General features: G+C 40.2%; 57 protein-coding genes (2 of these 57 cut by a window edge). 9 read left to right on the forward strand and 48 right to left on the reverse strand.

The window, feature by feature from the left end; translation table 11 throughout:
* The 4 genes in view from qoxD to qoxA are tightly spaced (at most 26 nt apart) and all read right to left on the reverse strand, a layout consistent with a single transcriptional unit that may run on beyond the window.
* On the reverse strand, positions 1–166 hold the 5' portion of the coding sequence (gene qoxD / locus E2L03_RS01185) for a cytochrome aa3 quinol oxidase subunit IV (RefSeq protein ID WP_038480466.1). It extends 149 nt beyond the left edge of the window; 166 of the gene's 315 nt are visible here — the first part of the coding sequence; it begins with the start codon at positions 164–166; the stop codon falls past the left edge of the window.
* Positions 167–781 carry a cytochrome aa3 quinol oxidase subunit III gene (qoxC, locus tag E2L03_RS01190; RefSeq protein WP_134258458.1) on the reverse strand — a complete coding sequence of 205 codons (615 nt, stop codon included), beginning with the start codon at positions 779–781 and terminating at the stop codon, positions 167–169. It abuts the gene before it with no gap.
* Between the two features lie 3 nt (positions 782–784).
* Entirely contained in the window at positions 785–2734 is a 1950-nt protein-coding gene (gene qoxB, locus E2L03_RS01195) for a cytochrome aa3 quinol oxidase subunit I (RefSeq protein WP_095150352.1), read from the reverse strand.
* 26 nt (positions 2735–2760) lie between these two features.
* Positions 2761–3735: a cytochrome aa3 quinol oxidase subunit II gene (gene qoxA / locus E2L03_RS01200; protein WP_095150353.1), complete on the reverse strand. Its 975-nt coding sequence runs from the start codon at positions 3733–3735 to the stop codon at positions 2761–2763.
* Positions 3736–3995: 260 nt separating this feature from the next.
* Between qoxA and E2L03_RS01205 the strand changes: the two genes are divergently transcribed.
* On the forward strand, positions 3996–4247 hold the full coding sequence (locus tag E2L03_RS01205) for a hypothetical protein (protein WP_038480476.1): 252 nt from the start codon (positions 3996–3998) through the stop codon (positions 4245–4247).
* Positions 4248–4294: 47 nt separating this feature from the next.
* Here the strand turns inward: E2L03_RS01205 and E2L03_RS01210 are convergent, their stop codons facing one another.
* The 6 genes from E2L03_RS01210 to E2L03_RS01235 form a co-directional block, all read right to left on the reverse strand.
* Positions 4295–5446, reverse strand: coding sequence for an alpha/beta hydrolase (locus E2L03_RS01210; RefSeq protein ID WP_038480479.1), 1152 nt, complete (start codon positions 5444–5446; stop codon positions 4295–4297).
* Between the two features lie 42 nt (positions 5447–5488).
* A complete protein-coding gene (gene msrA / locus E2L03_RS01215) occupies positions 5489–6016 on the reverse strand; it encodes a peptide-methionine (S)-S-oxide reductase MsrA (RefSeq protein ID WP_038480482.1) in 528 nt (175 codons plus the stop codon).
* Complete coding sequence (gene uvsE / locus E2L03_RS01220; protein ID WP_038480485.1) at positions 6013–6897, reverse strand: UV DNA damage repair endonuclease UvsE; 885 nt, start codon at positions 6895–6897, stop codon at positions 6013–6015. Before uvsE ends, msrA begins: the two co-directional genes overlap by 4 nt.
* 26 nt (positions 6898–6923) lie before the next feature.
* Positions 6924–7223 (reverse strand): HesB/YadR/YfhF family protein, encoded by a 300-nt coding sequence (locus tag E2L03_RS01225; protein WP_236702480.1) that lies wholly within the window; start codon positions 7221–7223, stop codon positions 6924–6926.
* Between the two features lie 330 nt (positions 7224–7553).
* Positions 7554–8423, reverse strand: coding sequence for a chemotaxis protein CheV (locus E2L03_RS01230; RefSeq protein ID WP_095150356.1), 870 nt, complete (start codon positions 8421–8423; stop codon positions 7554–7556).
* A gap of 87 nt (positions 8424–8510) precedes the next feature.
* The gene (locus tag E2L03_RS01235; RefSeq protein WP_134258459.1) at positions 8511–9461 is read right to left on the reverse strand and encodes a dipeptidase; all 951 of its coding nucleotides are present in this window, start codon (positions 9459–9461) and stop codon (positions 8511–8513) included.
* Between the two features lie 73 nt (positions 9462–9534).
* On the opposite strand from E2L03_RS01235, the gene E2L03_RS01240 reads away from it, so the two are divergent.
* Together E2L03_RS01240 and E2L03_RS01245 are read left to right on the forward strand one after the other, a co-directional pair.
* Positions 9535–9954 (forward strand): Hsp20/alpha crystallin family protein, encoded by a 420-nt coding sequence (locus E2L03_RS01240; RefSeq protein WP_134258460.1) that lies wholly within the window; start codon positions 9535–9537, stop codon positions 9952–9954.
* A gap of 13 nt (positions 9955–9967) precedes the next feature.
* Complete coding sequence (locus tag E2L03_RS01245; protein WP_166740163.1) at positions 9968–10258, forward strand: YppG family protein; 291 nt, start codon at positions 9968–9970, stop codon at positions 10256–10258.
* Between the two features lie 26 nt (positions 10259–10284).
* Here E2L03_RS01245 and E2L03_RS01250 read toward each other — a convergent pair whose 3' ends face one another.
* From E2L03_RS01250 to acnA, 13 genes are all read right to left on the reverse strand, one after another.
* Positions 10285–10587 (reverse strand): iron-sulfur cluster biosynthesis family protein, encoded by a 303-nt coding sequence (locus E2L03_RS01250; protein ID WP_134258462.1) that lies wholly within the window; start codon positions 10585–10587, stop codon positions 10285–10287.
* 9 nt (positions 10588–10596) lie between these two features.
* On the reverse strand, positions 10597–11823 hold the full coding sequence (locus E2L03_RS01255) for an EAL-associated domain-containing protein (RefSeq protein ID WP_038480497.1): 1227 nt from the start codon (positions 11821–11823) through the stop codon (positions 10597–10599).
* A gap of 36 nt (positions 11824–11859) precedes the next feature.
* The gene (locus E2L03_RS01260) at positions 11860–12708 is read right to left on the reverse strand and encodes an alpha/beta fold hydrolase (protein ID WP_134258463.1); all 849 of its coding nucleotides are present in this window, start codon (positions 12706–12708) and stop codon (positions 11860–11862) included.
* 52 nt (positions 12709–12760) lie between these two features.
* The gene (gene metA / locus E2L03_RS01265; RefSeq protein ID WP_038480502.1) at positions 12761–13675 is read right to left on the reverse strand and encodes a homoserine O-acetyltransferase MetA; all 915 of its coding nucleotides are present in this window, start codon (positions 13673–13675) and stop codon (positions 12761–12763) included.
* Between the two features lie 170 nt (positions 13676–13845).
* A complete protein-coding gene (locus E2L03_RS01270) occupies positions 13846–14313 on the reverse strand; it encodes a DUF4352 domain-containing protein (protein WP_166740164.1) in 468 nt (155 codons plus the stop codon).
* A 101-nt stretch (positions 14314–14414) separates the two neighbouring features.
* Positions 14415–15242: an NAD(+) synthase gene (gene nadE / locus E2L03_RS01275; RefSeq protein WP_051667742.1), complete on the reverse strand. Its 828-nt coding sequence runs from the start codon at positions 15240–15242 to the stop codon at positions 14415–14417.
* 314 nt (positions 15243–15556) lie between these two features.
* A complete protein-coding gene (locus E2L03_RS01280) occupies positions 15557–15982 on the reverse strand; it encodes an acyl-CoA thioesterase (protein ID WP_038480508.1) in 426 nt (141 codons plus the stop codon).
* A 107-nt stretch (positions 15983–16089) separates the two neighbouring features.
* A complete protein-coding gene (locus tag E2L03_RS01285; RefSeq protein WP_166740165.1) occupies positions 16090–18297 on the reverse strand; it encodes an AAA family ATPase in 2208 nt (735 codons plus the stop codon).
* A gap of 10 nt (positions 18298–18307) precedes the next feature.
* Positions 18308–19933 (reverse strand): CopD family protein, encoded by a 1626-nt coding sequence (locus E2L03_RS01290; RefSeq protein ID WP_134258465.1) that lies wholly within the window; start codon positions 19931–19933, stop codon positions 18308–18310.
* 103 nt (positions 19934–20036) lie between these two features.
* Entirely contained in the window at positions 20037–20174 is a 138-nt protein-coding gene (locus E2L03_RS01295) for an acid-soluble spore protein N (RefSeq protein ID WP_035397213.1), read from the reverse strand.
* A gap of 54 nt (positions 20175–20228) precedes the next feature.
* On the reverse strand, positions 20229–20357 hold the full coding sequence (locus tag E2L03_RS01300) for an FbpB family small basic protein (protein WP_078440102.1): 129 nt from the start codon (positions 20355–20357) through the stop codon (positions 20229–20231).
* A 329-nt stretch (positions 20358–20686) separates the two neighbouring features.
* On the reverse strand, positions 20687–23980 hold the full coding sequence (locus E2L03_RS01305) for an efflux RND transporter permease subunit (protein ID WP_134258466.1): 3294 nt from the start codon (positions 23978–23980) through the stop codon (positions 20687–20689).
* A 151-nt stretch (positions 23981–24131) separates the two neighbouring features.
* On the reverse strand, positions 24132–26849 hold the full coding sequence (gene acnA, locus E2L03_RS01310) for an aconitate hydratase AcnA (RefSeq protein ID WP_038480519.1): 2718 nt from the start codon (positions 26847–26849) through the stop codon (positions 24132–24134).
* Between the two features lie 213 nt (positions 26850–27062).
* On the opposite strand from acnA, the gene E2L03_RS01315 reads away from it, so the two are divergent.
* Complete coding sequence (locus E2L03_RS01315; protein WP_078440101.1) at positions 27063–27191, forward strand: small acid-soluble spore protein P; 129 nt, start codon at positions 27063–27065, stop codon at positions 27189–27191.
* 68 nt (positions 27192–27259) lie between these two features.
* Positions 27260–27349, forward strand: coding sequence for a YjcZ family sporulation protein (locus tag E2L03_RS01320; RefSeq protein ID WP_035397209.1), 90 nt, complete (start codon positions 27260–27262; stop codon positions 27347–27349).
* 31 nt (positions 27350–27380) lie between these two features.
* Here E2L03_RS01320 and E2L03_RS01325 read toward each other — a convergent pair whose 3' ends face one another.
* Complete coding sequence (locus E2L03_RS01325; protein ID WP_134258467.1) at positions 27381–27788, reverse strand: hypothetical protein; 408 nt, start codon at positions 27786–27788, stop codon at positions 27381–27383.
* An 80-nt stretch (positions 27789–27868) separates the two neighbouring features.
* Here E2L03_RS01325 and E2L03_RS01330 point away from each other — a divergent pair, with 80 nt between their 5' ends.
* Complete coding sequence (locus E2L03_RS01330; RefSeq protein WP_180316745.1) at positions 27869–28357, forward strand: DUF2621 domain-containing protein; 489 nt, start codon at positions 27869–27871, stop codon at positions 28355–28357.
* Positions 28358–28379: 22 nt separating this feature from the next.
* Here the strand turns inward: E2L03_RS01330 and E2L03_RS01335 are convergent, their stop codons facing one another.
* The 8 genes from E2L03_RS01335 to E2L03_RS01370 all read right to left on the reverse strand — a co-directional run bounded on the left by E2L03_RS01335 (position 28380) and on the right by E2L03_RS01370 (position 36315).
* Complete coding sequence (locus E2L03_RS01335) at positions 28380–30161, reverse strand: ABC transporter ATP-binding protein (RefSeq protein ID WP_134258468.1); 1782 nt, start codon at positions 30159–30161, stop codon at positions 28380–28382.
* Positions 30158–31912: an ABC transporter transmembrane domain-containing protein gene (locus E2L03_RS01340; RefSeq protein ID WP_134258469.1), complete on the reverse strand. Its 1755-nt coding sequence runs from the start codon at positions 31910–31912 to the stop codon at positions 30158–30160. The genes E2L03_RS01335 and E2L03_RS01340 overlap by 4 nt, the downstream gene beginning before the upstream one ends.
* A 244-nt stretch (positions 31913–32156) precedes the next feature.
* The gene (locus tag E2L03_RS01345) at positions 32157–32372 is read right to left on the reverse strand and encodes a YneF family protein (RefSeq protein WP_035397205.1); all 216 of its coding nucleotides are present in this window, start codon (positions 32370–32372) and stop codon (positions 32157–32159) included.
* A 93-nt stretch (positions 32373–32465) separates the two neighbouring features.
* Entirely contained in the window at positions 32466–32894 is a 429-nt protein-coding gene (gene sirA / locus E2L03_RS01350) for a sporulation inhibitor of replication protein SirA (protein WP_038480534.1), read from the reverse strand.
* A 201-nt stretch (positions 32895–33095) separates the two neighbouring features.
* Positions 33096–35090: a transketolase gene (gene tkt, locus E2L03_RS01355; RefSeq protein ID WP_124742192.1), complete on the reverse strand. Its 1995-nt coding sequence runs from the start codon at positions 35088–35090 to the stop codon at positions 33096–33098.
* Between the two features lie 81 nt (positions 35091–35171).
* Positions 35172–35411: a DUF896 domain-containing protein gene (locus E2L03_RS01360; protein ID WP_038480540.1), complete on the reverse strand. Its 240-nt coding sequence runs from the start codon at positions 35409–35411 to the stop codon at positions 35172–35174.
* 46 nt (positions 35412–35457) lie between these two features.
* Entirely contained in the window at positions 35458–36120 is a 663-nt protein-coding gene (locus E2L03_RS01365) for a YneB family resolvase-like protein (protein ID WP_134258470.1), read from the reverse strand.
* A gap of 15 nt (positions 36121–36135) precedes the next feature.
* Positions 36136–36315 carry a hypothetical protein gene (locus E2L03_RS01370; RefSeq protein WP_055737588.1) on the reverse strand — a complete coding sequence of 60 codons (180 nt, stop codon included), beginning with the start codon at positions 36313–36315 and terminating at the stop codon, positions 36136–36138.
* A gap of 154 nt (positions 36316–36469) precedes the next feature.
* On the opposite strand from E2L03_RS01370, the gene lexA reads away from it, so the two are divergent.
* The gene (lexA, locus tag E2L03_RS01375; RefSeq protein ID WP_038480548.1) at positions 36470–37099 is read left to right on the forward strand and encodes a transcriptional repressor LexA; all 630 of its coding nucleotides are present in this window, start codon (positions 36470–36472) and stop codon (positions 37097–37099) included.
* Between the two features lie 29 nt (positions 37100–37128).
* Here the strand turns inward: lexA and E2L03_RS01380 are convergent, their stop codons facing one another.
* The 5 genes from E2L03_RS01380 to spoVK all read right to left on the reverse strand — a co-directional run bounded on the left by E2L03_RS01380 (position 37129) and on the right by spoVK (position 43703).
* Complete coding sequence (locus E2L03_RS01380; protein WP_437183208.1) at positions 37129–38367, reverse strand: MFS transporter; 1239 nt, start codon at positions 38365–38367, stop codon at positions 37129–37131.
* A 334-nt stretch (positions 38368–38701) separates the two neighbouring features.
* Positions 38702–39811 carry a DNA polymerase IV gene (dinB, locus tag E2L03_RS01385; protein ID WP_134258471.1) on the reverse strand — a complete coding sequence of 370 codons (1110 nt, stop codon included), beginning with the start codon at positions 39809–39811 and terminating at the stop codon, positions 38702–38704.
* A gap of 131 nt (positions 39812–39942) precedes the next feature.
* Positions 39943–41310 (reverse strand): type I glutamate--ammonia ligase, encoded by a 1368-nt coding sequence (gene glnA, locus E2L03_RS01390; RefSeq protein WP_437183209.1) that lies wholly within the window; start codon positions 41308–41310, stop codon positions 39943–39945.
* Positions 41311–41418: 108 nt separating this feature from the next.
* Positions 41419–42687, reverse strand: a complete 1269-nt coding sequence (locus E2L03_RS01395) for a methionine gamma-lyase family protein (RefSeq protein ID WP_134258473.1) — start codon at positions 42685–42687, stop codon at positions 41419–41421.
* Between the two features lie 89 nt (positions 42688–42776).
* Positions 42777–43703: a stage V sporulation protein K gene (gene spoVK, locus E2L03_RS01400; RefSeq protein WP_038480559.1), complete on the reverse strand. Its 927-nt coding sequence runs from the start codon at positions 43701–43703 to the stop codon at positions 42777–42779.
* A 190-nt stretch (positions 43704–43893) separates the two neighbouring features.
* On the opposite strand from spoVK, the gene E2L03_RS01405 reads away from it, so the two are divergent.
* Entirely contained in the window at positions 43894–44862 is a 969-nt protein-coding gene (locus E2L03_RS01405; protein WP_134258474.1) for a tyrosine-type recombinase/integrase, read from the forward strand.
* Positions 44863–44905: 43 nt separating this feature from the next.
* On the opposite strand, the gene hfq is transcribed toward E2L03_RS01405, so the two are convergent.
* The 8 genes from hfq to miaB all read right to left on the reverse strand — a co-directional run bounded on the left by hfq (position 44906) and on the right by miaB (position 54243).
* Complete coding sequence (gene hfq / locus E2L03_RS01410; RefSeq protein ID WP_035397294.1) at positions 44906–45139, reverse strand: RNA chaperone Hfq; 234 nt, start codon at positions 45137–45139, stop codon at positions 44906–44908.
* Between the two features lie 38 nt (positions 45140–45177).
* Positions 45178–46146, reverse strand: a complete 969-nt coding sequence (miaA, locus tag E2L03_RS01415; protein WP_241741923.1) for a tRNA (adenosine(37)-N6)-dimethylallyltransferase MiaA — start codon at positions 46144–46146, stop codon at positions 45178–45180.
* Positions 46143–46916 carry a class I SAM-dependent methyltransferase gene (locus E2L03_RS01420; protein WP_095150365.1) on the reverse strand — a complete coding sequence of 258 codons (774 nt, stop codon included), beginning with the start codon at positions 46914–46916 and terminating at the stop codon, positions 46143–46145. The genes miaA and E2L03_RS01420 overlap by 4 nt, the downstream gene beginning before the upstream one ends.
* A 13-nt stretch (positions 46917–46929) precedes the next feature.
* Positions 46930–48822, reverse strand: coding sequence for a DNA mismatch repair endonuclease MutL (gene mutL, locus E2L03_RS01425; protein ID WP_134258475.1), 1893 nt, complete (start codon positions 48820–48822; stop codon positions 46930–46932).
* 10 nt (positions 48823–48832) lie between these two features.
* Positions 48833–51418: a DNA mismatch repair protein MutS gene (gene mutS, locus E2L03_RS01430; protein ID WP_095150367.1), complete on the reverse strand. Its 2586-nt coding sequence runs from the start codon at positions 51416–51418 to the stop codon at positions 48833–48835.
* A gap of 105 nt (positions 51419–51523) precedes the next feature.
* Positions 51524–52099 (reverse strand): outer spore coat protein CotE, encoded by a 576-nt coding sequence (locus tag E2L03_RS01435; protein WP_038480571.1) that lies wholly within the window; start codon positions 52097–52099, stop codon positions 51524–51526.
* A 162-nt stretch (positions 52100–52261) separates the two neighbouring features.
* Positions 52262–52681, reverse strand: a complete 420-nt coding sequence (locus E2L03_RS01440) for a YlbF/YmcA family competence regulator (protein WP_038480574.1) — start codon at positions 52679–52681, stop codon at positions 52262–52264.
* Positions 52681–54243, reverse strand: coding sequence for a tRNA (N6-isopentenyl adenosine(37)-C2)-methylthiotransferase MiaB (gene miaB, locus E2L03_RS01445; RefSeq protein ID WP_038480577.1), 1563 nt, complete (start codon positions 54241–54243; stop codon positions 52681–52683). The genes E2L03_RS01440 and miaB overlap by 1 nt, the downstream gene beginning before the upstream one ends.
* 175 nt (positions 54244–54418) lie before the next feature.
* On the opposite strand from miaB, the gene E2L03_RS01450 reads away from it, so the two are divergent.
* A complete protein-coding gene (locus E2L03_RS01450) occupies positions 54419–55225 on the forward strand; it encodes a protein-glutamine gamma-glutamyltransferase (protein ID WP_134258476.1) in 807 nt (268 codons plus the stop codon).
* 37 nt (positions 55226–55262) lie between these two features.
* On the opposite strand, the gene E2L03_RS01455 is transcribed toward E2L03_RS01450, so the two are convergent.
* The 3 genes from E2L03_RS01455 to rny all read right to left on the reverse strand — a co-directional run.
* Positions 55263–55523, reverse strand: a complete 261-nt coding sequence (locus E2L03_RS01455) for a stage V sporulation protein S (RefSeq protein WP_035397283.1) — start codon at positions 55521–55523, stop codon at positions 55263–55265.
* Between the two features lie 113 nt (positions 55524–55636).
* Complete coding sequence (locus E2L03_RS01460) at positions 55637–56428, reverse strand: TIGR00282 family metallophosphoesterase (RefSeq protein WP_134258477.1); 792 nt, start codon at positions 56426–56428, stop codon at positions 55637–55639.
* Between the two features lie 53 nt (positions 56429–56481).
* On the reverse strand, positions 56482–57671 hold the 3' portion of the coding sequence (gene rny / locus E2L03_RS01465) for a ribonuclease Y (RefSeq protein ID WP_038480582.1). The gene runs 388 nt beyond the window's last position; 1190 of the gene's 1578 nt are visible here — the last part of the coding sequence; its start codon lies off the right edge, out of view — the gene reads right to left on this strand; it ends in the stop codon at positions 56482–56484.

Consider the following 57671-nt stretch of genomic DNA (forward strand, 5'->3'; position numbering starts at 1 on the left):
TAAAGGCAAAGGCAAAGATAATGATGACTCGCACGCTCCACGCAAGATTTGTTTGCGACATTACCCATACAGCCAGTAACGTTAAAACGATGGATAATGCAAAACCTACAACGTGTTGCCATGGAAACCCGTGATGATTGGAAGCTGATTCATTTTGATTCGCCAATTACATCCACTCCATTCCGAGCAAGTATACCCCAGTAAAGATAATAATCCAGATAACATCTAGAAAATGCCAGTACAAGCTTGCAATAAAGAATTTTGACGTTGTTCGTTTTGTTAGACCACGCATCTTAATTTGAATGGCAAGCACGGCCATCCAACCAACACCAACGGCAACGTGAAGTCCATGTGTTCCTAAAAGAACAAAGAACGTTGACCAATGAGCACTGGCAGATAAAGTCGCACCTTCATGGGCATAGTGTACAAACTCATAAATTTCAAATCCTAAGAATCCAAGTCCTAGTAATAGAGTTAAACCAATCCAGATAAGCATACGATTCACACGACCTGCCCGCATCTCATGAATCGCAATTCCTGCTGTAAAAGAGCTTGTTAAAAGCAGGAAGGTCATCGCTAATACAAGGTTTAAATCAAACAACTCAGCTGACGTAATAGCTGATGCATTCCGATCAACGAGTACGAAATAAGAAGCGAATAGCGTTGAAAATAAAGCAAATTCAGCGCCGATGAAAATCCAAAAACCGAGTATATTGTTTTTTCCTTCAGCCGATTGATATTCAAGGGGCTGATTCGGGTCAATTGATTCATTTGCTGCCATCGGTTACGCCTCCTTCGCTTTTCTTTCAGTTTCTTCAATTTCTTCTACACTTACATAGTAGCCATCGTTGTAGTCAAAAGAACGAATAATCATACAAACGAAGATCGCTACACCACTTAGAATAGCAGGAATCCACCAGCTAAAGACTAAGGCAAATGAAGCAGTAAACATAAAGAATGCCATTACAGGACCAAGCCATGTATGATTCGGCATATGAATTTTTTGATAGTCTGTTGATGCGTTTAAATCAATACCCTTTTCTTTCATATCCCAAAATGCATCTCGCTCCACTACTTCTGGCTGATGCGCAAAGTTATAATGCGGCGGAATCGCAGATGATGTTGCCCACTCAAGTGTACGCCCATCCCAAGGATCTCCTGTTGTATCACGCTTTTCATAGCGCCAGCTGTAGTAAATGTTGTACACGAATAGCGCGAAGGCTGCTGCCATCATAAACGCACCTAATGTTGAAATTAAGTTTAATGAGAACCAACCGTCTCCTTCTAAATACGTGTAAATTCGACGAGGCATCCCATCTAAACCTAAGAAATACTGCGGGAAGAAACAAACGTTAAACCCAATCATGAAAATCCAAAATACCCATTTCCCAATACGCTCGTTCATACGATGACCAAACATCTTAGGATACCAGTAAATTAACCCTGCGAAACAAGCAAAAACCGTTGCAGCAATTAATACATAGTGGAAATGTGATACTAGGAAGTACGTATTGTGATATTGGTAGTCAGCCGCTGCCATCGCAAGCATAACACCTGTCACACCACCAATAACAAAGTTTGGAATGAATCCTAATGACCAAAGCATTGGTGTCGTAAAACGAATTTTCCCTTTGTGCAGTGTGAAAAGCCAGTTAAAGATTTTTACCCCTGTTGGTACAGAAATTGCCATCGTTGTAATGGAGAAGAATGAGTTGACAGCCGCACTATTCCCCATGGTAAAGAAGTGGTGAACCCATACTAGGAAGCTCAAACCAGAGATGACAACAATGGATGCAACCATTGCATTGTAGCCAAACAGCTTTTTGCGGGCAAATGTTGAAATAATTTCTGAAAAAATACCGAATGCCGGTAACGCAACAATATAAACTTCAGGGTGACCCCAAATCCAGAATAAGTTCGCCCATAGCATATCTAACCCTTCACCTTGTAGGGTGAAGAAGTGAGTGCCAAATAATAAATCAAATGTCATCATAGCTAAAGCAACTGTTAAAACAGGGAATGCTAGCACGATGATTAATGATGTGATAAATACTGTCCACGTAAACATTGGCATTTTCATTAACGACATGCCTTTTGTACGCATACGCAGAATCGTAACAATAAAGTTAATTCCTGTTGCAAGGGTACCAATACCTGACAGCTGTATACCAAGTGCATAATAATTTTGTCCTACACCTGGACTAAAATCGTTTGATGCAAGTGGAAAGTAAGATGTCCACCCTGCTGACGGTGAACCACCGATAACAAAAGAAATATTGAAAAGTGCCATTCCGAAAAAGAATGTCCAGAAACTTAAGTTGTTTAAAAATGGAAAAGCTAAATCTCTAGCTCCAATTTGCAAAGGAACAACGACATTCATTAAACCAATTAAAAACGGCATTGCCATAAAGATGATCATAATTGTGCCGTGTGTCGTAAAAATCTCGTTATAGTGCTGAGAACTTAAGAAATCTAGTTCTGGTGCTGCTAATTGGGTACGCATCATCATGGCATCAACGCCACCTCTGAAGAGCATGAGTAGCGCACAGGCAATGTACATAATCCCAATTTTTTTGTGGTCAACCGTTGTGATCCAATCTGTCCACAACATCTTCCATTTTTTAAAATATGTGAGGGCAATTACAGCGATTATACTAGTAAGCGCGATAGAGATTTGCGCAGCTAGGATAAACGGGTCGCCCGTTACAATAAATTCATCCCACCTCAACGGTATATCCCCTCTCTTGCGCTCGATTCATCTTATTCATCATCCAACTCCACTTCATACGTTTTATCTGTGTTAATTGGCTGAGATAAGACTGGCAAATCAAATGCTTTCCCCTCTCTGGAATGAGGGCTATGCGCTTCATAACCAAGCTCTGCTCGTTTTTCTAATGAATATGTCGCATCATAAGCATGATTGACAAACTCAAGGTGTGTTGAAGAGAAGGTCATTTCTTCTGCATGACCTGGAACCATCAAATGTACGTATTCATCTTCGGATAAAGAAGGTGCGTTTTCTTGAGTGTCTTCAACCCACTCATTAAAGGCATCATCTGTCTGTGCATTTACAGTGAAGCGCTGTTCCGCAAATCCTTCACCAGTAAAGTTTGCGTTTCGTCCTTCGTATTGACCAACTTCTGTTGCTGCCAAGAATAATTCGGTTTCCATTCCTGACATGCTATACTTCTGGCCTCCCAGTTGTGGAACCCAAAACGACGCCATTGAATCAGCAGACGTCAGTTTAAACAGAACGGGTCTGTCAACTGGAATATTAATATAATTGATGGTTTCAATTCCTTCTTCTGGATAGCTAAAAATCCACTTCCAGTTCGCACTTGTTGCATGAATGACAAGCGGTTCTTGCTGTGCATCGACCTCTTCTATTTCAGGAGCTTCCTCCAAGCTATAAATGGTAATGACAGTTGGAATCGATAAAATTGTAACAATAACAATTGGAATAATGGTCCAGACAAATTCAAGTTTGTGACTACCTTCAATTGAAGGATCATAGTTGTCGTTATTTCCACGATCACGGTATTTTACTAACATGATCGTTAATAGAACAAATACAACTAAAACAATAAAGATCATAAACCAAATTGATAGCCAGATTAAATTACTTTGTTGCGCTGCGACTGGCCCTTGTGGATCAAGTACCGTTAAACTTCCACAGCCACTTAGAAAGACAGCGACCATCGCAAGTGAAATCCATTTAAAAATAGAGGATGGCATACCCAATAAAATCACCTTTCTTTTGGCATAATAAAATCATTGCGCGCTAACTATGTGAAACAATGAACGTGCAACTTTGATGCTTCCATCCTACCACTTTCCAATCAAGAATGGGGGAAATAACTGCTTCTGATCCGAAATTATCATAAATTAGACAAAAAAAAGTTACGAAGCAGACACATCTTTGCCAAGACTTTCTTGTTAGCGCAATCATGAAATACCCTTAATTGGTGAATAGTAAACACAAGGAGGTGCTTTTGATGACAGAAGCTTATTTATGTCCAAAGTGCAAAACAAATCGTACGCGGTTTCATCAAATTAGCCAAGACGCGATCCCCGTTAAACTCGACCCACGTAATGGTGAAATTATTGAAACCTATAATGAACAGCAGCTAACCCCTATCCATATGCATTATAACGGACCAACAATCCGTATACAGTGCGGGGCTTGTGGCTTAAATGAAGCAGAAGATACCTTTATTGCTTTCGCTAAAAATAGTCCCCTTTCATGATAAAAACAGACTTTGGCATAGGCCAAAGTCTGTTTTTACGTAAGTAGCTATTTAATCAATTGAACTATTTTTTGCCAAAGAAGATACACACTCATTCCATAGGCTTCCACCTCATCTTGAACAGTATCGCCTTCATCTAGTTCTTTTACATAAAATGGTTGTTTTTGACTCGTTTCATCTGTTTCAAATGAACGATTGAAAAAGTGTGCGACATAGGACAATGCATAATCCGCTCTCCCCATCACTTCATAAAACGAAAGAAAACCGTGCATCGTCCCGTTAAAACGCACCGCCTCAACATCATTTCCTGCATGATACAGCTTCTCTGCAAATGCTTCTCCTTCGTCTCTTAACGGGTCAAATTCTGCCGTTACAACTAAAGACGTTGGAAAGTCACGTAACGCATCACTTAATAGTGGTGAAACATATGGATTTATCCAGTCATCTTGATTGGGTGTGTAAGCAGCACGAGCTCGTTCCATAACTGACCGAGATAAAAAATAATAGCCACTGGAATAAGCGTCTCTTGAAGGAAAAGGAGTATCTTCAAATGTTGTTAACGGATATAAGAACGCACTACTCTTCAAAGAATAACCTGCTTCATTTGCTTTCATTATAACAGCAGCAGCAATATTTCCACCAGCGCTATCACCAGCAACTGCTATGTTCTCTGTATCTGCATCTAGTTCTTTTGCTTCATCATATACCCATTTTAGAGCATCAAAGCTATCATGAATGGCTGTAGGAAACGAATAGTTCGGTGCCAATCGATAGTTCGGTGCAACAATAATGGCGTTCGTACGATTTGCTAAAGCACGAAGAATATTATCATGGGTATCGACATTCCCATATCCTTCCATAAATGCACCGCCGTGAAAGTATAGGATAACCGGATGAGGCCCTGATTGTGTTGGTGTATACAAGCGCATCGCAATCGGTTCTCCATCCCTTGTTTCCAATATAAGGTCGGCTCGTTTAATCGTTGGCGCAACAGGATTTACGAAAAAAGAAGGTGTCGACAATCCTTCTGGAAGAAGCTGTTCATTCACTGCATGTAAAATGACACCGGTTTTTAACGGAACCTTGCCTGCCTCTGTATAGCGCCAAGTCTGTGCAATAACCATTACTATAAGTAACAAGACAATGATCGCTAGTGATAACCATCCGATGCTAAAGACGACTTTTTGTTTTCGAGTCATGGTTTTAACAGTCTCCTTACCAGTAAATAAACGAAACCCTCTTTATCCCTGCTTCCAGTGAGATTGAATAAACGTGTCTCTCCCACTCTCGTTGCGATCTTGTTTATAATGGTTCGGCTGTTTCTTGTAAAAGTCTTGGTGGTCGTCTTCAGCTACATAAAACGTCGATGCTGGTAAGACTTCTGTTACAATCGGTTTTTTAAAGCGATTACTTTCTTGAAGCTTCTTTTTTGTTTCTTCTGCTTTTATTCGTTGGTTCTCATTTTCATAGAAAATTGCCGTTCGATACTGACTACCTCGATCATGAAATTGACCACCATCATCAGTCGGATCAATTTGAGGCCAATACAAGTCTAATAATTGGTCATATGAAAACGTTTCGGAATCAAACGTAATTTGTACAACCTCAAAATGTCCTGTTTCTCCTGTTTTCACTTGCTCATAGGTTGGATGATCAACGGTTCCTCCCATATACCCTGATAAGATCGACTGTATCCCAGGTAATTCATCAAACGGTTGAACCATGCACCAAAAACAACCGCCTGCAAATGTCGCTTTCTCTCGTTTCATTCCTCTTTCCCCTCCATAATGCTTTCTCTTAACGAAAGTAGCGCTTTTTCTTTCGCTTTTGCTTCAATCATGACATCCGCATCCGTTCCGTCAAGTACACGGACAAGTAAGTCATAATCCTCTCTTCGAATATAATCGGTGTGTCTTGGGTCTGCCTCACCAGAGCGACCGGAGCTAATGTGAAGTTTAGGCTTCATTGACCACGTTTCACACACGTGCTTAAACAGCTTTTTAAGTTCAGTTTCTTTCGTATGGAAGCATCTCTCATGATGAATATCAAACACAACGGTGACACCACACTGTTCGTGAATGTCAAGTACGTCTCTTGTGTGAAACGTCTTATCATCGTTTTCCAATCGAATTTTCATTTTCACAGCATCAGGCAATTGTTTATAACTTTTCGCAAATGTCGCTTTTGCTTTTTCCTTGTCCCCATATGCACCACCAGTATGGATAATAATATCGGTTCCTCCTACAAGGCTTAAGAAACGCTCATGGTAAAGTAAATCATTTACTGCATTTGTTACGACTTGCTCCTTTGGTGAGTTCAGGACGGTATACTGTCCTGGGTGCATGGAAAAACGCATACCGCCTTGCTTACCTATTTTTTTGATTCCCTCTAAACGCTGCAAAACGTCTTTATCTTTATCCCAAGCCCAGTCCATTTCAGGGTGTGTTGCAAACGGAATAATCTCACTAGATAAACGGAAAAAAGTAATGTGATTGGCTTCATTCCAGTTGACCATTTCTTGAACTAAATCCAAATTGTGCATCGTTAATTCTTTAATTTTAGCCATGCCTTCGTTTCTCATTGTTTGCAAACGACACGTTCGCATTTTAGTTTCAAGGGTTAGGTTCAAACACGCATAACCAAATCTCATTTAAGCTACTCCTTTAAAAGCTTGCTTTACGCCTCATCGTAAACAAACTCAATTTCATCATGTTTTCTGCTATATTTTATTTTTACCGAGTGATCATTAAAATACCATAGATCTTGCTCCTCAACAAAAAACAAAAAGCCATCAACTTCTTTTTGCAACATCGGTTCTACAGGTTCCGTTTGACTCATCCCAAGTGAAAAGCCACTTTGCAACGAACCACAGCCACCGTAGCGCCCGTACAAGCGAATGGGAATTAATGATGTATCTTCTCCAAATTCTTCCTTAAACCAATTGATTGCTGGTTTTGTTACTTCTACGTTCATCATCTCACTCACTCCTTATGTAGCTCCCATTTTACCAGTAAATATAGAGACCATACAAATATCTTGTTCATTTGTGTCTTTAAGCCATTTTTGTTTCCCTAACGCAACTTTAGTTGTTCTTGTGCATAGTATAGCAAAAAGGAGACAACAAGATGCTTAAACAAAATACAACCGCCTATGTTTATTTATTTTCAAAATTAAAACTACTAACAAAAAAACAAGTAGAAGACTACAAAAAACAGATGTCAAAAGATGACTAGTTCTAAGCCCACTCTTCCATCCCAATAAAAAGACTTATCGATCATACGAGCTACCGCATGATGATAAGTCTTTTTATTGATGAACTAAGTATGTATCCAGTGTGCGTAGCAATTGCTTAATATCTGGTTTTTGAACATGCTCATTAATTCCTACTTGCTTCCCTTTCTGCAACATTACATGTGCATGTAAAGAGGAGAACGAAATGATCGGTAAAGCTAAAGGCACGTTCCTCACTTTTTTTGTGAAATCAAATCCATTTAATAGCGGTACGTCAATATCAGTGATACATAAATCAACTGTTTCTTCCTGTTCCTCAACATACTGCCACGCTTCTTCCCCATTAGCAAAGATCGTGATTTGCTCATAGCCAGCATCTCGAAGTGCTTCAGAAATAATTAGCTGCATGGTTGGTGAATCTTCAATAAGTACTAACGAAAAACGTGATCGCTCGGACTGGTACTCTTCAATAAAATCTTCTTCAAAATGAGTAGGATGAATAACATGAATAACTTGCTCCACATCGAAGAGATACAAGATATGTTCTTCATTAAATGTTACAACACTTGATACAAATGCATCTTTCTCCTGGGATAATGCATCTGGAATATGCATGTCCTTTGATTGAATTCGTTCAATCTTTGATACATCTGTTGCTTTTAAAGCAAACGTTTTGTCTCCATGTTCAATGATAATAAAATACTTAGCTGACTCCTCTTCTATTTGAAGAAGCTGATACGTATTTAATACAGGAACAGCTTGATCCCGTAGACGGATAATTCCCTCAACCATCGTGTTTTGATTTGGCGACATATGGATAGTCATTGGTCGTATAATTTCTTTCACTTTTAACACATTTAACCCATACCACTGGTTATTTAAAAGGAAGACAAGAATTTCTTGATCATATCTATTTTCTTGGGTTGTAAAAATTGGTTGTGCCACGGTATTCAGCCTCCGTACTCATATAGTCATCTCTGTTTTATATCGGTTGCTAGGCTGAAAGTGTTTAGCACATGCTCACGCTTTCCGTTATTTTCGTGAACCAACTGCAAGAGGGTCAATTTTACAAACCATTTTTTGATAAAAATTCCGATAAAAAAAACCCTCTAGCTCATGATCACTATAGTACCGGCTTAATTGTTCCAGCAATGCCGGATACTTGCTTGCATTTTCAAGTCCCTTTACATGGGAATGAATGCCATCAAAATCCGAACCAAAACCAATATGAGCAATACCACCTAAACTACCAATGTGATCAATATGAGTTAGTAAGTCTTTCATCGTTGCCCCCTTTTCATCCTTTACAAACTTCGGGAAGAAAACTAAACCAATGAAACAATCTTTCTTAATCAGTGCTGTGAGTTGCTCGTCCCGCAAATTACGATCATGTGGACAGCGTGCATAGCTATTCGAATGGCTTGCCATTGTTAAGTGAGAAAGATCCATAACATCCCAGAATGCTTGGATACTTAAATGCGAGACATCGTTTAATACTTGATAACGATTGTTGAGTGCTATGACTTCTTCTCCATACCGGGTTAGTCCAGCCCCTCTCTTCTCCCCAATTCCATCGGCACATGCATTTACTCCGTTCCAAGTCAGCCCAATAGAAAGGACACCTTGTTCGTAGAGCCAATGCAATTTGCCTAGGTCATGGCCAACTGCGTCCATTCCTTCAAGAGCGAGAACAGCCCCAATCTCTCCTTCTTTTAAATGCTCCATGTCTCTTAAAGAACGAAGATGAACCATCTGAGGTACCATTAAGACTCGTTCATAGAAATGATTAATTTGCTGTTGAACAACGGAAAATTTATTTTCTTCTGACACTTCTTCTGGCACCCATATGGCAAAAAATTGCACCTTCACTTGCCCAGCTTTCAATCGTGTAAAGCTTGTGTCCAGTTCGCCATTAAGAAATGAAAGAGATGGGCGTTTCCAAAGCTTTAACAGGGCATCACAGTGAGCATCAACTACATTCATCGTTTCACCTTTCCCTTTCTTACACATATGATAAACCATCTGACTCGTTGTTAGGCTTTTAGGAGGGTTATCTATGAAAAACTTGTTTTTAAGAGATCGACAGCAACCAAATTTATTAGGCTCTATTGATCAATTCTTCCAACACACGTTAAGCCATTTACCACGATCTTTTACAGAAAAGATTATTCCCGTAAAAATAGAAGAATCAGCCGGCACTTTCACCATTATTGCTGATTTGCCTGGCATTGAAAAAAAGGCCATCCATCTGCGTAGCCATTATCAGTCGCTTATGATTACTATTGAAGAGAAAGAACAAATGGCGACTTTAGATGAAAAGGGGCAAACACTGTCTGAGCAACAATCCGTTTCCATTCGAGAGCGAAGTGTTCCAATACCTTTTTCCTTTAGCGAAACGGATATCCATGCTCACTATACTAACGGTCAACTGATCATCACGATAAAAAAGAATGAAAAACCTATTCTCATTGATTAAAGGAGGAAAAAGAATGTTCCAGCAAAGACGCCACTCACATGACATGATGCAACCACCACGCGCCCAGGTAAGAAGAGGTAGACCACCTCAACATCAGCCGAGATACAATGATGTTCAGCAATTTCATCCTTCACAATGGCAAGGACAGCAACCGAAAAAAAGAAGTGCATGGTCAGCACCATTCACTAATTCAGAGGGACGATTTGATATTTCGAGAACTGCTTCTTCAGTTGACCAATTTGTTAAAACGTTTCAACAAGTGACACCCATTGTATCGAAAGTCGGTCGCTTTTTTAAACCATAGAGGTAGGGATCTCCCTACCTTTATGGTCATTGACGTTTAACCTTTTGAGCATAGGCAAGTGTACCTCTAGGTGCGAGTAACTTTAGTCCTTGAGCATGAACAAAATCAATTTTAATAGACTTCCCAATTTCCTCTTCAGCCTTTGCATCATATAGGAATGTTATTCCGTCTAGTTCTTTTTTTTGATCTCCCTCCTGTTCGGTGCCTTCTTGCAAATAAAACTCAATCATCGTACTGCATTCATACGTATCGCGAGCAACCACTCGAATTGTAGAGAATTGCTTCTCTTTTAAGTGGGCTACTGCTTCAGACGTTACGTTAATTTCCATTTTCTCACCTCATAATAAGTCATTCTGGTCAAATAAATATCGATACGGAATGTCAATAAAGATATACAGCGCGTCAGACAATGGATATGAATAGGTCCGAATCTGTTCATCTTTATCTATATCTGTATACAGATCTGATAAAATCCCTTTTTTTTCCACGTTCATTCGGACGATATTTTCAAGAAAATACGGGCGCCAGCTCCAGTTTTTCGCCTTACTTTCCATTCGTAAATACCAGTTGCCACATTCGTCTTTTTCACCGTTACTTGACTCTTGATACCCGTTTTCATTACAAATATAAACACGGAATGTGTAATTCGTTAGCGCTTTTGCGATGGTTAATACCATACCATCAAGAGACTCATTTTGAGGAATTCCTTTTAACACTTGTTTTAACGATAATGTAAGCTCATTGGATAAGGTCAACTGAGCTTCCACTTTCTTTCGCTCGAAAGCAATAAAGTGGTTCATGTCTTTCATTAGTTGAACTTGCTCTATTGGCTCGTTAGGATTAGTAGGGACCGCTTTCTGCAAATAACTGCCTTGATAGTAACGTCCTCCGTTTCGCCATGCATAGTTAAGTTGGGCGAAAGACGTAATTCCATTAAATAATAGCGTTGAGCCAATTTTTCGTGCCAATGATGAAAGCGAATGATGAATGTCACTATACATACTAGGCAAGGCATTTTCTTGTAAAAAACCACAGCTTACACGAATGACATTGGGACGAATCTGACTAATAAATTCTAGCTGTGATGTAGTGGTATCTTCAGCATCGAGGGCGATTTGGATACCTAAACTTTGAATATACATAATCGTATGCTTCACATCAAACAGTTCTTCTAATGAGCGGTCAAAGCCAATAATGACAACAATTTGTTGGAAAGGCATGCCGTTATCTTTCATTTTCGTTAATCGCCCTAGTAGCGTTTCTCCATTATCAACCTCTAGTAGTTTGCTATTGTAATGAAAGAACAACGTCACAGGCTGTTCTGTATTAAACTGTGTCTCAAATGTTTCAAACGCTCTAGCTTGCAAATGATCTTCCATTTCAATTCGATATTCTCGTGGAATGTCATGGTCATCGAAAAACCAAGTTACGTTCATCGGTTTATTGTTCTCAATCCAATAGGCCTCTACTTCGTAACCAATAACTTTCTGTGTGTCTGCACTAATGATAGGTAAGAAATAAGGAACCACACGGTCTTTATTCATCATAATATCAAGAGGGTCCACAAGATCGCCTCCTTTTTATGAAAGTAAGTGTCTTTATTAAACTATGGAAAGTAAAAAATGCTTAACTCTCTTCTGAACTTGCTTTGGCTTTTCTTCTAGAAGTAAATGCCCGCACTGCTTAATAACGTGTATACGGCTATTGGGCAGATCTCGATGAAGGGCATAGCTTGTTTCAATCGAGATAAGGGGATCTTCTACACCTGAAAGAATGAGTACTGGTTGGTGTATTTGTTGAAGCTGTGCTTGCGACAAATCCCCTTCACGCTGTCGAGTTAATTGAATTAATCCATTTATAAATAATGGATCTGAAAGCGGCCCCTCGTAATTGGCAATCATATCTGCGGTTAAGCACCGTTTATTGTAAACAGCGTCTTGTAAGAAGAGTCGAACTTGCGGTTTTCGATGGTGCATGACCCAGTTTAAACTTCTTTCGATTAAAGGAAAATATGTAGCAACTTGAAATGGTTTCTTTACCGACTTTAAATAACCAGAACTTGCGAGTAATGAGATGCTTATCACTCTGTCCGGCTGGCGGTAAGCGAGGTAAAGGGCAATCTGTCCCCCCATTGAATGTCCGATTACGTGAAAGGAGTCCACATGTAATTGGCTCATTAATTCCCCAAGCTGATCCGCATAAGCAGAAAAGGAATAGACAGATCCATTTCCTTTCGAACTACGACCGAAGCCTGGCAAATCACAGCAAATAATATCATACTCTTCACGCAACGATGGAATAACACGGTAAAAACTTGTGACTGAAGCAAAAATACCATGAATCAGTAACAACGTTCCTTTTTTAGGCTTTGTGCTTTTAAACCATTCATAATAGATGCTTGCTTCATGAATATGCAAATAAGACGCTCGATTTGGTACCCGTTTTGGCATGTTGATTCACTCCCGTACACTTAGGATGTACGAGAAACGGCAAATCAAAACCTTACGATTTGTCTAAATGATAAGGGGTTTCTTGGTACACATAATAATTTAACCAATTTGAGAACAACAAGTTCGAGTGAGCTCTCCACTGAAGTGGTGGCAACGCTTCCGGATTTTCATCTGGAAAATAGTTTATGGGCATCTGGCATGCCCCACCTTGCTTGATGTCTCGTTCGTATTCTTTCTTTAACGTATGTGCATCATATTCAGCATGTCCCATAACGAAAATACGTTTTCCGTCTTTTGAAGAAGCAATGTAGACACCTGCTTCATCTGATGAGCTAAGTACTTCTAAATCTGATATTTCTTCTATGTCTTGGCGGTGAATCGTTGTATGACGAGAATGAGGAGCAAGAAAATAGTCGTCAAAACCACGAAGTAAATTCACATTCGAAACGTTTACCGTATGATTATAAATTCCAAACAGTTTTGTATTCAATGGACGTTTACGAATCTGGTAGTGATGGTAAAGTGCAGCTTGCGCCCCCCAGCAAATGTGAAGGGTTGATGTCACATTTGTTGTGGTCCAATCTAAGATGGATTTCATTTCGTCCCAGTAGTGGACATCATCAAAAGGTAAGGTCTCCACAGGCGCCCCTGTAATAATCATGCCATCAAATTTCAACGACTTAATTTCACTAATCGTTTTATAAAATTGTTGTAAATGTTCTTTTGATGTATTTTTTGGCTCGTGACTACTCGGATGTAAAAGAGAAACATCTATTTGAAGTGGCGTATTACCAAGAAGACGAATCAATTGTGTCTCTGTCTCTTGCTTCGTCGGCATTAAGTTTAAAATACAAATTTTCAGAGGTCGAATATCTTGTTGATAGGCACGTGATTCATCCATCACAAAGATATTTTCTTTTAACAGCTTCTCCTTTGCTGGTAAGTGATCAGGAATTTTAATTGGCATAAAACGTCTCTCCTAAACGAACCCATTATTTCGATTTTTCATTAATCTTACCGTAAGAATTTTCTAATTTCAACAAAAGCGCTTCATGAACTAAGAAAAAACAAGCAAAAAAGCGCAAAAGCGCTTCTTTGTCTTGCCTTCTATTTCAGTATCGCGCTAGTCGTACTTTTTCAGTCAACTTCGAGTGGAAACATCAGTTGCCCGCCACGAAAGTGATCACTGTAAACAAGCTCAAGCGCTGTATCTTTTGGAACGATAAATGCAATTTCCCCAGATACAGAGCGCCCGCTTTCTAATTGTCCACCAATAATCCCTTTTGTTTCAATCCGCTCAGCATGACTGTATGCATAATGCTCCTCATCGACTAACGTAAGATTGACCGGCAGAAAGCTAATACTTGATTCTCGCGTATTTTCTGCTGTTAAATCAACTTTCACTAGTTGTTCTGTATCACTATGTTCTGTGACACTAACACCGTTAAGCGTAACGTACACACCGTTGAGTTCCTGGGTTTCCGATTCATCCTGATGATCGGAAGCCGTCGGTTCTGTTGAATCGTTCGTCACTCCTACCGTTACGACCAAAATGATGAGTAAACATGCAAGTAAGCTTAATAATATAAGGATTTTGCCTTTCATTACGTTCCCTCTCCTTAACATATGTACAAATTTCTTTCTCTACCCTATGCTCGGAACTGGTTAATCATACATATGTTTAGTAAAAGAGTAAATAAGACTTATTACTCCCACCAATGATCATAGATTGTAACTGGTGTTTGCCGTTTGTGTTCTGTCATAGCGTAGCGTGACTCGATTTGTTGAGCAACTTCTTGATCCACTTGCTTTCCTTCTAAGTAATCATCAATTTGCTCATAAGAAATGCCCAGTGCTTCTTCATCTGGTAAACCAGGCTTGTCATCTTCTAAGTCCGCTGTTGGAACTTTCATATAAAGAGATTTTGGTGCCGCTAACGCTTCGAGTAACTGTTTTCCTTGACGCTTCGTTAAACCAAACAAAGGTGCAACATCACACGCACCATCACCGAATTTCGTAAAGAAGCCTGTTACAGCTTCTGCTGCGTGGTCGGTTCCAATAACAAGAGAATGGTAGTGAGCCGCCAAGTCAAATTGAACTTTCATTCGTTCTCGGGCTTTCGTATTTCCTTTTAAAAAAGTTGACAATTGAGACTGTGTTGCTTCTTGAAATGCTTGAACCGATGCGTCAACAGCATTCTTTATATTCACTGTTAACACATGATCTGCTTCAATATAAGAAAGAGCAAGCTGAGCATCCTCTTCATCATGCTGTTCTCCGTAAGGCAAGCGAACTGCATAAAATTGATAGCTTTCATCTTGTTTCTCTTCTCGTAGTTCCGTTACTGCTATTTGCGCAAGTTTTGCTGCAAGAGTTGAGTCTTGACCTCCAGATATACCAAGCACATAGCCTTTGGTTCCGGTTTTAATTGCATATGATTTAAGAAATTCGACACGGTTACGAATCTCTTCTCTTGGGTCAATGGTTTCTTTTGAAAATAAGTCTTTTCGAATACGATCTTGGTTAACGTCCATCTGTGCACACTCCATCCGTCTATTGAATTGAGAAAGCTGTGTTAATAACCCTTCGCTCTGCAAAATGGCTTCTTGTGTCTTTCCTAATAAATCAAAGTGGGAAAGTTCATCCCGTTGATGAATCCACTCTCTTTTTAAACCATATTGCTTACCCCAATGTATTAATTTCTCTCGATCTTCACAAGCCACTTTTGTTACAGTTGTCGCATTTGGAAAGCGCGCATCATACCAGTAGTGCGTGATAAAAGCAATTTTACCATTTCTAGCTTCCTGTTTCCACTTTGTCAATTCACGTCGGTTAATTCCAAACGCCATTAATGCTCCTCCATTAAACGGTTATAGGTTTCATACCATTCAGGGAAAGCTCGCTTAAACGGAACTGGTTTAAAGGTATCCTTTTTCACAATCACGTGCGTTGTATAACCTGTTACACAGACATCATCATGCTGATTTTTTATTTCATATTGGTAAATTGTTTTCACACCATCATTTAGGGATAACCATGTTGTGATGATAGCCTCATCTCCATAAACAAGAGGCTTTTTATATGTTGCATAGACGTCATACACAGGTGCATAATAGCCAGCTTGCTCCATTTCAACATAACTATAGCCTGCTTCTTGTATATACGCCGTTCTTCCTAATTCAAAAAACTTAATGTAGTTTGCGTGATAAACAACACCCATCATATCGGTATCTGCGTATTGGGGCGTAATGAACTTCTTAACCTGATATGGCAATGCCTATCCTCACCTTTCTCACTCTATCGCTTTTATACCTTGTCCTAATACTTGGTATACACTCTTAGTATAGCACAACGACCTCTTAAACAAGAAGCACGGTGCTTTTAAGAAGGTGACTTTTCAGGACCATCGTTTCCTTTCGTTGAATTGAATACCTGAATTACGTCTTTTGCTTCAATGGTAAGGGCTATATCCGATTCCTCTGTTGTTCGCAAAGCATGAGCTTGAATAATTTCCTCAAAAAACCAGTCAATGTAACGTCCATTTCCCGCAATGGTTTCTTTTGAAAAATGATCTTCGATTGCGTTAAACGCTTCGTCTGACCATGTATAGCCATACACAGTGAACTTTTGCTTCAACATTTCTGCCAATTGATTTGATGTATATGGCTGAAACTCAATTTCTTTTCGAATACGTGAACGCAAGCCAGGATTACTGTTTAGCAACGTCTGAATCTCATTATGGTAGCCAGCAAATATAACGACAAGATGTTCTTCATGTTCGGTCATTGCTTGAGTTATCATCGTAATCGCTTCCTTGCCAAAATCATTCTCTCCACCTTGTGCAAGTGCATAAGCTTCATCGATAAAGAGAACGCCACCTAGCGCATCTTGAATGACTTGATTTGTTTTAATGGCGGTTTGACCGACATAGCCTCCTACTAAATCACTTCTAGAAACCGTGACGAGATGACCTCGCTTTAATAAGCCAATCTCATTTAACGCCTCTGCATAAAGTGTGGCAACCGTTGTTTTCCCTGTGCCTGGTGGTCCGCTAAATACAGTATGAAGCGGCATCGGTGGAACAGGTAAATCCATGCGTCTACGCGATTCTTTTACTTTTGCAAAAGAAGTTAATTTATTCAATTCTGCTTTTACCTGTTCAAGCCCGACAAGTTCGTTAAGCTTTTGTAGGGCTTGTCCTGATTTAGCAGATTGCTTTGTTTGCACATGTTGCTCCTCTATTAAAACAAAGTCTCGCTCGGTAGTATGGTAACCTTGAGATCCTTTTTCAAAAATGGCTTTTTTTACAATGTCTTCAACGACACGTGCATTTCCAAACGACTGATCAATTTCCAAACGCTCTATTTCTGCTTTTACTTTTTGCAGTGCAGCATTTGTGAACACAAAATCAACATCAAGTGCTTTTTTCTCAGCAATTTGTAAGAGTTCGGATTCTGTATAATTTGGTAAATCAAAATGGTTTTGTTCAGGGAATCGACTTGCTAAACCAGGATTTGCACGAATGAACCCACGCATTTCTTGCGGATAGCCTGCTAAAATAACAGCAAACTTTCCTGCATACGTCTCACTCGTCATCGCTGATACAAGGGTATCGATAACCGCTTGACCGTAATCATTTCCTGACTGCCCTTCACGCTTTAAGCTGTAAGCCTCATCAATAAACAACACCCCCCCTACCGCTCGCTCAATAGCTGCCATCGTTTGCTCTTCAGTTTGACCAACATAGCCAGCAACAAGAGAAGCACGATCTACTTCATACACAGTTGGTTTTGCAAGCATTCCTAATTCGTAGTAGATGGAAGCGAGTAAACGAGCAATGGATGTTTTACCTGTACCAGGGTTCCCTGTTACGACCATATTCAGGTTTAACAGATTGTTTGAAGAAAGACCAACTTCTTCACGACTCTTTTGATACTTTAAAAACGCATAGAGCTTTTTAACTCGATCTTTTACATCAGTTAAACCAATCATTTCTTCTAGCTGAGCCAGTGCGGATGTCTGCTTCTCTCCAAGAGCTTCATCCATTTCTTTGTTTACTCTTTCTTGCAGTTCATTCACACTATCAAGCTGCTTCTTCAATTGGGTGAACTGACTTTTTGAATAATAGTTTCCTTGAAAGCTGGCTAAAAACTGCTGACTGCGATCATTTAACTCTTTTATATTAGTTAAGAGCATGCTACCATGCTTTTTCGCAAGGGAGGTTTCTTTTCCTTCTACTTGAGTGATCCAGTCTTGACTACGTGTAATGATCTGCTCTACTTTTTGCTTTTTTACTCGGGCTTGGTCTGTTTCTCTAAGCTGTGGCCACGAACGACGAATCCATTCATCTTGAGCCCAAGAAACGAGTAGCTGTTTTTCGGTTAGCTCGTCTAAAAAGTCGTTAAAAGAGCCATCTTCCTCTAATTCTTGTTTCCATTTCTCAGTAAATAAATCCATCTTCTGCTTACGTTCAAACCGCAACGAAACAAGTGTAGCAAGTTCATTTCGGTTGTTTTCACCCTCGTCGTTCTCTAAACGTTTTCGCCAAAGTTGTGCCTCTTCTACTAATTTCTCATTTGTTGTCCCCATAGCTTTCCTCCTAATGAACATGACCTTCATGAACAAACTGGCGTTTTTCTATAACCCGAACCTTTTGTCCATCTTCATCGAGTAATTCGTATTGATGGGGCTCTTCTAATGTCCCATTCATGCTCTGTATATAGAAGAATACGTGATCATCAACAGGTACTTCAACAGATCCATTTGAAAATTGGATACGTACTTGTTCAATATCTTCTGTGACATAGCCGAGGGTCACGTACGTACTTATCGTTTCAACATCTACCCAATCATTTTCTATAAACATGAAGGTATCCATAAATTGTTCACCACCTGTTAGAAAGCCATTCTCTATCTCTACTTCAGCATCTAAATATTTCCGATACCCGTCAGGCTCCTTTTTTAATCGTTCCGCAATAAGATGGCGTTCATTTTCCTGATAAACAACGGCAAAAGAATCTTCGTCGATTGACCATGTTGCCAAAATATCAAGCTCGTTCGTTTCTCTGTTGACAGCGATAGCCTCTTCTACACTGTCGTGGACAGTTAAATTAACAGGAATTTCACCAGGAGCTGTACTAGTCATTAAACCTAGATAAAATGTGGCCACAAATAAAATGGCTGCCCCTACACTATATATCGTTCGTCTCCATCTCCAGGCAACAAATAGACCGAGGAAAAAGACGAAAACGGAAAGCCCCAGCAATAAGCCAGACCAAAGAGAAGGAGAAAATGCAATTAATTGATTTTCAATCAGTGGTTCATTCAAGAAAAACTGCATTACAGGATTAAATGGCTCGTTTTGCAAAGTGCGCAGCACATTATGAGGTGGTTCTGTTTCCGTTAACCACGCTGTTACAATAAAAACAGCTAAAACAAAAAAAGATTCGGCACAAAACGAGCGTTGGCGTTCCTGTGCAGATAATGACACGCCTTTTCCACTAAGGGTAACAAGATGCCGAAACCCGAAAAGCAACAAAGGAAAAATAAGGATGTTCTTAATAAGTAATAGCTGGCCGTATGTCAGCATCCAACTATTCACATATTCAGGTGCAATTTCTCCCATCATGACAAATCCACTCGTTGAAACAAGAAGCAAACTAAACACAGCAAGTGCAGAAAACCATTGGTGAAATTTCTGTCCGTCTTCTAATCGCGTCCCATAAAGACTGACGATAAATAATGGACCCACCCAGAGTGACATCGCCAATAAATGAATACCGTTTGATAGTGCACCTGTTGCATAGCCTTCTGTTAAAGACGCACTATGGCTGGACAAACTTACTGCTCCAATAATGCCTATAAAGAAAAGTAGCTGCAAACTTGAAACCACGTATCGATTCCATTTTTTGGTTAAAACCACTAGGACAAGCTGTACGCTTGAAAACAGAAGAACGAGTAAAAAGCTCGTTCCTAAAATATGTTCTCCCATTGCTGTCAGCGTTCCGTCTAAAAGCGACGTATCAAAAAACGTCGCATACGTTGACCCAAGTACGATGACGTTTCCAAATTGAAGCAGTGGAACAGCAAGTATAACGCTAAGTAAAAACAATGGGTGATGCGTACCTTCAATACCTCTTCCTTTTGGCACCATTTGAATAACGAGTAAGCCTGCCAACAATGCTAAGCTTGTATACATAAGAGCATTTAAGATCATTTCCGTCATATTGTTCTCCCCTACTAAACGATTCCACTTTATTTTAACAGGCAGAGAGCTGTTCTAGTTACTTTTTACTAAATCGACAAAAAACCGTCGAGATCTCGACGGTTTATCCTTTAGGAGGAATATAGTCTGGCTGGCGATTTGATTTCGTCGCGACTTTCTTTCCATTATTTCGGTTCGATTTTCGCGGCTGTGTTCCTAAATGGTCTGGAGTAAATTGGGCAAATCGGTTTTTTTCACTCACAAAACATCCCTCCTTATGGATAGTGTTTCACAAATGAGGGGTTTTTACGTTAGCTTATTTTGGCAATGCATGCTTTTGTTCAAATCGCTCTTCTAAACGATTAATTTCAGCCTGATCTTGAATTAATCGCTCTTTGTTCTGCTTTACTAATTGATCAAACGGTAATCTTCCAACTCTTCTCATCCTCAGTCACCTCGTTTTTATATACAGTATTGCACCTTTACAACTGTTTTAAACCTTCTTTCGATGTAAAAAGATGAATATTCAACAAATTTTGCACATAGCCTTTAGTGAGAGGGGTGAATACAGTGATTCACTTAGAACAACTGTCTTTGGAAATAGAAAACAAATTACAGCGACCACTAATGAATGAGGAGAAACAGTTGCTTGAATGGGTTTGTACTCAAACAGCCAATCAACAATCATAGCATCTATCTGCACATAAAAAGACTCCCCGTCAGCAGTGACCATGTCTTCTTTGTTCACTGCACGGGAAGTCGATTTCGTACACGTTATTTTTTATCGTCGTCTTTTTTTGTTCTTGCAACAATGGAATCAAGTAACTCGACGATATCGTCTCGACTTAATTCATTTTTAAATTCCGCATTATGTTGTTCCCGTTCGCTGTCATTCAGGTCAACACGCTCGGATGTTTCCTGTGAGCTATTTTGCCCTTCACCTTCAGGTAATGCTTTCACAACTCGATTGTTTTCATCGACTTCGTAATACTCTCCATCGATTGTTACCATTCGTGGTGTACGGTTTTTAGAACGGGTTTCTTTGTCAAACAAACTGTAAAGAACCGGAATAAAGATTAACGTTAGCGCTGTACTACTTATTAAACCACCAATAACTGCTATAGCCATCGGCTGTTGTAATTCTGCCCCTTCGCCATAGCCAAACGCAATTGGCACCATTCCTAAAATAGCGGTCAAGGAGGTCATTACAATTGGTCGTGTTCGTAGCTGGACAGATTCAACTAGAGCGTTATACGTTGACATCCCTTTTTGCTTCTGCTGATTTACAAAATCAAGCATGACAATTCCGTTGTTCGTTACAACACCCACTAAAATGATGATCCCAATAAACGTTGTTACACCAATCGCTGTTTGCGTAAGTGTTAAAGCAAGGGTAACACCGATTAGTACAAGTGGAACAGTCATTAACATGATAAACGGTAGTTTAAACGACTCAAATTGCGCAGCCATAATCAAGTAAATGAAAATAATCGCAAGAACAAGCGCTAAAATCATACTGCCTATGGCATCTTCAAGAATTTCTTGCTCGCCTCCAAAGGAGTAGCTAGCACCTTCAGGAAATTCAATTTCAGCAATTGAATCTTCAATTAATGTTGAAACGTCACTTAGCGTTGCTTCTGTTGTATAACCAACCGTTACCTCAACTGCTTCTGATTGATCTGCTCGTTGGATAGAGGCTGGCGATTCGCCTTCTGTTACGTCTGCTACTTCATTTAACGAAATGGTTGTTCCTTCTTGAGAGACTATTTGTAAATTCTCAAGCTCATTTATCGTTTCCGTGTATTCTGACGCAAGACCAACATGCACTTCATACGTTTGGGATGTATCATCACTGGTCAGTTGAATGAGCATCGCCGTTTCTCCGCGTGTAGCACTATTAACTTGGCTCGCGATTTCAGCTGGCGTTAGCCCTTCTGCTCGAGCATCTTCTGCATTCACATCAACGACAATTTCTGGTACTTGATCTTCAATACTCAGCTGTACTTCCCGAACGAGAGACGAGTCCAACAACTCTTCTTCAAGTTCGTAGACTGTATCGTATAATGCGTTACGATCAGAATGAGTTACAGTAAATGGAACCGTATTTGCTTCTCCACTTAACGCTGCTGTCTGTGTAAAAGCACGAACGTCTGCATCGTCATCAGCACGCTCAAGATCTCGTTCAATTGTTTCAATAAATTCTGCTGTAGAGACAGAGCGATCTTCTAATGGAATCATCGCCACCGTAATTTGTGCAGTATGTGATCCTCCAGATTGACCAGGCTGATCACTTGAACCAATTACACTTACATAATCATTTACTTCTTGATAATCGGCGAGAACATTTTCAATTTCCTCAACTGCTTCTGTTGTTCGGGTTAAACTTGTTCCTGTTTCCATTTCAACGTCGACGGTAAAAGAGCCTTGATCGCTTTCTGGAATTAATTCTAGTCCAACCGTACTTAGACCAACTCCACCGATAAGAAGCAATCCAAACGTACTAGCAATAACCGTTTTTCGGTGGCCTAAAGACCAGTGGGTCATTTTTTCTAATCCACGCATCGTTCTAGATTCGCGTCTTTTCGCCTCATCGTTTGCCTGAGACGGTTTTAGCACTCGGCTTGCAATCATGGGTACAACGGTAATCGCTACAATAAAGGAAGACAATAAACTAAATGAAACGGTTAACGCCAATTCTCTAAACAAGTTTCCAACAATCCCACTAATAAAGACAATTGGAAGGAAAACAGAAATAGTCGTTAACGTAGATGCGAAGATCGCAGCCATTACTTCTTTTGTCCCATCAGAAGCTGCTTGCTTCGAATCTTTTCCTTTTGCTAAATGACGATAAATGTTTTCAATAACAACAATCGCATTATCGACAACTAAGCCAATACCAAGAGCTAAACCACCTAATGTCATAATGTTTAACCCAATATCTAAGAAATACATAAAGGCAAATGTAACAATAACTGAGAATGGTATCGCTAACCCAATAATAAGAGGTGTTTTAAGGTTACGTAAGAAGAAAAACAACACAACCATGGCGAGTACGCCACCAATAATTAATGCAGTAGCAACACTTTGGATCGCTGAGTTAATAAAGTCACCTTCATCATAAAGCACCACAACATCTAAGTCTTCATAATCAGCATCGTCTTGTAATTCATTTAAGCGCTCATTTACATCATTTGATGTTTGCGTCGTATTCGCACTTGATTCTTGCATAATCGATAAGCTGATAGCCGGTTCTTGATTTGCTCGGGTTAATGTTTCTAATTCTTCTGAACTAATTTCAACACTTGCAATACTCGTTAACGTAATCTCCTCACCGGTTTCTGGATTAACGCCAACAACCAATTCTTCAATATCTTCTATGCTCGTTAGTTCATGGATGATTCTTGTTGTTAAGCTAAAATCATCTTGTTCAACAGTGCCACCTGGCATCGTAATTTGGTTTGCTTGCAAAGCATTCACAACTGTATCTTGCGTAACACCTGCATCAATCATGTCTTCCTGATCGAGTTCAATCGAAACGATTTCACTAATGGTCCCTGATTCATTCACACTAGCAACCCCAGGGACTTGAAGAATTTCTTGTTCTAAATCCATTACATCATCTTGAAATGCTTCAATCTCATCATTGGACGTGACTGCGAGCTGCATCATTGGAAACATGGATGGATCAAACTTTAAAAAGCTTGGTTCCCCAGCGCCATCAGGCAAATCAATTTGCCTTAGTGCATTAATAATGTCTAGTTCTACATCTTCAATGGACGAGCTCCAATCAAATTCAAGTAGGATAATAGAAGATCCTTCTTGAGAATTTGACGTCATGTTTTGTAAACCTGAAATACTTGCCATGCGATTTTCAATTGGGATGGTTACTTGATCCTGAACTTCTTGAGGGTTTACATTCGGATAGCTTGTAGCAATTGCTGCAACTGGAGGATTAATCTCTGGTAGCAGCTGCAGTGGCAACCGTGTAAGTGAAACAATCCCCATTATAATAAAGAAAATCATTCCGACAATGGTAAACACGGGCCTGCGAATTGAAAAATTTGTCACGTTGGTTCCTCCATCATGTCATGTCTTTTTATCTATACACACCTTACACAATAAAAAGGTTAAAAATCAAGCAAAAACAATTTAGACCCCTAAACTATTTGCCCAAAAGAAAAAACTTGCTCGAAGGATCAAGCAAGTTTCTCTATCTTGTTTAAGCTGGCTGCAGCTTATCACGAAGAACCATTTGAAGTATTCCACCGTGGCGATAGTAATCAACATCAACATCACTATCAAAACGAACAAGCGCTTCAAATTCGGTTTTTGTTCCATCTTCAGCTACAGCTGTAACGGTGACATAATCACGCGGTTTCACTGTATCATCAATTGCAACTGAAATGCTTTCTCTACCTGTTAGACCAAGAGATTCAGCATTTTCACCCGCTTTGAATTGAAGAGGTAGAACACCCATTAATACTAGGTTAGAGCGGTGAATACGCTCGTAACTTTCAGCAATAACTGTTTTAATCCCTAGTAAGTTTGTACCCTTTGCAGCCCAGTCACGAGAAGATCCCATCCCATAATCTTGACCAGCGAGAACAACAAGACCTGTATCATTCTCTTTGTACTTCATCGCCGCATCATAAATGGACATTACTTCGTCTGTTGGCCAGTATGTTGTAAATCCACCTTCTGTACCTGGTGCAATTTGGTTACGAATACGGATATTCGCAAACGTTCCTCTCATCATAACATCGTGATTACCACGACGTGAACCGTATGAGTTGAAATCTCTTGGCTCTACACCTTTTTCCATTAAGAACTTACCAGCTGGCGTGTTCTTACCAATGGCTCCAGCAGGAGAGATGTGATCTGTCGTAACAGAATCGCCGAATTTACCAATTACACGTAAATCAGAAAGCGGCTTTACAGCTTCAGGATCTTTTGCTAATCCTTCAAAGAATGGTGGATTTGCAATGTATGTTGACTCATCATCCCATTTGTATAGGGCGTCATCCGTCGTATTAATTTGATTCCAACGATCGTTACTTGTAAAGACATCTTGGTATTCACGACGGAATAACTCTGGCGTTACCGTTTGATCAACAATTGTACGTACTTCTTCTGTTGATGGCCAAATATCTTTAAAGTAAACAGGTTTACCGTCTTTATCTGTAGAGATTGGATCGTTCAATAAATCAACGTTCACTGTTCCTGCTAGTGCATAGGCTACTACAAGTGGTGGTGATGCTAAGTAGTTTGCTTTCACAAGCGGATGAATACGTCCTTCAAAGTTACGGTTACCAGATAATACAGACGTAACAGTTAAGTCGTTACTCGAAATTGCTTCTTCAATTTCATCCTCTAGTGGCCCAGAGTTTCCGATACATGTTGTACAGCCATATCCAACAAGATGGAAGCCAAGATCCTCTAAATAAGGCATTAAACCAGAATCATTTAAATAGCCAGTAACGACTTTTGAACCTGGTGCAAGTGATGTTTTCACATATTCAGGTACTTGGAGCCCTAATTCACTTGCTTTTTTCGCAACAAGACCTGCTGCTACAAGCACATATGGATTCGATGTATTTGTACAACTTGTGATAGCAGCGATAGCTACAGCCCCTGTTTTCATCGTTGTTGTACGACCATCTTTGTACGTTACATCAACCGTTTTATTGAATTCTGACTGGTCAAGACCAAGACCCTGGTTTCCTTGAGGCGCAACAACCGCATCTTGGAATGATTTTTGCATTTTTGGTAATTCAATTAAATCTTGTGGGCGTTTTGGTCCAGAAAGATTTGCATGAATTTGAGACAAGTCGACTTCAACCACATCTGTATACGTTGGATCTGGTGTTTCACCAGGAATATACCATAGTCCGTTTGCTTGACAATAAGCACGAACCAATTCAATTTGTTCTTCAGAACGCCCTGTTAAGCGCATGTAGTTCATTGCTTCTTCATCCACTGGGAAGAATCCACATGTTGCACCATACTCAGGAGCCATATTGGAAATTGTTGCACGGTCAGCAAGTGGCATATCTGCTAAACCTGGACCGAAATACTCAACGAATTTTCCAACAACGTTCTTTTGGCGAAGGACTTGAGTTACTTTTAACGCTACGTCTGTCGCTGTTGTGCCACTTGGTAAAGAACCAGTGAATTTTAAACCAATAACTTCTGGTACTGGGAAGTAAGATGGTTGTCCAAGCATGCCCGCTTCCGCTTCAATACCACCAACGCCCCAGCCTAAAACACCTAAGCCGTTGATCATCGTTGTATGAGAATCTGTTCCTACAAGTGAATCAGGGAACGTTAACCATTCGCCATCTTTCTCAACTGCATGAACGACGTTTGCTATGTACTCCAAGTTTACTTGGTGTACGATACCAGTTGCTGGAGGAACCGCATTGTAATTATCAAACGCTTTCTTTGCCCAGCTTAAAAATTCATAACGCTCGCCATTCCGTTCAAACTCGCGATTCATATTATAAAGCAATGAATCATCTGTACCGAATTTATCTACTTGTACAGAGTGGTCAATGACAAGATCTACAGGGATTTCAGGGTTAATCTGATCTGGGTCCCCACCAAGGTCCGCCATCGCTTTTCTTAGCGCTGCTAAATCAACCACAGCTGGCACTCCAGTGAAATCTTGTAGAATAACACGAGAAGGTTTGAAAGGAACATCAATTTCTTTTTGTTCAGGTGTTCCCCACTTCGCTAAATTTTCAACATGCTCTTTTTTAATGACATAATCATCATACTGACGTAACACTGATTCTAATAATACTTTCACAGAATATGGTAGCCTATTAACGTTCCCATAACCTGCTTTCTCTAACGCATCTAATGCATAGTAATGATACGTTTTTCCGTTTGACTCAAAAGAAGACCGCGCTTTAAACACATCTAAGTTTTTTGACATCTAAGACCCTCCTTATCAACTTCATCATATCGCATTGTTCCTTTCTTGTCTAAGGAACGCACTTGAGTAAGCGCTTTTAATGTAAGCGATACAATTGCCCTTCATTAGAATAGCAAAAGTTGACGAAAGTTTAAATCTTTTTTCGACATTTTTTAAAAAGGATAAGAAAAAAAACGTTTCACATACTAAAAAAAGAAAAGCGAGGTGAAGAAAATGAAAGGAAATTCAAAAGCTAGACGCAACCAACCACAGCATCCAGATAGTAACCAACCACAAAAACAAAGCGGCTCTCATAAAACAAAAAAAGCCAACCATGTTAGCCAAACGAACGGAGAAGGTTAACTCGCCCAAACCTTTTTAGAACCCCTGCATAGACTGTAATCATACCTTGATAAAAAGGAGGTTACACAATGAGCGGTGGATTTGGAACAGGCGGTGGTTTCGCTTTAATTGTTGTTCTTTTTATTCTTTTAGTAATTGTCGGAGCAAGCTGGTTCTAAAAAAAGGACTGCATCGCAGTCCTTTTTTTCTTTACATAAGATAACGGCTATATTTCAACAAAAACATCGCTCCAATGCTAAAAGCTAAAAGGAGACTCGCCTTTCGAAATGGCTTTTCATACTCTTGCTCACCACTGGCCATTAAACGCAGGCTCTTACTAGTTATTCCTAAACTAGCCCCAATTACAAGAGTTAGCAGAACGACGCCCCATGTCCACCACGATCGCCACTCGACTAACAGAGGAATTCCTGTAGCAATTAAAAGGAGTAACCCTATATGGGCAATGACAAGAATGACACGGTAAACCTTTATCAGCCTCATCTTAAAGCGTTCCCCGTCATCAAGCCTCGCTGCATAATACAAAAATGGCAGCGGAATACATAAGAACAACACGATTGATGTAAACATATGCGTCGCAAAAAGAACAATTTGAGACACGTTTTTCTCCCCCTCCATAGCAACACACCCCATTTTATGCTAAAGTAACAGCAAAGAACAAGCAAAAAGGAGGGGTGTTGATGAGTGACTGGTTTATGAATATGATTGTACTATGGACCTTTATCTTGCTTGGCCTAATGTTTATCGGTGGGTTCTTCATGTTTAGAAAATTCCTTAAGCGAATGCCAAAAGAAGACGGGAAATCCATCTTAGACTGGCAAGAATACTACATAAACAAGGCTTTACCTCTATGGAAAGATGAACAGAGGCAATTGTTAAATGAACTTGTAGAACCAGTACCAGAACTCTTTCGTGACGTGGCTAAAGAGAAAATCGCCGGTAAAATTAGTGAGATTGCCTTAAATGAACAGGCAACTACCCTTACATTAGATACGATTATTCGTGGATATATTTTAGCAACACCTAAAAAAGATCACCGTTTTTTAATTAAGAAATTAAAACAAAAAGATATTGATTTAACACCCTATGAACATCTACTTGACCGCCAATCAAAAGCCAGAAGCAAAAGAGAGCTCCAAGAGGCAGTTGAACGAAAACAATCCAGCTAAAAAAGGCGCAAATGCGCCTTTTTTATGCTGTCACGTTTTCTCTTGCCTGTAATAAATACATTTTATGATACAAGCCTTGGCGTTTTAATAGTTGTTCATGATTGCCTCGTTCAACAATCTCTCCTTGATGCAGCACAAGAATTTGATCGGCGTGTTTAATCGTTGATAGGCGGTGCGCGATGGCAATCGTCGTTCGATTTCGCTGCATTTTTTCTAACGCTTGCTGAATCGATTCCTCTGTTTCTGTATCAACACTTGCTGTTGCTTCATCAAGCACTAAAATAGCCGGGTCAGCCAGCATCGTTCGCGCAAAAGAAAGCAGCTGTTTTTCTCCACTAGAAAACGTTGCGCCACGCTCGGTTACTTTTGCATCGTAACCGTGTTCAAGATTCTGAATAAACGTATCTGCGCCAACAAAAGCACATGCCGCCTCTATTTCTCCTCGCTCGTATCCATCTCTACCTAATGTGACATTGCTAGCGACTGTTCCGCTATACAAAAAGGAATCTTGCAGCACAAGGCCCACTTTAGACCGAAACTCTTCTTCACTAAAAACTTGTAAAGGTTTACCATCGATGGTTATCGTACCTTTCGTAAGTGGATAAAACCGTAGTAAAAGGTTAATGATGGAGCTTTTCCCACTTCCAGTATGACCGACTAATGCAACGGTCTGCCCTTTTTCCGCTTTGAACGAAATATTAGTTAACACTTGGGTAGAACCATCATAAGAAAAGGTAACATTGTTAAACTCAATCGTTCCTTTTTCAATTGTTGGCGTTTCTGTTCCCGTTTTTGTCGGAGCGTACTCACGCTGATCCATTAAGCGAAAAACACGACCTGCTGACACAATGGCTTGTTGAAAAATGGATAAGCGTTGCATAATTTGATTAACTGGTTCGAAAAAGCGATCAAGATAATTAATAAACGCATACAGCACACCAAGCTCAACCGGACCAATAAATGATTGAAAACCAAAATAAATAAGTACAATTGAAATAGCAATTAAACTAAGAATATCGACAATTGGACGCAGCAAAAGGGCATCTGCTTTCATCGCTTTCATTCCCGCTTGATAATGCTCATCATTCGTTCGTCCAAACTCTTTGCGCATTCGCTTTTCTTGGCGGAACACTTGAATAATCGCCATACCTTGAACGGACTCACTCATTTTCGCATTAATTTCACTCACTTTTGCGCTAACATGCTCATAAAAGCGAGAACTAATAGACCGATATAAACGAATGACAACTAAAAGCAAAGGTAAAAAGATTAAACAATAAAGAGCCAAGGTTGCATTTAAGTAAAACATAGCAACAAATGTCCCAATCATAAACATTCCGTTTTGAACAAATACCGCTAACACGCTAACGTAAAGCTCTTTTATAGACTCGGTGTCGTTCGTAATCCTCGAAACAAGACCACCTCCAGGCATTCGATCAAAGAACGATAACCCGAGCTTTTGAACATTTTTAAATACATCAACACGTAACGCTTGCACAATTCGCAAAGCAATCTTTTGAAATAAAATACTTTGGACATATTGGCAAATAACCGCAAGAACAAGTAAGCCAATATAAAATGACGCAAGCATCACAAGAACGTCTGTCGGAAATGCTTGAGGGGTTAAATAGTCATCAATAAAGCGTGCAATCAAAATAGGTTGCAACAATTCCGCTCCTGCAGCTAGAAGCATTATAAAGAAAGCAAGCAGCAGTTTCTTAAAATGAACCTTGGCATAACCGAGCAAGCGTATAAAAATCGCGCGTTGCTCTTTTCCAGTTAATATCTCATCGGTATGTTTCATGATGAACCTCCCTGCTCCACGATCGTCTCAAGCTGCTGACGCTCATACATCTCTTTGTACCATCCGCCTTGGGCCATTAATTCTACATGAGTCCCTGCCTGAGCGATCGTCCCCTCTTCCATCACTAAAATGAGTGAAGCATGGCTAACAGCGCTTAATCGGTGAGCACTCATAATAAGAGTTTGCTCGGTTTTTGTTTCTCGAAGGGCTCCTAAAATTTGCTCTTCTGTTTTCGCATCTACAGCAGATAAGGAGTCATCTAAAATGAGTATGGCGGGATTGCTCAGTATCGCACGAGCAATCGAAATTCGCTGCTTTTGACCACCTGAGAGCGTTACACCTCGTTCTCCAACAACTGTGTCGTACCCATTCGGGAAACGACGTATGTCATCGTGAATACTTGCAAGTTGGCAGGCTCGAATAATGTCTTGTATCGAGGCATCAGGCTTTGCAAATGCAACATTCTCCCCTATTGTCGCCGAAAAAAGAAAGTGTTCTTGTGGTACTATACCAAATGCCGCTTTCACACGTTCTCGTTTAAACTGGTCAATGGGTACGGAATCTAAACGTATAGTCCCCTTCGTCACATCCATCTCCCGCTGTAAAAGGGAAAGTAAGGTTGTTTTACCACTGCCGGTTTTCCCAACAATGCCAAGTGTTTCACCTTTCTTCAAGGAGAAGTGTACATTTCTTAACACGGATGGTCCATCTTCAGAATAACAAAACGTATCAATAGCAACATCTAAATCGCCTACAATCGGTGCTTCAACTGCATCATCGACTTCTTTAAGCTCTGACTCTTCTTGCAATACTTCACGAATTCGATCATAAGACGCTCTTCCTCGTTCAATGACGTTAAAAAACATTCCTAACGCAAGCATCGGCCAAATCAACAAGCCAAGATAAACGACAAATGACGTTAATTCTCCAATAGTCATCTCACCTGATACGACAAACCCTGCTCCAAAACCTATCGCTAGCAAATAACAGGTTCCAATAACTGCGCTAATGGTCGGATCAAACAATGCATCTATTTTCGCTACTTTTACATTCTCGTCTACAACTAGCGCCGATTGCTGGCGAAAGCGGCGATTTTCTTCTTCTTCTTGTCCGAATGCTTTTGTTACTTTCATTCCACTAATATTTTCTTGAACCGTATCATTTAATACACTAAATGCGGCTTGTGCACTGCCAAAGCGTTTATGTAAGAGCGATCCATAATAGCTCGTTAAAATCGCCATTAACGGAAGTGGTAATAATGTTATGACTGTTAGCTGCCAATTAAGGGTCAACGCCATCGTCGCAACAACCATTCCTCCAAGTAGGAGGGCGTCAACAATTGTGAGCACGCCTTCCCCGGCAGTTGCTTGAACAGCCCGTACATCATTTGTGGAAATTGCCATTAGATTCCCAGTAGTGCGCTTTTGATAAAATGATTTCGGCATGTTTGTGAAATGATGATACAGATCATTTCGGATTTGTCTTGCCAACTTAAAAGCCGCACCAAAGATGAGCACTCGCCACAAAAAACGGAGAATGTATAACAGCACACCAATCCCCATAATAAGTCCAATGTATCGAAATAATGCCGACTGCGTAAGTGTATCAGTATCAATAAAATCGACAACTTCCCCAATCACTCGTGGAGGAATTAACGACAAAAATGAAACGAGTGCTAAAACCAGCGTCCCAAATACATACGCTTTCCAATGTTTCTTGAAAAACCAGCTTAAATCTAAAAAAACACGCATAGCCTTCCCCCATTACTCTTGTTGTCTAACTCTTTTTCAAAAAAATGAATTAATAATTGTTAGTTGCTCGTCTCAAAAAGATACCACATTTCTATTCAATAGTGTACAGCCGTTTAGAGCAGATTTAAACAATCTACAATCCTATTACGAACCTGTTTACATACAACAAAAATCACTTTATCCACGACGCTACGGTCCCTACGATAAAGTGATTTCTTCCGTTTCATGATTATCAGAGGATTTCTTACTTCCCCTGTTGCTTTTGCATAGCCTTCATCATTTGAGTGATTTTCTTTTGTGATGGATTTTGTCCCATTTGTTGCATCATCACCCGTAACATTTGCTCATTAATCGGTGGGTTCTTTTTCAAGTAAGACATCATGGTTTTACGAGCAATAAAAAAGCCAATTGCTATACCTGCTAGAACCGCTACAGTATACCCTATAATATGCCAGATCAATGTTAAACCTCCTTCTCACACGTTCTACTTCTATTGAACCTTATCTATTATACACGAGCAGGCATCGATTTTAAAGCACTTAAAAAAGCATGCTTAGAGCACGCTTTGTTTTTCATATGGTTTCAGCCAGCCAAACCGTCGATCGTTTACATTTACTGCAAAAAAGAAGCCATTTACTTCCCTTAACAGATCAAACACATCGGTCTCCGCCTGTAAATCTCCCTCTGCTTGCAGACAAATTTTCTTTGCATCTAGCATAAGCGCGCACTGATTTTTTGGATTTCCATCAGAAGCTGCAACAAAGCGATTTGCATCTTCTTCTTTATAACGAGATAAAAAGATTTGTTTAATTTCTTCTTCCGGCATCGATGTTGTTATATAGTTGATTTGGCGATCATAAATCGGCTGGGTATGCTTACGCGCTTGTTCTCGTTCTTCGAATAACTGAAATAATTTCATTTCTTTACCAAGATAAGAGGATGCTACATCTTCTGTGACATTGAATAATTCATAGTATCTCATCTCTTCTCTCCTTCAGCAGAATGAAAATTTCGAATCTATCTTCATTATACTTATTTTTCAAAAAGATGCTGTCTATTTGTCGTGAAGAACCTCACTAGTTTTGTCGAATACCGTATGAAAAACACCTATTGTGCTCGTCTCTATTGTTCTTTTTAAAAAAGCCTATGATTCACTAATCTAGTCAATCATAGGCTGCGTTTTTTATGAAAGCAATGCTTTTACTTTGCTTACTACATTTTCAACAGTAAAACCGTACTCGGCAATAATTTCATCGCCAGCACCAGAAGCACCAAAAGTATCAATGGTGAGAGTATCTCCTTCATCACCGATGTACTTTGCCCATCCTAGGGATGCCCCCATCTCAATAGCGAGACGTGCTTTAACGTGTTTTGGAATCACTGCATCTTTATATTCTTTCGGCTGAGCTTCAAAACGATCCCAGCTAGGCAAACTTACAACAGAAACATCAATGTTTTCTTGTGCAAGTGCTGCTTTCGCTTTCATTGCAAGTTGTACTTCAGACCCTGTTGCCAATAAAATGGCATCTGGTTCACCGTTAGCTTCTGAAAGTACGTATCCACCTTTTTTCACACCTTCATATGCCTTCGTTGTTGTTTCTTCTTGTGTATCAACATTTTGACGGCTTAATACGAGTACAGTTGGCTCTTTCTGAGACTCTAGCGCAAGTTTCCATGCTGCTGCAGTTTCATTTCCATCTCCAGGACGAACAACAGATAAACCTGGCATTGCTCGTAAAGCAGCTAACTGTTCAACAGGCTCGTGGGTTGGACCATCTTCACCAACAGCGATGCTATCATGAGTTAATACGTACGTTACCGGAACACCCATGAGAGCGGATAGACGAATGGCGGGACGAACATAATCAGAGAAAACAAAGAATGTACCACCGAATACTTTTAGACCACCGTGGAGCGCCATTCCATTCAATGCACACCCCATTGCAAACTCACGAACACCGAACCAAATGTTGCGTCCTGCATAATTGTCTCTACCAAAATTACTTTCGTTCGTTAAGGTTGTCTTATTTGAACCAGCTAAATCAGCCGATCCACCAAATAGTTCAGGCACATGAGCCGCTAACGCATTTAACGCTTCTCCAGAAGAAGCACGTGTAGCCAAGCTTTTTCCTGCTTCATAAGTCGGCAACGCTTGATCAAATCCCTCTGGTAAATCTCCTGCAAAGGCACGCTCATATTGTGCTGCGAGCTCCGGATTTTCTGCTTTATAGGCAGCGAATAATTCATTCCACTCATCTTCATGCTTTTGTCCTTGCTCTTTAACAGACGTAAAGTATTCACTTACTTCTTCAGGAATATGAAAATCTTCCTCATATGTCCATTTGTACGCTTCTTTTGTAAGAGCCACTTCATCTGACCCTAATGGTGAACCATGAGAAGCTGATTTCGCTGATTTGTTAGGTGAACCAAACCCGATAACTGTTTTCACTTCAATTAATGTTGGACGATCAGATGTTTTTGCTTCTTTAATCGCTTTATTAATTTCTACTAAATCCATGCCATCCTTTACGTAAATCACATTCCAGCCATAAGCCTTGAATCGATCTTCCACACTTTCAGAAAATGACTCATGAAGATCTCCATCAAGTGAGATATCATTTGAATCGTACAGTACAACAAGACGATTTAACTTTAAGTGACCAGCTAATGACGCCGCTTCTGCTGATACCCCTTCCATTAAATCCCCATCGCCACAAATAGCGTACGTATAATGATCCACAATCTCATGATTTGCCGTATTATATGTTGCTGCTAAATGACGCTCTGCCATTGCCATCCCAACAGCCATGGCAATGCCTTGACCGAGGGGCCCCGTCGTAGCTTCTACACCTGGTGTATGACCGTATTCAGGGTGTCCTGGTGTACGGCTTCCTAACTGACGAAACGATTTTAAATCATCAAGTGTTACATCATAACCTGTTAAATGTAATAGGCTATATAAAAGCATGGAACCGTGTCCAGCTGACAAAACAAAACGATCGCGGTTTGTCCAGTTTGGATTCGCTGGATTGTGATTCATGTGGTTCGCCCACAAATCCAACGCCATAGGAGCTGCGCCCATAGGCATACCTGGGTGACCAGAATTGGCTTTCTCAATACTATCAATGGAAAGTGTTCGAATCGTATTTACCGCTAATTCTTCAATATTTTTATTCATATGTAACACCCTTTCATTCTTCTTACGTCTCCATCATAAACAAAATAAAAAAAATGTACAAGCCTGACAGAAGCTTGTACATTAATGAAGTCGAGTTTGCTTTTGTGCTTTACTGTCTTTTAGCTTTTGTGGCGTTACGTCGCTACCCTTTTCGTCTACGACTTTTACAGAATGAAGCTGATTTTTAAACGCTGAACGAAATGTACTTAAATACTCTTTACGTAAAGCTTGTTGTTCTTCTTTTTGGGCTTTCGTTAAGCCGGTTGTTTTCGCCAAGTGAGAAAGCTCATTTATACGGTTTAGCTTCGTTTTTGGTAACAATGACAATCACCTATCCTTTTGTTGCCATCATAGCATCTTCAATGCTTTAGTTCAAATGATCGGTTTCTGCTTGTATATGCTGTTGAAACCGCCGGTGTACAGTCGCTTTTGAGCAATCATACCCTAACCCTTTTAAGGTTAAGGCAATTTCATGGAACGTTAATTTTTTATCTCGCAGACGAATAATTTCATCTATTGGAAGGTCTTTCTTGCTTCGGCCTCCAGGACTACCACCACTCAAGTTCCGTTCTGGTCGATAGCCATTTTTAACAGCCACCTTCATGCCTCGCTTAATTTTCAAATTATGTAGTTTTCGCTGATACTCTTCAACAATAGCTACAATTTCGAACACCATCTCATCTGCTTCAGACAGATGGATAGTACCTTGATCATGGCACGTGTATACAGTAATACCATACTTTTTTAATTGATATAAAATAGCTGTTTTTGCTCTTCCTCTACCAATTCTCGTATCATCGGTTACGACTAAATGGGTAAAAGATCCGTTTTTTGCTTGATCTAAAATAAGAAGTAGTTGGTCTCGATCTAAGTCGTAGCCGCTCGCTACATCATGGTAACACTCGTTTACCTCTAATTGATGTTGCCGAGCCATTTCATAAAGTTCCTCTTCCTGTCGCGCTAAAGAAGACTGCTGTTGATCTTTTTCTGTACTTACACGACAATATAAAATGGCTTTCTTCCCTTTCATACTGCTGCTCCCCTTTTACTCAAACGAATACCCCTCATAATCATATAAAACTTCTGGACTCTCTAGTTGATCATGGTGGTCTTCACCTTGTTCTCTATTATCTCGATCTATATCAAAAGATAGCAAACTACTGAACATAAATAAAATAGTCATAACCCCTGCAATAATAATACCTTTTTCTTGATTATTCTTCACTATAAGATCACCCGTTCGTAAGAATATTTGTTCTTACATGAGAATAACTCGAACTATTGTTCGTGTCAACCCTTTTTAGAACTTATGTTTGCGTTCGTATGTTCGATGTGCTACAGTAAGGATACGAATACATAGAAAAAGCGGGTGATGAGGAGTGTCTAAATTATCTACTAGACAAGAAGAAATACTATTATTTATTAAAGACGAAGTGAAAAAGAAAGGCTATCCACCTTCCGTTCGTGAAATTGGAGAAGCAGTTGGATTAGCATCAAGCTCTACTGTACATGGCCACCTTGCACGACTTGAAAAGAAAGGCTACATTCGCCGTGATCCAACAAAGCCAAGAGCAATCGAAGTTCTTTCCCTTGAAGCAGCAGCAGATGAAGCGGTAATTATTCGTGAGAAAACCCGCTACATTCCTGTTATGGGGAAAGTCACCGCCGGTAGTCCAATTACGGCAATTGAGAATGTGGAGGACTATATTCCACTTCCAGATCATATGGCTGGTCATGAACAAGTGTATGCGCTTGTTATTCAAGGGGAAAGTATGATTGAAGCTGGCATTCTGGATGGGGACCAAGTATATGTGAAACAAACGCAAACAGCAGATAATGGTGATATTATAGTAGCCATGACTGACGAACATGAAGCGACTGTTAAACGATTTTTCCGTGAGAAAAACTACATTCGCTTACAACCAGAAAATTCAACAATGGACCCAATCATCTTGGACAACTGTACGATTCTTGGAAAAGTCATTGGTGTATTTCGCACCATCCAATAAGAAAAGCACTGGGAGGTCCCAGTGCTTTTTTACTGTTCATTTACCGACTCTTTTCCTTGCTCTTCTTTCTTCTTTTCCTGTGCTAACAACCATTTCAGTACCGCAGCTGTTAGCAAAAATAACACGCCTGCGCTAATAAAGACATAGGATATACCAAAACTAGCTGCGAGTAATCCTCCTGATACTGGACCTAACACATTCCCTAAAAAACGAAAGCTTTGATTATAACCGAGCACTTCCCCTTGCATGGAGATTGGACACGCTTGACGAATAAATGCGGTTGTACAAGGAATTAAGCCACCCACTGCTAATCCGAAAATAAATCGTAATACAATTAACTGCCACAAAGAATCCACAAAGCCTTGAGGGATAAAAAAGAGGCCTGACAAAATTAAAAGTAAAAGCATGACTTTTTCATGGCCAATACGATCCCCTAGTTGTCCCCACTTTCTTGTCGATAGTAAATTACCGAGCCCTGTAATCGAAAAAGCCACTCCTGCTAAAAAGGCCATATTTTCTGTTGAACTGGTCAAATCATTTACAAATAAAGCAAGTAATGGTTGAATGCTAAACAACGCCATCTGGATAATGAGCGCAACGACCATTACCATGAGAAGGATCGGGGACCCCACGATAAACTGGATCACTTCTCTCGCAGAATACCGCTTTTTCTTTTCTCCTTTTTCTTCATAAATCACTTCTTTGACACCGAAAACGACTAAAAACGAAGCTAAAGTCAAGATTAAAGCCGTCAAAATAAAGGTTAGCTCCATACCAACAGTGTCTGCAATTAGCCCGCCAAAAAGTGGTCCTAGTAAACCTCCTGACACAGTTCCGGTTTGCAACGTTCCAAGAGTCTCTCCAGCTGTACGTTTACTACTTTGAGCGGCAATTAACGCCATAGAAGCAGGAATAAAGCCTGTTGCTAAGCCCATAAAGGCGCGCAAAACAAACAACGCTTCAACAGAATTCACATAGCCCATTAAAAAGACAGAAATGGCAATGCCGAATCCTGTTCCAATTAATACTTTCTTTCGTCCATATCGATCGCCAATTCTACCCCATATCGGTGCAACAAGAAACGCTACTAAAAAAGAAACACCGAACACGAAACCCGACCATCTTTGTACATCTTCACCTGAATATTGTCCGAACGATTCAATGTACAAGGATAAAAAAGGGATGACCATCGTCATGCTTGCACCAACAAACAGGTTGGCAAACCACATAATAAGTAAGTTACGCTTTTCTGCTTTTATACCGATCACCTTCGTTACATAAGGATCTTCCTTATTATTTCGCAACTCTAAATATATGCGAAAAAAAAACAGCCGTCAAACCTCTTTTACGGGCTAAATCCGTAAAAAAAGGATTAAAACAGCTACTTTCCTTCCTCTTTATTCTTTTTTCACACATCTTGAAAAAAGACATAACTTATTAGTAACCACTACATAGGAGGCGAATGGAATGGATCTCTCAGATGAAATGGTGTTACTCATTACCATTCTTGTGCTGTTTATCTTATTAATTATTGTTGGCATTATTTTGTTTTACCTATAGTTAGCGTTCAACTACTTTAAAGGCGTCATTGAACAAGTCATTTTAAAACAAGGATAAGGTTCGATACCGAATTTCAACAAGGTTTGTGACACTTAAGCCAAGCAGTCGTACTTGACGATCCACCGTTCCATAAGAAAGCCATAGTTCTTGTGCATACCTGTATAGATCATCCCATTTATGAACGTAATCAGGCAAGCTAATACGTCGTGTAATCGTATCAAATGAACGATAGCGAATTTTAATAACGATGGTTTTTCCTTGTTTCTTTACGCGCTCAAGAGAGGATTGTACTTCTTCAGCAAGCACACGTAACTTTAACAAGACGTCTTCATCTGTCATTAAAGGTTGAGAATACGTATGTTCCTTCCCTACTGATTTACGATCCCGGTGTACTTTTAACCGATTATGATCAATTCCCCTTGCACGCTTATAATATGAAAGACCTGCTTTACCAAAGTGATGAACAAGATCAAGTTGGGATAACTGATACAAGTCATTTCCTGTATAAATGTGCAAACCATGCATTTTTGCAGCTGTTTTCGGACCAATTCCAGGAAATTTTTCAACTGGCAATTCTTTTATAAACGCTTGTGCTCGATCAGGTGGGATAACCGTTAACCCAGCCGGTTTCTTTATATCGGAAGCGATCTTAGCAAGAAATTTATTATAAGAAACACCAGCAGAACTTGTCAGACCGGTCTTTTCCCAAATCTCGCGTTGAATATGCCGAGCTAACTTACTTGCGCTTACCTCTCCTAAACGATTTGTTGTTACATCTAAATACGCTTCATCAATTGACATCGGCTCTACTAAATCGGTGTATGCAAGCATAACCTCACGAACGCGCAAAGACGCCACTTGATATGCTTTATAATTGCCCGATATAAAAATCCCCTCTGGACAGCGCTTGTACGCTTCATAAGCGCTCATGGCTGAATGAATGCCGTACTTCCTAGCTTCATAATTTGCTGTGGAAACGATGCCTTTTCCTCCTGTTTTTCTTGGGTGCTTTGCAATGATAACAGGTTTTCCTTTTAAAGACGGGTTATCCCGTTCCTCTACAGATGAAAAAAAAGCATCCATATCAATGTGAATGATTTTTCGTGACGTATCCCGATATGGCTCAGGCAACTTAAAATTTTCATTTGCCATAACAAACCCGCCTCTTTCATTTGTTCTCGTACCTACTATTATAGGCGAACATATGATCGAAGTCAACGAAGTGCCTTCTTCCATATATAGTAAAAAACCCTCAACACAAGATGTGTTAAGGGCTTCCTCTTTTAGTAGTTCTGCATGAACTGTTCTCTTTCCCACGGATGGACTTGGGTACGGAACATATCCCACTCAATTTCTTTCGCTTCAATAAAGTGTTCAACTGCATGCTCACCTAGTGCTTGAACGAGGGTCTCGTCTTTTACTAAGCTCTCAAGCGCTTCGCCTAGTGAAGCCGGCAATGCTTTAATGCCTTCTTCTACACGCTCTTCTTTGCTCATTACATAAATGTTTCGATCCGTCGCTTCTGGAGGCGTCATTTTACGCTTGATACCATCTAAACCAGACGCTAACATAACAGCCATCGCTAAATACGGGTTAGCAGATGGGTCTGGACTACGTACTTCAATACGTGTTGATACACCGCGTGAAGACGGAATTCGAATAAGTGGCGAACGATTACGCATTGACCAAGCAATATAAACAGGTGCTTCGTAGCCTGGTACTAGACGCTTGTACGAGTTAACGATTGGATTCGTAATGGCTGTAAACCCTTCAGCATGTTCCAAAATCCCACTTAAAAACTGCATAGCTGTTCTGCTTAACTGACTTTCAGTTTTCTCGTCATAGAACGCGTTGCCCTCTTTCGTAAAGAGCGACATGTTTAAATGCATTCCAGAGCCGTTAACACCAAACAACGGTTTCGGCATAAATGTTGCGTGAAGACCATGCTTACGAGCAATGGTTTTAACGACAAGCTTAAACGTCTGAATGTTGTCGCATGCTGTAATCGCATCGGCGTATTTAAAATCAATTTCGTGCTGACCAGGCGCAACCTCATGGTGAGAGGCTTCAATATCAAAGCCCATGTCTTCTAGTTCTAATACGATGTCACGACGACAGTTTTCACCAAGATCAGTTGGTGCTAAGTCAAAGTAGCCACCTTTATCATTTAACTCAAGCGTCGGCTCGCCTTTTTCGTCATTTTTAAATAAGAAGAACTCCGGCTCTGGGCCAATGTTAAAACCTGTGAAGCCTAATTCTTCAGCTTGTTTTAACACCCGCTTAAGAATTCCACGTGGATCTCCATCAAATGGTGTTGGCTCTTCTCCTGGTTTACCTGGTTGATAAATATCGCAAATTAATCGTGCTACTTTCCCTTTTTCCGGTGTCCATGGGAAGATGACCCACGTATCTAAATCCGGGTAAAGGTACATATCTGATTCTTCAATTCTTACAAATCCCTCGATAGAAGATCCATCAAACATCATCTTGTTATCCAGCGCTTTTGAAAGCTGGTCCACTGGAATTTCTACGTTTTTAATCGTTCCTAGTAAGTCTGTAAATTGTAGACGAATAAAGCGTACATTTTCGTCTTGTGCAATGCGAACAATGTCTTCTCTTGAATAATTTGGCAACGCATTTGCTCCTCTCACTCTGTTTTTATATGTAGAAAAGGACATAAACTCCTTTTTACATGACTTTTAAACGATAAGCTATGTACGTATCGTACTAAAGGCTTTTTTGTTCGTCAAGAAAAGTCCTTATTTCCTGTCTTCCTTTTCCCAGTGGTTGCTAAACGTCTTTTCTACTGCTTTCGTAACAGCAAGCTTTACATGTTCATAGGTTAAGCCACCTTGAACATAAGCAGTAAATGGCGGTCGCAGTGGACCATCAGCGGTTAATTCGATACTTGCACCTTGAACAAATGTACCTGCCGCCATAATCACATCATCTTCATAACCTGGCATATAGCTCGGTGTTGGTGTGACGTGGGCATTCACAGGAGATGTGTGCTGAATGGACTGACAAAAGGCAACCATTTGCTCAGCTGTATCAAAATAGACCGCTTGAATTAAATCTGTGCGTGTTTCACTCCAACGAGGTGATGTCTTCATCCCTACGTCCTCTAATAAAGCAGCTGTAAAATGAGCACCTTTCACGCTTTGGGCGACCACGTGTGGGGCTAAAAAGAAGCCTTGATACATGTCTGTAAGTGTCCCAAGTGTCGCCCCTCCTTCAGCACCAATGCCCGGTGCAGCTAAACGATAGGAGGCTAACTCTACAAAATTCTGCTTCCCAACAATGTACCCACCAGATTTAGCGATGCCGCCACCTGGATTTTTAATTAACGAACCTGCCATTAGATCAGCACCAACGTGACAAGGCTCTTTTGTTTCAACAAACTCTCCATAACAATTATCTACAAACACGATCACATCTTCTTTTATTGACTTTACGTAAGCGATAATATCTGCTAGTTCAGCAATCGTAAAGGAGGGACGATCTCCATACCCTCGTGAACGCTGAATTCCTATTACTTTCGTCTGTGCATGAATCGCGTTTCGAATAGCTTGCTTGTCCATTTTACCGTTCATAAGATCAACTTTGTTGTAGCCAATTGAATAATCACGCAGCGAGCCCTTACCATTTCCTCGAATACCGACAATTTCCTCGAGGGTATCATAAGGCGTTCCGCTAATGTATAGCAATTCATCTCCAGGACGTAATAGACCAAAAAGCGCTACAGCTATGGCGTGTGTACCAGAAACAAGCTGATGGCGGACTAAACTCGCTTCTCCTCCAAACACATCTGCATAAATTGCTTCTAACGTCTCTCGCCCTGCATCATCATATCCATAACCTGTTGAAGGAGTGAAATGAAAATCGGCGACTTGATGGGTCGCAAAACTTTCCATCACTCGGTTCTGATTAACTAGAGCAACGTCATCCACCTGTTCATGAATCGACTTTATTTTGTCTTCTGCTCGTTTGACAAGCGCACTAACTTCTTTTGAAAATAATGATTCCATACGTTGTGTCTCTCCTAATTAAATTCAATCCTCTTAAGCTTATCACGTCCTAAAAAAGAAAGAAATAAAATGGCGCAATGACACGCATCTTATTTCCTAAATGTGAAATCTTCTTTTCGTAATGTCTCAAGTTCTGCTTTTGTAAACTTATCTTCTTTTAACACCCGAACCGCTTGAAGACGAATGGCTTCTTCCACCAGATTCCTTATATAACGTCCGTTACTAAACGCATACGTTTCCTCTACTAGCACCGTTTTAATATGCTCACGACAGCGGTTCAATGCCTCTTTTTCAATCGTATAGTCTCGTTCTTTCGCCATTCCAATGAGCATTTCAATAAGTTCTTCTACCGAATAGTTAGGGAACGTAATTGAGATTGGAAAACGAGACGGCAAGCCTGGGTTTAAGGACAGAAAGAAATCCATTTCTTTAGAATAACCAGCTAATATAAGCACAAATTCATTTGCATGATTTTCCATTCCTCGAACGAGTGTATCAATCGCTTCTTTGCCAAAGTCTTTTTCCCCGCCTCTAGAAAGAGAGTACGCTTCATCAATGAAAAGAACACCTCCTTGAGCTTGCTTTAAGACATCCCTTGTTTTCTGCGCAGTGTGCCCAATATACTCACCAACAAGGTCAGCTCGCTCCATTTCAATAAAGTGCCCTTTTGAAAGAACATTCATTTCATGTAAAAAAGAAGCAATAAGCCGAGCAACCGTTGTCTTGCCAGTGCCGGGATTGCCTTTAAAAATCATGTGCAACACTTGTTTCGGTGATTTTAAGCCAACTTCCTTTCGTCGTTCACTAATGTAAATCCATGCGTACAGTTCTTTCACAAGCGCTTTTATCTCTTTTAAGCCGATATAGTTTGCAAGTTTCTGTTCAAATCGAACGAGAACTTCATGCTTTTCTTTTTCGTCAACTGACACAAACCAATCTGTGCTCGCACGCTTTTCAGGAGATTTATTTAACACGACGTTAATCCGCGCATTATTCTTCATTTGATGATTTGACATGGCTAGTAAGACCTCCCTTGAAACCTTATCACTCCTACTACTATACGTGTAAGAAGACAATGCGTGATAAACACCCAAACGATGCATCCTCTTCTTTATCTTATGGCTACAGCAGAAAAACCATGCCTCTAATCCTTCCCATAGACATTTACACGATCTTTGTTAAAATTTAAAGAAAAGGGGGAGTTGGATGGATCTATTGTCGTGGAAAAACGTGTTTTTAGATCAACTTGCTCTAAAAGGGAGAAAACAGGCTACGATTCGTCGCTATGACTATGATTTGCTTGATTTCTTTCAATGGTTAGAAGAAAAGCCATTTCATACGTTAACAACAGAAGAAGTGGAAGCGTTCTATCATCACTTGCTGATGTCACGTCAATATAAAGTACGCACAATCCGCCGAATCTCTTCTGTACTTCGTCGCTTTGCGCTGTTTTTACTTGAAGAAGGCTTCTTACAAGATCACCCGTTACTTCATCACGAACCACCATTATTAAACCTTGAACCATTAAATAGGAATGAGTGGATTAGTCAAAAGGAAACATCCATTCTGCTTAAAACAAGCCATTCAGAACGAGGGTTAACAGAGAACCAACGGATAGCTCGACCACAATTAACAGAACGAAATTATACCATTTTGCTGCTTTTAACGAATTATGGCATCACATTAAGTGAAGCATGTGCGCTAACAATGAGGGATACATCTTTTATTCAACAAACCATTATTGTGGGTTTAGATGCATCCAAACGAACACTAACGTTAGAGGATGACCACGCTAAACAACTTTATGTTTATTGGAGTAGCATGCCAGAACCTGTTCGCCCTCGCATGCATACAGATGACTCATTCTTTGTTGCATTTGATTTTACAAGGCGAACCTATCACTGGTCTTATGAAAACGATCGCCCTAAAGCGTTAACTGCCATTGCCCTTCAAAAAATGATTCGCACAGAAGTTGCACGTGCCCATTTACGGAAAGGCATTTCTGCACAGCATTTTCGTAATTCGTATTTACTGCGATCATTGCTCCACTCTGGGCATGATCATCAGCTACAGCGTAAACTCGGATTAAAAAGCCCGTTGTCTCTTCGCCGTTATGTACTGACAGTTTCCCGATTAACGACAAAAGAAAAGGCGCTTTTACTTCCAAATCAATAAAAAAGATCTCTTGAACCATGGTTCAGAGATCTTTTTTATTCTTTTATACGTCCGTTTCACTTTTTAATTGGACATTTTTTTGCGGTGCAAATGTTGAAATGGCATGCTTATATACAAGCTGCTGCTTTCCTTCTGTTTCAATAATGACTGTAAAGTTGTCAAATCCCTTTATTGTGCCACGAAGCTGAAACCCATTTAATAAAAACATCGTGACTGGAATCGATTCCTTTCTTAATTGATTTAAAAATTGATCTTGAATGTTCACCGTTGACTTCATAACGATAGCCCCTCTCTCTCTATATGTTTCTATCTTAGTTATTCGAGTCCATTCTTGAATTTCCTGCAAGAAAAATCGACGACTTTCGGTAAAATTTCTTCAATTGTTTGGGACGTAACATCAAACCATTCTGCCTGACTTTTATTTTTAAACCAAGTGAGTTGTCTTTTTGCATATTGACGCGATCGAGTTTTAATTTGCTCAATCGCTTGTGACAATGATTGTTCTTGATTAAAGTAAGCATACAATTCTTTGTACCCAATTGCTTGAATGGCTTGACCTTTAATGCCTGCTTTATACAAAGCCTCTACTTCTTCAACAAGCCCTAGCTCCATCATACGATCTACACGCTGATTTATACGACTATAAAGAAGCTCTCTATCCATTGTTAGACCAATTAACGCACTATGAAAACGAGGCACCGATTGTTCTTCCTCCCTTTCAGAAAAACGACAACCTGTAGTGTGAAGGACTTCTAAAGCACGGATGACACGTCGTTCATTGTGAGGATGAATGGATTCAGCTGCTTTTGGGTCCTTCTCTACAAGTAGCTGAAATAGAGCAGTCCCTCCCTGTTTTTTAGCGAATGTTTCAAGCTCTTGTCTATATGCTGGATCACTTTCGGCTTTAGAGAACGATAAGTGATGGGTAATAGCTTGGACGTACAAACCTGTACCGCCAACCATGATTGGCATTTTGTCTTTGGCCTTTACATTCGAGATTGCTGCTAGTGCACGGTCTTGAAAGCTCGAAACTGTCCATGGCTCCGTTGGGTGCAGCATATCAATTAAATGGTGAGGTACACGTGCTCTCTCTGCATCAGTTGGCTTCGCCGTTCCAATCGTCATACCCTGATACACTTGCATAGAATCAGCATTAATGATTTCACCTTGTAACGTCTCGGCTAAACGAATACTTAATTCGGTTTTTCCGACTGCGGTTGGCCCAACAACTGCAATTAATGGCTCTTTATTCAATAAAATACTTCCTTCCACTCTCTCATTCATCGATTAATAATCCCATATTGAAACGATGCATTTGCTCGTTTTTCTACTGAAAAACCGAACGTTGCAAACAAATCACTTTTCGTGTGGTTTTTTAAAACGACTTTTTTTCGCGCAACTCGTTTTGCTTCTTCAACCATAGTGGCTGTTAACGATTGGTAGGATGCAAATTGTTTTAGCCCTGCTATACCAGGAGAGTGTAAACGAACATCAAACATCGGATCAAAGTAAACAACATCCACACTTTTAGACTCGCTATTTTGCAAATAAGAGAGATTATCTGTATTCGTGACGTTTATCTGCCTTAGAGCATCGTTAAAACGATCATCGCCTCCACGCCAATTTGCAAGACCATGACCGACGACAAATGCTACATAAGGATTGGCTTCTAATCCAACAACCTTTCCGTTGTGACCGACTGCCAATTGTGCCATTGTAGCATCTGCTCCCATACCGAGTGTAGCATCAATAAAGGTGTCTCCTGGATGTAACTCTGTTGCGGCTAGAAAAGGATCATTGCCTGAGTTTCGCCATTGTTTGTAGCGTAGAAAAGCACCATTCGGGTGATAATAAAACGGCTCGGCCCCTTGTTGTTTATGCAAAATTAGTTTGTCTTTCGCAACAATTAACAAGGGCTGTTCACCAAATTCTAAGTAAAAATCTTCGATGGCGCGATCATCTCGATCAATAAACGTACCGTTAAGTGATGTTAAATAAGACATCGCTTCCTCTTTTAAACGATCCACTTGCTTTCTTGCTGTTGTTACAATCACGTTTGTTTGCCCCTTACATTACACGTTTAAACATTTTTTCTAGTTCATAGGTGGAGAAATGAATCAAAATCGGACGACCATGTGGACATGTATAAGGCTCTTCACATCGTCTTAATGTTTCCAACAGTTCAAATATCTCATCATGCCGCAAATGCCGATTCGCTTTAATTGCCGCTTTGCAGCTCATTAAAATAGCTGCTTCTTCACGTAACCGGTACAAGTCAATTCGTTTAGTCCCAAGCAACTGGTCTATAATTTCCCGAATAGACGACTCTTCTTCTCCCTTTGGAAACCAGGTTGGGTGGGACCGCACAACATACGTATGATGACCAAATGGCTCAAGGGATAACCCTACCGCTTCTAATTTCTCTTGTGATTCTTGAATCATAGCTGCTTCTCTGGCGGTAAATTCAAGTGTCAGTGGTACGAGTAAATCTTGTAACGTTGGCGATGGCTCACTTAGTTTTTTACGAAAATATTCATATTTAATCCGTTCCTGTGCGGCATGTTGATCTATTAAGTACATCCCCTTATCGTTTTGTGCAACGATGTAGGTTCCATGCATTTGTCCAACTGGGTACAAAGGCGGAATGGTTGACGCATTGATTGTTTTTTCAGGTACATCTTGATTGACTTCAGATTGAACCACTGGCGTTGCTTCAAGCAATTGCTCCTTTTCAGCTTGACCTTCCTTTTGTTGATGGAAGTGCTGTTCTGGCATCGCAACTGGTTCCTCAGTCTTGGCAGTCGTTCTCAGCGAAGCAACATGACTCGACGGTTTCTCTTTATACGAATCAGTTTCTTCATGAACCGCTGCATGTGTTTCCTGTGGCACTTCTGCTCGGTCTTGGTAGCGTAAGGAAAATGCCAGTTGTTGTGACGTTTGCTTCTCGACTACCGGCTTTGGTGATTGTGGAATTAATGTTTCCTGTGAAAATACTTCTTTAATTGCAGTCGTCATTACGTCGCCAAGTGCCTCTTCTTTACTGAGCCGCACTTCAAGCTTCGATGGGTGTACGTTCACATCAATTAATGTTGGGTCCATTTCAATTTTCACTATTGCTAATGGATAACGGCCAATCGGCAACAACGTATGAAATCCTTGTTGGATGGCTTGCGCCAACTTATAGTTACGAATATAGCGCCCATTAATAAAGATGGACATGTATTGTCGACTCGCTCGAGTTAGTTCTGGCTTAGCCACATAACCAGACACTGTATAATCAAGGGACTTCCCTTCAATCGGCACCATCATTGAAGCAGTTTGACGACCATACACTTCAGCCACAACTTGTAAGAGTCGGTCGTTTCCAGTTGTGTTTAAAATCGTTTTCCCATCACTTGTGTAGTGAAAAGAAATAGCAGGGTAGGCCAACGCCATTCGATTGACAACATCACTTACATGACCAGATTCAGTCAATTTTGTTTTTAAATACTTTAATCGTGCCGGTGTATTATAAAATAAATCTTTAATAACGATGCTTGTCCCTTTTTTCGCACTCGATGGCTGTCGTTGAATCACTTCACCCCCGTGTAAGGTTAACTCTACTCCTTGTGTTCCCGTACTAGTTTGCACGGTTAGAGTCGATACCGACGCAATACTTGGCAAAGCCTCTCCTCGAAAGCCTAGCGTACGAATGGAAAACAAGTCGCGATCGTTTTGTATTTTTGAAGTGGCATGGCGTAAAAATGCCGTCTCCACTTGATCTGAAGGAATGCCATGTCCATTATCAACAATACGGATCGATTCCATACCGCCCTCTACAATTTCAATCAAAATGTCCGTTGCACCCGCATCAATAGCATTTTCTATTAGTTCTTTCACAATAGAGGCAGGACGTTCAACCACTTCCCCAGCGGCTATTTTATTTGATAAAGAATCATGTAACTGGCGAATGACTTTCACTGCACACACCTCATTTCTTTCTTAACTGCATTTGCCAGTCGTTCACCTTTTTGATGACGTCAAATGGTGTGACGTGCAACAAATCTAATTCCTGTAACGCCTTTAAAACGCTTTGTTCTTTTTTTGTTTTGCCATCCTTTTTCTCTTCTTTTATTTGAAACAAACTTAATTGCTCGGCCTCTTCGTAAGTGGCAGCCACTTCTTCGTGAGTGACTGTGTGCTGTTGTGTAGCATTTGTTGGTTTTGCTTCAAACGTCAGCAACAATTCATTTGCTCGTTTTGTTACAGAATCAGGTAAGCCAGCCAGTTCTGCAACGTATACGCCATAACTACGATCGGCTGCACCTTCAATAATTTGATGTAAAAACACGACTGTACCGTCTTCTTCAGCAGCAGAAACATGGACGTTTCGTAATGTTGGAATGGATTTTGCCAGGTCCGTCAACTCGTGATAATGAGTGGAGAACAACGTCTTTGCACCAATAGATTCATGGATGTATTCGATAATAGCCTGTGCTAAAGCCATCCCGTCATACGTTGATGTTCCACGACCAATTTCATCTAGTATAATCAGGCTATTTGCTGTCGCCTTTGTTAAGGCATCCTTTGTTTCCATCATTTCGACCATAAATGTACTTTGCCCACTCGCTAAGTCATCTGCGGCACCAATTCTCGTAAAGATCCGATCAAAAATTGGCATCGTTGCTTTCTTCGCAGGTACAAAACTTCCAATTTGAGTTAGGATAGCGCTAAGTGCAAGCTGACGCATATAAGTAGATTTACCACCCATATTCGGTCCAGTGATAAGCAACATATCTCGCTCATCTGTTAAATCAATATCATTTTCAACATATGTTCCCCGCTGAATCACGGTTTCAACCACTGGGTGCCTGCCTTGAATGATATCAATTTGACGTGTTTCCGTTACATTTGGTTTTACGTATTGTTGTTTTTCGGCTACCATCGCAAAGCTTGCAAGTACATCCATTTCACTAATTTCTGTAGCCAGTTTTTGCAAAGATGGTACATACTCTTGCACAATTGTACGAATATCGATAAACAATTGATATTCTAGTTCTGTAAGCGATTCTTCTGCCTCTAGTATTAATGCTTCTTTCTCTTTAAGTTCAGGCGTAATATAGCGTTCTGCGTTTGTTAACGTTTGCTTACGCTCATACCTTCCTTCTGGTAATAGGTGGGTATTCGCTCGTGACACTTCAATATAGTAGCCAAAGACTTTGTTATAACCGACTTTTAATGAGCGAATTCCAGTAAATTCTCGTTCTTGTTGTTCCAGTTGTGCAATCCACTGTTTTCCATTTTTACTCGCATCACGGTAGCGATCAAGCTCTTCATTATAGCCATCAATAAGAATGCCGCCATCGGTTAGCGAAATTGGCGGGTCTTCCACTATACTGTTCGTTAATAACTGAACAAGAGTTTCATATGTTTCAATAGATTGTAGCCAATTTTTATTAATCGCTAAACTGTCTAATTGGGCTTTTATATCAGGTAGCTTTTTTAAAGATCGCTTAAGCTGTACAAGTTCTCTCGCGTTTACACTTCCATAGGCAATACGAGCAGCTAAACGCTCTATATCATACACTTCTTTTAATAAGTCCCTTAGCGCTTCCCGTTCAAAAAAAGCATGATAAAATTGCTCAACAATCTCTTGGCGCTCTCGGATTGCTCTAGGTCGCACAAGTGGTCGGTCCATCCATTGTCGCATTAAGCGCCCCCCCATGGACGTAACCGTTTGATCAATAACAGACAAGAGCGATCCTTGCTTTTTCTTTTCTCTCAACGTTTCCACTAGTTCTAAATTTCGTTTTGCGTGAATATCCAATTTCAAATAATCATCTGTTGATAGGAATGTAGCTTGTTGAAGATGGTGCAAAGATTGCTTCTGGGTTTCTACTAAATAATGAAGTAACCGATAGTATGCTTTCTGTAAAACAGGATGGTCAATGTTCGTAAGCAGATGTTGATATTCATCTAGTGGCTCTTCATACTGCCGATAAGAAATGAGCATAGAACGATTATGAGCGAAAGAAGCATTCAACAGTTCTTCCACTTCAAAAGGCGCAACAACTTCCTTAGAGCGACTTGTAGCAATCTCATCTAATAAATCATCCAACGTACCATTAATAAGCGTGACATCACTTTCTCCAGTCGATAAATCACATCGAGCTACTCCAAACGTATCGTCTGCAACTGCAATCGCAACTAAAAAATTATTTTCTCTTTCTGATAATAGCTTGCTGTTCATGAGTGTTCCAGGGGTTAATAATTTTGTCACTTCGCGTTTAACGACGCCTTTAACCATTTTAGGGTCTTCTACTTGCTCACAAATGGCAACTTTGTAGCCTTTATCAATTAATTGGGTCATATAATTATCAGCTGAATGATGCGGGACACCGCACATCGGGATACGATCTTCTCCTTGACCTCTACCTGTTAGGGTAATTTCTAATTCTTTCGCTGCTGTCTGAGCATCTTCATAGAACATTTCATAGAAGTCACCTAATCTAAAAAAGAGAATCGCATCTTGGTAGTGTTCTTTTATCTCTAAGTATTGCTTCATCATTGGCGTCATTCTATACGTGCCTCCGTTAATCCTAAAATCTTACGTCATTATATCATAGTAAAGGGTCTCCCTTCATTCAAGAAAAAAAAAGCCAGCTGTATCATGCAGCTCGGCTTAGGATTTATCAACTTCTTCTTGTAAAAAATTCGGATCAATTTGTTCATAATCATCATCAGATAAGTCACTGCCTAAAGCATCTAGTGGATACTCTTCAATCACTCCCTCTGGATTCACTGCAACAGCTACTTTTGTCTCTCCAATACACTCTACTACAAACTCTCGCTCTACTTGAACATCTACGGAATGACCATTTTCACTAATGACTGCTTCTAATGTGTTTGGTTGTTGGACAGCTTTTGCAACAACATCAAGCTCCTCAGAAATGACATTCTCATCTTTCATCGATAAAGGAACAATATCCGTGTAAGATACGGTTTGAGTCGCTACCTCTGTTTTTGTATTGTTTCCATATGAATACCAGACGTTAATATCGTACGTTCCGCTTACTTCAATGTTGTCTCCACGTTTCTTTGCACTATACGTATGATTAATGATCCAGCACCCTAAAATACTTGAAGGACGCTCTGTCGGTCGAATATGATGAGTGGCTTCAGAGAATTTCCGTCCTTTTCCACAGACCGCTTTCGTAATAATTTCACGATAACTTGATGAACTTCTTGGATCTGCCATCTTGTTCCCTCCATTCACAATTCACCTAAAGCCTATGCAGTCAGCACTCTTTATCCGTTCTGCGTGGCTTTAGATACACGCTTCTCTATTAAGCTATGTGCACCATGACTTGTTTAGACCAGCAAAAAACACCCTAATAAAAATTATTAGGGTGTTCCTAGGTTAGCACTGATGAAAGGGGCTTTTCGTCGTTGTGCCACGCATAACATCTCCGTCCATTGAACGAACAATCTCATCTGTCACACGTTTGGAAACGGTGTTGGTTATCACTTGTAGTAGTTCATTTACTTCAATTTGGCTACGTTTAAATTCTTGAACGAGCGGAATTTCATCAATTTGATTGTGAAGCTCATCAATTTTTGCTTCTACTTCTTTCATTGCTTCTAATTTACCGTAATGACGTAAATTAACAGCTTCCTTTTGGTGCTTTTTAATCTCAGCGATCATTTCTTGCACACGCAAATGCTCATTGATTTTCTTTTCTGCTCGTTTAAAGAAATCAACCTCTTCTGTTTGTGCAAGCATCGTTGCCAGTTCTTTTGCTTTTTCCCGAATGTCTTTTCGTGTATACAGTGTGCTCATTACACACGCACCTCCGCTGTTTCAATCATTTTTCCATTAAGAGACCATGTTTTAGCCTCTGTTACTTGAATATAGACAATCTCACCAATAACAGATTTAGGACCAACAAAGTTTACTAATCGATTTGTTCGCGTTCTTCCAGCTAATACATCAGGGTTTTTCTTACTTTCGCCCTCTACAAGAACTTCAACTACTTGATCTTGATAATCTAAGTTTCGTTTCTCAGATATGCTGTTTACAAGAGCATTTAAACGCGCGAGACGTTTCTTTTTCGTTTCCATCGGTACATTATCTTCCATTCGTGCAGCAGGCGTACCTTCACGAGGAGAATAAATATACGTAAAGGCTGCATCAAACTGCATCTCTTCGACTAATGTCAGCATGTCCTCAAATTGTTCGTCTGTTTCATTTGGGAACCCAACAATTAAATCTGTTGTGAACGAAGCATTCGGAATGGCTTTTTTAATTTTGCTTGCAAGGGTCACATATTGCTCTCGTGAGTACTTTCTTCCCATTAGTTTTAAAATCTCTGTATTGCCGTGTTGAACTGGTAGGTGAATATGTTCAACTAAGTTTCCACCTTGAGCTAAAACCTCAATTAAATGATCGTCAAAGTCTCTTGGATGGCTTGTCGTAAACCGAACCCGAGGTATATCGATTTTATGGATCGCATCCATAAGTTCTCCAAGACCACCGTAGTCACCAGGAAGATCTTTGCCGTAAGCGTTCACGTTTTGCCCTAGTAATGTTACTTCTTTGTATCCTTGGCGAGCTAAGTCACGTACTTCGTTTATAATATCCTCTGGCAAACGACTTCGTTCTTTTCCTCGTGTATAAGGCACAATACAGTACGTACAAAATTTATCGCACCCGTACATAATGTTTACCCAAGCTTGCGTTTTATTTTGCCGTTTTCGCGGCATATTTTCCACAACGTCGCCTTCTTTTGACCATACTTCAACGACCATTTCTTTTCCAAAAATGGCTCCTTGTAGAAGAGTAGGCAAGCGGTGAATGTTATGCGTACCAAAAATCAAATCAATGTGCTGATGTTTCTGAAGAATGCGACTGACAACCGATTCTTCTTGTGACATACAACCACAAACACCAATTATAAGCTCAGGTTTCTCTAATTTTAACGGCTTTAAATGACCAATCTCTCCAAACACTTTGTTTTCAGCGTTCTCACGAATGGCACATGTGTTAAGAAGAATAACATCCGCTTCAGTCGTTTCAGTTGTCTCTTCAAAGCCCATTTCCAACAGCATTCCTGACATATTCTCTGAATCGTGTACATTCATTTGGCAACCGTATGTACGAATCAGAAATTTCTTCCCTTTTCCGAGATTCGCCAGCTCAGATGGCACAATGTGATCCGGTCGAATCACTTGAACCTCTTCACGCTTTCGTTTACGACCAGAGCGATAGTTCGGTTGATCATAAATTGTAATGTCTCTACCTTTTATTTTAACTACCTTTTTTTCATCATCTTCTGATATAATCCGTGCATCACTAAAATCAAAGTAATGGCTGTAATCTTTCGCCTTCTTTTGATCAGACATTTCTATTGCTCTCCTTTCGTGCCAACAATCCATTCCCTCCATATTATACGTGGCAAAGCGGTAGAACACAATGACAACCGTTCTTTTCCTTTTCAATCGCGCTTCATGCGCATAATTTCGTTTAATGAATCATTGATTAATAGTAATCGTGCACACATCATTGGAGGGATCTACGATGATAACCATTCAAGAGAAACCGTTAAATACATCTTCTTTACCAGCTTTATCCCAAGTCGAAACGGCTATTATTCAAAGTTTGGCTAGTCAAAGCGTCTCATACAATTATGCATCTTTACAAGAATTAAGTTTCGAAGTTGCGTTACGAAAACATACGATTCAAGCTTCTATTGGCTTGTTGCAAAGTGGAGCCCGTTTTGAATCATTTATGCGCTCAACTTGTAATCCTCGCTTTTGGAGACGAATGCCGAATGGGGCTTTTCAATTGAATCCTTATGTCCGCCCGTCTGACGCAATAGAGGATATCTTTCAAAATGGGCAGCTATATGGCTTTGAGTGTGCAACCGCCATAATTATTATTTTTTATAAAGCAGTAAAAGACTCCATTGATCAACGATCCTTTGATCAATTGTTTCAGCAACTCTACCTATATTCATGGGAGCATGATGAAGATTTGCAGTTAGAAACACGAGCAGGAACAGACTATGTAATCGGAGATTGTCTTTATTTTGATAACCCTGATTTTGCACCTCAGCACTCAGTGTGGCGTGGAGAAAATGTTATAAAGCTCAATGAAAATCTCTATTACGGTCACGGCATTGCTATTCGTTCATCTGAAGAAATCATCTATCATTTAAATCGTATGCGACGTCCTGGTGCGACTACCGAGGCTCATTTACTTCCTCAAGTAACACGGTTAAACTTTACTTTTGTGCGTACCTTTTCAAGCAGTGGCTATACACCACGAACGTCTCTTGATTCTGCCATTACGATCCAAACAAACCATCAAACAAGATTATCTTAAAAAAAGAGAGGAGATGTCATGGACACCTCCTCTCTTTTTAACGCGGTTCAATAATAAGCTTAATAGCTGTTCGCTCTTCCCCTTCAATCTCTATATCCGTGAATGCCGGAATACAAACGAGATCAATCCCACTCGGGGCAACAAATCCTCTTGCAATGGCAACTGCTTTTATAGACTGATTGAGTGCGCCTGCACCAATCGCTTGAATCTCTGCGGCACCTCGCTCACGAATAACGCCTGCCAAAGCTCCTGCTACTGAATTTGGTGTCGATTTTGCTGATACTTTTAACACTTCCATTTCTACCCCTCCTTAAGCAAATAACAGTTCGATCAATTCAAAATCGAATGGATGATGTCTAACAGGCTGTCTGCCTTATTACATCTATATTTGCTTAGAGGGACAGATATGCCTTAATAAATGGTTTGTTCGTCCGTTCGTGTAATTCTCTTAATGCTCGTTGCATTCATCGTCTTATCGTTAATAGCAATGATGCATGCATTTAACTGTCTTTTACCTTCTGCGACCTCAAAGCGAACCGGCATACTCGTTAGAAATTTATGCAGGACAGCGTGACGATCCATCCCTAAAATTCCATCAAGAGGGCCTGTCATACCAACATCTGATAAATAGGCCGTCCCTTGAGGAAGAATCCGTTCATCAGCCGTTTGGACATGCGTATGTGTCCCGATTACAGCACTTACACGACCATCTAAATACCAACCCATCGCTTGTTTTTCACTCGTTGTTTCAGCATGAAAATCGACAAAAATAACATCAGCTTCACCATTGATTGCAGCTAAAATGTCATCCACTTTCTTAAATGGACAATCAACCGGGTTCATAAACGTTCGTCCAAGTAAATTAATTACAGCCAGCTTAACTTGATTAATTTGAATGATTCGATAGCCAACACCTGGTGTTCCTTCAGGATAGTTTGCTGGACGAACGAGAGCCGTTGCATCATCTATAAACGAAAAGATCTCTTTCTTATCCCAAGAATGATTTCCGAGTGTCACAACCTGGGCTCCTTCAGCTAAAAACCCTTTATAAATTTTCTCTGTAATCCCTTTTCCATGGGCTGCATTTTCGCCATTTATAATTGTCACTGTCGGTCGATGCTCTTGCTTTAACCCTTTTATATGTTCAGTGATCATCTCTCTACCAGGAGAACCAACAACATCACCAATAAATAAAATCTTCAAAAAACCCCTACTTTCCTTTTGATTTCCAAAAAAATAAAGTGGCTTTCGCCACTTTATTTAGCATATTCAACTGCGCGAGTTTCACGAATGACGGTCACACGAATGTGTCCTGGATAATCTAGCTCTTGCTCAATCTTCTTCGTAATGTCCCTAGCAAGACTGTGAGCTAGCGCGTCATCCACCACATCAGGTCTTACCATAATGCGTACCTCTCGACCGGCTTGGATGGCAAACGTCTTCTCAACACCATCGAATGATTCAGAGATCTCTTCTAGCTTCTCTAATCTTCGAATATATGTTTCAAGGGTTTCGCGTCTAGCGCCAGGTCGAGCAGCTGACAATGCATCTGCTGCTGCAACAAGCGTAGAAATAATGGATGTCGCTTCTACATCGCCGTGGTGGGAAGCAATCGCGTTGATCACAACTGGATGCTCCTTGTACTTCGTTCCAAGCTCAACACCAATTTCAACATGGCTTCCTTCCACTTCATGATCAATAGCTTTCCCAATGTCGTGCAATAAACCAGCACGCTTCGCTAATTTAACATCCTCACCAAGTTCAGCGGCCATTAAGCCGGTTAAATGAGCGACTTCCATTGAATGTTTTAAGACATTTTGACCATAGCTTGTGCGGAAACGAAGTCGACCTAAAATCTTTATTAAATCAGGATGAAGACCATGAACGCCTACTTCAAATGTTGTTTGTTCCCCATACTCGCGAATCGTTTCATCGACTTCTCTTCTTGATTTATCGACCATTTCTTCAATTCGAGCTGGATGAATTCGACCGTCTTGCACAAGCTTCTCTAACGCAGATCGTGCAATTTCACGACGAATTGGATCAAAGCCAGAAAGAATAACCGCTTCCGGTGTATCATCAATAATTAAATCAATACCCGTTAACGTCTCAAGAGCTCGAATGTTACGACCTTCGCGTCCGATAATGCGGCCTTTCATTTCGTCGTTCGGCAAATTCACTACTGAAACTGTTGTTTCGGCAACATGATCTGCTGAGCAACGTTGAATAGCGAGAGAAAGAATTTCTTTCGATCGCTTGTCCGCCGTTTCTTTTGCTTCAGCTAACTTCTCTTTAATGAGAAGTGCTGATTCTTGAGCTACTTCTTGCTCAACTTCTTGGCGTATGATCATTCGTGCTTCTTCTCGGCTTAAGCCAGACACCCGCTCTAATTCTTGTTTTTGGTCCAGCAGCAGCTGGCTCATTTTACTTTCCATCTCTTCAACTT

This window comes from Shouchella oshimensis (assembly GCF_004375095.1).
Taxonomy (GTDB): Bacteria; Bacillota; Bacilli; order Bacillales; family Bacillaceae_D; genus Shouchella; species Shouchella oshimensis.

Bases quoted from the DNA above. Each gene is read 5' to 3' on its own strand.
- miaA (WP_241741923.1), bottom strand. From the start codon at position 46,146: ATGAATGAGAGAGTGGAAGGAAGTATTTTATTGAATAAAGAGCCATTA.
- metA (WP_038480502.1), bottom strand. From the start codon at position 13,675: ATGCCAATTAAAATTCCTGATCACTTACCAGCAAAGGAGAAGCTGTTA.
- E2L03_RS01340 (WP_134258469.1), bottom strand. From the start codon at position 31,912: ATGCGTGTTTTTTTAGATTTAAGCTGGTTTTTCAAGAAACATTGGAAA.
- E2L03_RS01395 (WP_134258473.1), bottom strand. From the start codon at position 42,687: ATGGAATCATTATTTTCAAAAGAAGTTAGTGCGCTTGTCAAACGAGCA.
- E2L03_RS01290 (WP_134258465.1), bottom strand. From the start codon at position 19,933: ATGACGGAAATGATCTTAAATGCTCTTATGTATACAAGCTTAGCATTG.
- sirA (WP_038480534.1), bottom strand. From the start codon at position 32,894: ATGAGATACTATGAATTATTCAATGTCACAGAAGATGTAGCATCCTCT.
- qoxC (WP_134258458.1), bottom strand. From the start codon at position 781: ATGGCAGCAAATGAATCAATTGACCCGAATCAGCCCCTTGAATATCAA.
- E2L03_RS01300 (WP_078440102.1), bottom strand. From the start codon at position 20,357: ATGAGAAGAGTTGGAAGATTACCGTTTGATCAATTAGTAAAGCAGAAC.
- E2L03_RS01270 (WP_166740164.1), bottom strand. From the start codon at position 14,313: ATGAAAGGCAAAATCCTTATATTATTAAGCTTACTTGCATGTTTACTC.
- E2L03_RS01405 (WP_134258474.1), top strand. From the start codon at position 43,894: ATGGATCTATTGTCGTGGAAAAACGTGTTTTTAGATCAACTTGCTCTA.
- E2L03_RS01320 (WP_035397209.1), top strand. From the start codon at position 27,260: ATGAGCGGTGGATTTGGAACAGGCGGTGGTTTCGCTTTAATTGTTGTT.
- E2L03_RS01315 (WP_078440101.1), top strand. From the start codon at position 27,063: ATGAAAGGAAATTCAAAAGCTAGACGCAACCAACCACAGCATCCAGAT.
- E2L03_RS01210 (WP_038480479.1), bottom strand. From the start codon at position 5,446: ATGACTCGAAAACAAAAAGTCGTCTTTAGCATCGGATGGTTATCACTA.
- E2L03_RS01205 (WP_038480476.1), top strand. From the start codon at position 3,996: ATGACAGAAGCTTATTTATGTCCAAAGTGCAAAACAAATCGTACGCGG.
- E2L03_RS01365 (WP_134258470.1), bottom strand. From the start codon at position 36,120: ATGAAAGGGAAGAAAGCCATTTTATATTGTCGTGTAAGTACAGAAAAA.
- mutS (WP_095150367.1), bottom strand. From the start codon at position 51,418: ATGACGCCAATGATGAAGCAATACTTAGAGATAAAAGAACACTACCAA.
- E2L03_RS01225 (WP_236702480.1), bottom strand. From the start codon at position 7,223: ATGATGAACGTAGAAGTAACAAAACCAGCAATCAATTGGTTTAAGGAA.
- uvsE (WP_038480485.1), bottom strand. From the start codon at position 6,897: ATGAGATTTGGTTATGCGTGTTTGAACCTAACCCTTGAAACTAAAATG.
- msrA (WP_038480482.1), bottom strand. From the start codon at position 6,016: ATGAAACGAGAGAAAGCGACATTTGCAGGCGGTTGTTTTTGGTGCATG.
- E2L03_RS01450 (WP_134258476.1), top strand. From the start codon at position 54,419: ATGATAACCATTCAAGAGAAACCGTTAAATACATCTTCTTTACCAGCT.
- miaB (WP_038480577.1), bottom strand. From the start codon at position 54,243: ATGTCTGATCAAAAGAAGGCGAAAGATTACAGCCATTACTTTGATTTT.
- spoVK (WP_038480559.1), bottom strand. From the start codon at position 43,703: ATGTCAAATCATCAAATGAAGAATAATGCGCGGATTAACGTCGTGTTA.
- E2L03_RS01455 (WP_035397283.1), bottom strand. From the start codon at position 55,523: ATGGAAGTGTTAAAAGTATCAGCAAAATCGACACCAAATTCAGTAGCA.
- E2L03_RS01435 (WP_038480571.1), bottom strand. From the start codon at position 52,099: ATGGCAGATCCAAGAAGTTCATCAAGTTATCGTGAAATTATTACGAAA.
- E2L03_RS01240 (WP_134258460.1), top strand. From the start codon at position 9,535: ATGAAAAACTTGTTTTTAAGAGATCGACAGCAACCAAATTTATTAGGC.
- E2L03_RS01330 (WP_180316745.1), top strand. From the start codon at position 27,869: ATGAGTGACTGGTTTATGAATATGATTGTACTATGGACCTTTATCTTG.
- E2L03_RS01335 (WP_134258468.1), bottom strand. From the start codon at position 30,161: ATGAAACATACCGATGAGATATTAACTGGAAAAGAGCAACGCGCGATT.
- E2L03_RS01440 (WP_038480574.1), bottom strand. From the start codon at position 52,681: ATGAGCACACTGTATACACGAAAAGACATTCGGGAAAAAGCAAAAGAA.
- E2L03_RS01250 (WP_134258462.1), bottom strand. From the start codon at position 10,587: ATGGAAATTAACGTAACGTCTGAAGCAGTAGCCCACTTAAAAGAGAAG.
- qoxA (WP_095150353.1), bottom strand. From the start codon at position 3,735: ATGCCATCCTCTATTTTTAAATGGATTTCACTTGCGATGGTCGCTGTC.
- E2L03_RS01235 (WP_134258459.1), bottom strand. From the start codon at position 9,461: ATGAATGTAGTTGATGCTCACTGTGATGCCCTGTTAAAGCTTTGGAAA.
- nadE (WP_051667742.1), bottom strand. From the start codon at position 15,242: ATGGACGTTAACCAAGATCGTATTCGAAAAGACTTATTTTCAAAAGAA.
- E2L03_RS01260 (WP_134258463.1), bottom strand. From the start codon at position 12,708: ATGCCAAAACGGGTACCAAATCGAGCGTCTTATTTGCATATTCATGAA.
- E2L03_RS01285 (WP_166740165.1), bottom strand. From the start codon at position 18,297: ATGGGGACAACAAATGAGAAATTAGTAGAAGAGGCACAACTTTGGCGA.
- dinB (WP_134258471.1), bottom strand. From the start codon at position 39,811: ATGGCAAATGAAAATTTTAAGTTGCCTGAGCCATATCGGGATACGTCA.
- tkt (WP_124742192.1), bottom strand. From the start codon at position 35,090: ATGAATAAAAATATTGAAGAATTAGCGGTAAATACGATTCGAACACTT.
- acnA (WP_038480519.1), bottom strand. From the start codon at position 26,849: ATGTCAAAAAACTTAGATGTGTTTAAAGCGCGGTCTTCTTTTGAGTCA.
- E2L03_RS01245 (WP_166740163.1), top strand. From the start codon at position 9,968: ATGTTCCAGCAAAGACGCCACTCACATGACATGATGCAACCACCACGC.
- hfq (WP_035397294.1), bottom strand. From the start codon at position 45,139: ATGAAGTCAACGGTGAACATTCAAGATCAATTTTTAAATCAATTAAGA.